This window comes from Vibrio neptunius (genome assembly GCF_000967495.1).
Lineage (GTDB): Bacteria > Pseudomonadota > Gammaproteobacteria > Enterobacterales > Vibrionaceae > Vibrio > Vibrio neptunius.
Genome location: NZ_JXXU01000011.1, coordinates 115,343 through 173,013 on the forward strand (window position 1 = coordinate 115,343; position 57,671 = coordinate 173,013).

Annotated in this window: 50 protein-coding genes (2 of these 50 running past the window's edge); 26 read left to right on the forward strand and 24 right to left on the reverse strand. The window is 44.6% G+C overall.

The window, feature by feature from the left end:
* A protein-coding gene (locus tag TW84_RS04680; protein ID WP_045974511.1) for a hypothetical protein crosses the window boundary here: on the reverse strand, positions 1-378 show its start. It extends 822 nt beyond the left edge of the window; the window shows 378 of its 1,200 coding nt (coding positions 1-378); the start codon lies at positions 376-378; the stop codon falls past the left edge of the window.
* Between the two features lie 137 nt (positions 379-515).
* On the opposite strand from TW84_RS04680, the gene TW84_RS04685 reads away from it, so the two are divergent.
* The 3 genes from TW84_RS04685 to TW84_RS04700 all read left to right on the forward strand — a co-directional run bounded on the left by TW84_RS04685 (position 516) and on the right by TW84_RS04700 (position 2,730).
* On the forward strand, positions 516-872 hold the full coding sequence (locus TW84_RS04685) for a hypothetical protein (protein ID WP_045974512.1): 357 nt from the start codon (positions 516-518) through the stop codon (positions 870-872).
* Between the two features lie 67 nt (positions 873-939).
* Positions 940-1,539, forward strand: a complete 600-nt coding sequence (locus tag TW84_RS04690; RefSeq protein WP_045974513.1) for a thiol:disulfide interchange protein DsbA/DsbL — start codon at positions 940-942, stop codon at positions 1,537-1,539.
* Between the two features lie 504 nt (positions 1,540-2,043).
* On the forward strand, positions 2,044-2,730 hold the full coding sequence (locus TW84_RS04700; protein ID WP_045974515.1) for a DNA-3-methyladenine glycosylase I: 687 nt from the start codon (positions 2,044-2,046) through the stop codon (positions 2,728-2,730).
* Position 2,731: 1 nt separating this feature from the next.
* Here the strand turns inward: TW84_RS04700 and ohrR are convergent, their stop codons facing one another.
* Positions 2,732-3,190, reverse strand: a complete 459-nt coding sequence (ohrR, locus tag TW84_RS04705; protein ID WP_045974516.1) for a transcriptional regulator OhrR — start codon at positions 3,188-3,190, stop codon at positions 2,732-2,734.
* A 119-nt stretch (positions 3,191-3,309) separates the two neighbouring features.
* On the opposite strand from ohrR, the gene ohr reads away from it, so the two are divergent.
* Positions 3,310-3,732, forward strand: coding sequence for an organic hydroperoxide reductase Ohr (gene ohr, locus TW84_RS04710; RefSeq protein WP_045974517.1), 423 nt, complete (start codon positions 3,310-3,312; stop codon positions 3,730-3,732).
* 64 nt (positions 3,733-3,796) lie between these two features.
* Here ohr and metE read toward each other — a convergent pair whose 3' ends face one another.
* Positions 3,797-6,076 (reverse strand): 5-methyltetrahydropteroyltriglutamate--homocysteine S-methyltransferase, encoded by a 2,280-nt coding sequence (gene metE / locus TW84_RS04715; RefSeq protein WP_045974518.1) that lies wholly within the window; start codon positions 6,074-6,076, stop codon positions 3,797-3,799.
* 276 nt (positions 6,077-6,352) lie between these two features.
* On the opposite strand from metE, the gene metR reads away from it, so the two are divergent.
* Positions 6,353-7,264 (forward strand): HTH-type transcriptional regulator MetR, encoded by a 912-nt coding sequence (metR, locus tag TW84_RS04720; RefSeq protein WP_045974519.1) that lies wholly within the window; start codon positions 6,353-6,355, stop codon positions 7,262-7,264.
* Between the two features lie 31 nt (positions 7,265-7,295).
* On the opposite strand, the gene TW84_RS04725 is transcribed toward metR, so the two are convergent.
* The 5 genes from TW84_RS04725 to TW84_RS04740 all read right to left on the reverse strand — a co-directional run bounded on the left by TW84_RS04725 (position 7,296) and on the right by TW84_RS04740 (position 11,362).
* A complete protein-coding gene (locus tag TW84_RS04725; RefSeq protein WP_019275688.1) occupies positions 7,296-7,496 on the reverse strand; it encodes a DUF4250 domain-containing protein in 201 nt (66 codons plus the stop codon).
* A gap of 70 nt (positions 7,497-7,566) precedes the next feature.
* Entirely contained in the window at positions 7,567-8,247 is a 681-nt protein-coding gene (locus tag TW84_RS04730; protein WP_045974520.1) for a hypothetical protein, read from the reverse strand.
* An 80-nt stretch (positions 8,248-8,327) separates the two neighbouring features.
* Positions 8,328-8,453 carry a hypothetical protein gene (locus TW84_RS25170; protein ID WP_275041655.1) on the reverse strand — a complete coding sequence of 42 codons (126 nt, stop codon included), beginning with the start codon at positions 8,451-8,453 and terminating at the stop codon, positions 8,328-8,330.
* 48 nt (positions 8,454-8,501) lie between these two features.
* A complete protein-coding gene (locus TW84_RS24955) occupies positions 8,502-8,711 on the reverse strand; it encodes a hypothetical protein (protein ID WP_045974521.1) in 210 nt (69 codons plus the stop codon).
* A 176-nt stretch (positions 8,712-8,887) separates the two neighbouring features.
* The gene (locus TW84_RS04740) at positions 8,888-11,362 is read right to left on the reverse strand and encodes an EAL domain-containing protein (protein WP_045974522.1); all 2,475 of its coding nucleotides are present in this window, start codon (positions 11,360-11,362) and stop codon (positions 8,888-8,890) included.
* Positions 11,363-11,574: 212 nt separating this feature from the next.
* On the opposite strand from TW84_RS04740, the gene TW84_RS04745 reads away from it, so the two are divergent.
* A complete protein-coding gene (locus TW84_RS04745) occupies positions 11,575-13,854 on the forward strand; it encodes a YgiQ family radical SAM protein (RefSeq protein ID WP_045974523.1) in 2,280 nt (759 codons plus the stop codon).
* Positions 13,855-14,021: 167 nt separating this feature from the next.
* A complete protein-coding gene (locus TW84_RS04750) occupies positions 14,022-16,034 on the forward strand; it encodes a methyl-accepting chemotaxis protein (RefSeq protein ID WP_045974524.1) in 2,013 nt (670 codons plus the stop codon).
* 52 nt (positions 16,035-16,086) lie between these two features.
* Here the strand turns inward: TW84_RS04750 and serC are convergent, their stop codons facing one another.
* Together serC and TW84_RS04760 are read right to left on the reverse strand one after the other, a co-directional pair.
* The gene (gene serC / locus TW84_RS04755; RefSeq protein ID WP_045974525.1) at positions 16,087-17,169 is read right to left on the reverse strand and encodes a 3-phosphoserine/phosphohydroxythreonine transaminase; all 1,083 of its coding nucleotides are present in this window, start codon (positions 17,167-17,169) and stop codon (positions 16,087-16,089) included.
* Positions 17,170-17,293: 124 nt separating this feature from the next.
* A complete protein-coding gene (locus TW84_RS04760) occupies positions 17,294-18,562 on the reverse strand; it encodes a DUF945 family protein (protein WP_045974526.1) in 1,269 nt (422 codons plus the stop codon).
* A gap of 179 nt (positions 18,563-18,741) precedes the next feature.
* Between TW84_RS04760 and TW84_RS04765 the strand changes: the two genes are divergently transcribed.
* The 3 genes from TW84_RS04765 (at position 18,742) to TW84_RS04775 (ending at position 21,913) form a co-directional block, all read left to right on the forward strand.
* Positions 18,742-20,679 (forward strand): ATP-binding protein, encoded by a 1,938-nt coding sequence (locus TW84_RS04765; RefSeq protein WP_045974527.1) that lies wholly within the window; start codon positions 18,742-18,744, stop codon positions 20,677-20,679.
* Positions 20,680-20,688: 9 nt separating this feature from the next.
* A complete protein-coding gene (locus tag TW84_RS04770; protein ID WP_045974528.1) occupies positions 20,689-21,186 on the forward strand; it encodes a response regulator in 498 nt (165 codons plus the stop codon).
* Positions 21,187-21,358: 172 nt separating this feature from the next.
* Positions 21,359-21,913: a hypothetical protein gene (locus tag TW84_RS04775; protein WP_045974529.1), complete on the forward strand. Its 555-nt coding sequence runs from the start codon at positions 21,359-21,361 to the stop codon at positions 21,911-21,913.
* Positions 21,914-21,982: 69 nt separating this feature from the next.
* Here TW84_RS04775 and TW84_RS04780 read toward each other — a convergent pair whose 3' ends face one another.
* Complete coding sequence (locus tag TW84_RS04780) at positions 21,983-22,570, reverse strand: TfoX/Sxy family DNA transformation protein (RefSeq protein WP_045974530.1); 588 nt, start codon at positions 22,568-22,570, stop codon at positions 21,983-21,985.
* A gap of 348 nt (positions 22,571-22,918) precedes the next feature.
* Here TW84_RS04780 and TW84_RS04785 point away from each other — a divergent pair, with 348 nt between their 5' ends.
* From TW84_RS04785 to TW84_RS04805, 5 genes are all read left to right on the forward strand, one after another.
* Positions 22,919-23,839 (forward strand): HDOD domain-containing protein, encoded by a 921-nt coding sequence (locus TW84_RS04785; protein ID WP_045974531.1) that lies wholly within the window; start codon positions 22,919-22,921, stop codon positions 23,837-23,839.
* A gap of 30 nt (positions 23,840-23,869) precedes the next feature.
* Positions 23,870-24,775 (forward strand): LysO family transporter, encoded by a 906-nt coding sequence (locus TW84_RS04790; protein ID WP_045974532.1) that lies wholly within the window; start codon positions 23,870-23,872, stop codon positions 24,773-24,775.
* 111 nt (positions 24,776-24,886) lie between these two features.
* On the forward strand, positions 24,887-25,402 hold the full coding sequence (locus tag TW84_RS04795; RefSeq protein ID WP_045974533.1) for a hypothetical protein: 516 nt from the start codon (positions 24,887-24,889) through the stop codon (positions 25,400-25,402).
* A gap of 141 nt (positions 25,403-25,543) precedes the next feature.
* Positions 25,544-27,190, forward strand: coding sequence for a pyridoxal-dependent aspartate 1-decarboxylase PanP (gene panP, locus TW84_RS04800; protein WP_045974534.1), 1,647 nt, complete (start codon positions 25,544-25,546; stop codon positions 27,188-27,190).
* Between the two features lie 278 nt (positions 27,191-27,468).
* The gene (locus tag TW84_RS04805) at positions 27,469-28,323 is read left to right on the forward strand and encodes a MurR/RpiR family transcriptional regulator (protein ID WP_019276064.1); all 855 of its coding nucleotides are present in this window, start codon (positions 27,469-27,471) and stop codon (positions 28,321-28,323) included.
* Positions 28,324-28,358: 35 nt separating this feature from the next.
* Here the strand turns inward: TW84_RS04805 and TW84_RS04810 are convergent, their stop codons facing one another.
* Both TW84_RS04810 and TW84_RS04815 read right to left on the reverse strand, forming a co-directional pair.
* Positions 28,359-29,609: an iron-containing alcohol dehydrogenase gene (locus TW84_RS04810; protein ID WP_045974535.1), complete on the reverse strand. Its 1,251-nt coding sequence runs from the start codon at positions 29,607-29,609 to the stop codon at positions 28,359-28,361.
* Between the two features lie 496 nt (positions 29,610-30,105).
* Positions 30,106-30,480, reverse strand: a complete 375-nt coding sequence (locus TW84_RS04815; RefSeq protein WP_157634004.1) for a hypothetical protein — start codon at positions 30,478-30,480, stop codon at positions 30,106-30,108.
* A 700-nt stretch (positions 30,481-31,180) separates the two neighbouring features.
* Between TW84_RS04815 and TW84_RS04820 the strand changes: the two genes are divergently transcribed.
* Both TW84_RS04820 and TW84_RS04825 read left to right on the forward strand, forming a co-directional pair.
* Positions 31,181-31,447 carry a GrxA family glutaredoxin gene (locus TW84_RS04820; protein WP_045974537.1) on the forward strand — a complete coding sequence of 89 codons (267 nt, stop codon included), beginning with the start codon at positions 31,181-31,183 and terminating at the stop codon, positions 31,445-31,447.
* 189 nt (positions 31,448-31,636) lie between these two features.
* The gene (locus TW84_RS04825; RefSeq protein ID WP_045974538.1) at positions 31,637-33,319 is read left to right on the forward strand and encodes an aspartate:alanine antiporter; all 1,683 of its coding nucleotides are present in this window, start codon (positions 31,637-31,639) and stop codon (positions 33,317-33,319) included.
* 59 nt (positions 33,320-33,378) lie between these two features.
* On the opposite strand, the gene TW84_RS04830 is transcribed toward TW84_RS04825, so the two are convergent.
* The 4 genes from TW84_RS04830 to TW84_RS04845 all read right to left on the reverse strand — a co-directional run bounded on the left by TW84_RS04830 (position 33,379) and on the right by TW84_RS04845 (position 36,536).
* Positions 33,379-34,056, reverse strand: coding sequence for an ABC transporter permease (locus tag TW84_RS04830; RefSeq protein ID WP_045974539.1), 678 nt, complete (start codon positions 34,054-34,056; stop codon positions 33,379-33,381).
* A gap of 3 nt (positions 34,057-34,059) precedes the next feature.
* On the reverse strand, positions 34,060-34,800 hold the full coding sequence (locus TW84_RS04835; RefSeq protein WP_045974540.1) for an ABC transporter permease: 741 nt from the start codon (positions 34,798-34,800) through the stop codon (positions 34,060-34,062).
* Positions 34,801-34,924: 124 nt separating this feature from the next.
* Positions 34,925-35,695, reverse strand: coding sequence for an ABC transporter substrate-binding protein (locus TW84_RS04840; RefSeq protein ID WP_045974541.1), 771 nt, complete (start codon positions 35,693-35,695; stop codon positions 34,925-34,927).
* 70 nt (positions 35,696-35,765) lie between these two features.
* Positions 35,766-36,536 carry an ABC transporter ATP-binding protein gene (locus TW84_RS04845; RefSeq protein WP_045974542.1) on the reverse strand — a complete coding sequence of 257 codons (771 nt, stop codon included), beginning with the start codon at positions 36,534-36,536 and terminating at the stop codon, positions 35,766-35,768.
* Between the two features lie 675 nt (positions 36,537-37,211).
* Between TW84_RS04845 and TW84_RS04850 the strand changes: the two genes are divergently transcribed.
* From TW84_RS04850 to TW84_RS04860, 3 genes are all read left to right on the forward strand, one after another.
* Positions 37,212-38,759, forward strand: a complete 1,548-nt coding sequence (locus tag TW84_RS04850; RefSeq protein WP_045974543.1) for a DUF3360 family protein — start codon at positions 37,212-37,214, stop codon at positions 38,757-38,759.
* Between the two features lie 299 nt (positions 38,760-39,058).
* Complete coding sequence (pflB, locus tag TW84_RS04855) at positions 39,059-41,335, forward strand: formate C-acetyltransferase (RefSeq protein WP_045974544.1); 2,277 nt, start codon at positions 39,059-39,061, stop codon at positions 41,333-41,335.
* A 170-nt stretch (positions 41,336-41,505) separates the two neighbouring features.
* Positions 41,506-42,507: a lipid A deacylase LpxR family protein gene (locus TW84_RS04860; protein ID WP_045974545.1), complete on the forward strand. Its 1,002-nt coding sequence runs from the start codon at positions 41,506-41,508 to the stop codon at positions 42,505-42,507.
* Here the strand turns inward: TW84_RS04860 and TW84_RS04865 are convergent.
* Entirely contained in the window at positions 42,504-44,384 is a 1,881-nt protein-coding gene (locus TW84_RS04865; RefSeq protein WP_045974546.1) for a methyl-accepting chemotaxis protein, read from the reverse strand. The genes TW84_RS04860 and TW84_RS04865 overlap by 4 nt on opposite strands.
* 226 nt (positions 44,385-44,610) lie before the next feature.
* On the opposite strand from TW84_RS04865, the gene pflA reads away from it, so the two are divergent.
* The 3 genes from pflA to TW84_RS04880 all read left to right on the forward strand — a co-directional run bounded on the left by pflA (position 44,611) and on the right by TW84_RS04880 (position 46,712).
* Complete coding sequence (gene pflA / locus TW84_RS04870) at positions 44,611-45,351, forward strand: pyruvate formate lyase 1-activating protein (RefSeq protein ID WP_045974547.1); 741 nt, start codon at positions 44,611-44,613, stop codon at positions 45,349-45,351.
* A gap of 69 nt (positions 45,352-45,420) precedes the next feature.
* Positions 45,421-46,086: an energy-coupling factor ABC transporter permease gene (locus TW84_RS04875; RefSeq protein ID WP_045974548.1), complete on the forward strand. Its 666-nt coding sequence runs from the start codon at positions 45,421-45,423 to the stop codon at positions 46,084-46,086.
* A gap of 125 nt (positions 46,087-46,211) precedes the next feature.
* Complete coding sequence (locus TW84_RS04880; protein WP_045974549.1) at positions 46,212-46,712, forward strand: YfbU family protein; 501 nt, start codon at positions 46,212-46,214, stop codon at positions 46,710-46,712.
* 65 nt (positions 46,713-46,777) lie between these two features.
* On the opposite strand, the gene TW84_RS04885 is transcribed toward TW84_RS04880, so the two are convergent.
* Complete coding sequence (locus TW84_RS04885; RefSeq protein WP_045974550.1) at positions 46,778-47,545, reverse strand: MipA/OmpV family protein; 768 nt, start codon at positions 47,543-47,545, stop codon at positions 46,778-46,780.
* Between the two features lie 338 nt (positions 47,546-47,883).
* On the opposite strand from TW84_RS04885, the gene TW84_RS04890 reads away from it, so the two are divergent.
* From TW84_RS04890 to TW84_RS04900, 3 genes are all read left to right on the forward strand, one after another.
* Positions 47,884-49,818, forward strand: coding sequence for a PrkA family serine protein kinase (locus TW84_RS04890; protein ID WP_045974551.1), 1,935 nt, complete (start codon positions 47,884-47,886; stop codon positions 49,816-49,818).
* A 135-nt stretch (positions 49,819-49,953) separates the two neighbouring features.
* Positions 49,954-51,225 carry a YeaH/YhbH family protein gene (locus tag TW84_RS04895; RefSeq protein WP_045974552.1) on the forward strand — a complete coding sequence of 424 codons (1,272 nt, stop codon included), beginning with the start codon at positions 49,954-49,956 and terminating at the stop codon, positions 51,223-51,225.
* 10 nt (positions 51,226-51,235) lie between these two features.
* Positions 51,236-52,774, forward strand: a complete 1,539-nt coding sequence (locus tag TW84_RS04900; protein WP_045974553.1) for a SpoVR family protein — start codon at positions 51,236-51,238, stop codon at positions 52,772-52,774.
* A gap of 26 nt (positions 52,775-52,800) precedes the next feature.
* Here the strand turns inward: TW84_RS04900 and kdsB are convergent, their stop codons facing one another.
* The 5 genes in view from kdsB to TW84_RS04925 are tightly spaced (at most 32 nt apart) and all read right to left on the reverse strand, a layout consistent with a single transcriptional unit that may run on beyond the window.
* Positions 52,801-53,553: a 3-deoxy-manno-octulosonate cytidylyltransferase gene (gene kdsB / locus TW84_RS04905; RefSeq protein WP_045974554.1), complete on the reverse strand. Its 753-nt coding sequence runs from the start codon at positions 53,551-53,553 to the stop codon at positions 52,801-52,803.
* A complete protein-coding gene (locus TW84_RS04910; protein WP_038229582.1) occupies positions 53,553-53,732 on the reverse strand; it encodes a Trm112 family protein in 180 nt (59 codons plus the stop codon). The genes kdsB and TW84_RS04910 overlap by 1 nt, the downstream gene beginning before the upstream one ends.
* Complete coding sequence (gene lpxK, locus TW84_RS04915) at positions 53,713-54,720, reverse strand: tetraacyldisaccharide 4'-kinase (RefSeq protein WP_045974555.1); 1,008 nt, start codon at positions 54,718-54,720, stop codon at positions 53,713-53,715. The genes TW84_RS04910 and lpxK overlap by 20 nt, the downstream gene beginning before the upstream one ends.
* A gap of 3 nt (positions 54,721-54,723) precedes the next feature.
* On the reverse strand, positions 54,724-56,472 hold the full coding sequence (gene msbA / locus TW84_RS04920) for a lipid A ABC transporter ATP-binding protein/permease MsbA (protein ID WP_045974556.1): 1,749 nt from the start codon (positions 56,470-56,472) through the stop codon (positions 54,724-54,726).
* A 32-nt stretch (positions 56,473-56,504) separates the two neighbouring features.
* A protein-coding gene (locus tag TW84_RS04925) for a DNA internalization-related competence protein ComEC/Rec2 (protein WP_052707885.1) crosses the window boundary here: on the reverse strand, positions 56,505-57,671 show its 3' portion. It continues 1,071 nt past the right edge of the window; only the last 1,167 of its 2,238 coding nucleotides appear in the window; the start codon falls outside the window, past its right edge; the stop codon is at positions 56,505-56,507.

Sequence of the window (57,671 nt, forward strand, 5' to 3'; positions counted from 1 at the left end):
ATCCCACTCACTAATAAAATACCAACCCTTATCAACGCTTCGACTATCAATTTGTTGTGAGATATCCATACCGTGATCAGGTGTGTGTTTCATTTTCAAAAACCATTCAATCTGCTGGCATTTCTGAGAATGCAAACCATCTAGAGCCGTGATAATGCCCGAAGCGGTTTGGCAGGATATTACTGGCTGGTCACTATGGGTTAAGGTGCGTGCAGGTGATACTTTGACTTGCTCTAAGCCACTTGTGTCTACATTGACGATGACTTTGTCTGCATCGTCGGGGTCAATCGACAATTGATAGGTGAGAGAGGAATTAGCAAATACGCCGCTAGAGACAAACAAGGTACCAAATAGCAAAATATCTTTAAAACTAGACATAAATTTATAGAATTAGCAAACTTGTTTGGTAGGACATCCGCCACACAAATAAAGTTCGACCAACAAAAAGAAAAACTGAATATTTATCATTACTGGCAAATCAGTTAAGCTAATTTCAATTTCATTTTGGGTTGATTGTGTTGTTACAAAATCGTTCATTAGCTATTGTTTTTCTTCTCACTCTTGCACTAATTTTTATGGGTGTAGCGGTGGGCGTAGCAGCTGGAGAAAAAGCAACGATAGCATCGACTCACAGTACACTAAATCTCGACAGCCTCTCTCAGGTTCATCCAATAGAATGCCCAAAGTCCAACCACAGTGAGGGGCAGTCATCGCATCACTGCTGTGCCTCAGTTTGCCTGCTGAAAGTACCTTATATCTCCGAACTGATCTTTGCAGATGCAATCCCTACTTCACTGGCACTTATCAATCAAGATAAGGCCGAAAAAGCAGTGGCTCGTATTCAGGCTCTGTTCCGCCCTCCTATTGCGTAATTCTTAATGTTCACGTTCACTCCGGTTATTTACCGGCAACTAACTGTATCTATTAGGAATTAATACAATGAAAAAACTATTCGCCCTATTTGCCACCTTGATATTTTCACTCGCCGCTAACGCCGCTAAGTTCGAAGAAGGGACACATTACAAAGTGATCGAAACGGATAAGTCAAAAACGCCGAAAGTCACTGAGTTTTTCTCTTTCTACTGCCCACACTGTTATAACTTTGAACCTGTGATCGATCGCCTTAAGGCTTCACTTCCAAAAGACGCAAAGTTCGAGAAAGTTCATGTAGCCTTTATGGGCAGTGATATGGCGATACCAATGGCTAAATCCTATGCGACCATGGTAGCACTGGATGTCGAAAAGAGCTTGGTACCGGCTATGTTTAAGCAAATTCACGAGCGTCGCAGCGCACCCAAAGATGAAAACGCACTTCGCCAAATTTTTATCGATAATGGCGTTGATGCCAAAAAGTTTGACTCAACGTACAACAGCTTTGTGGTGAACTCGATGCAAAAGCGTTTCGACAAGCAATTTAAGCAAAGTACGCTGACTGGTGTACCAGGCGTGTTAGTAAATGACAAATACATCGTTAACGCCGATAAAATTGGCTCTGTTGAAGAGTATAATGAGCTGGTCAATTACCTATTGACACTGTAACAACAAAGGCCAGGGTTGTTGCTCTGGCCTTTTACTATTCTGAGATTACCTGTTTAAAAGCCATCCCCCTTGTTCCGCTGCCTCGACTTGTCGCTGTGACATTTTATACACTGCCACACTGAACGGGTTGCTTTAGGTCTCCAGTCAAAGGATAAATCGAACGTCTGCGCCCCTTCAGTACCCAAAATCATGACCCCATGATCTTCGGCTGTAAGTACACCACTGAAAAGAGTTAACGCAGAAGATTCACAAAAATTGCTATCCAGATAAAGGCGAGCTAAAACCTGCATCCAGTCTTTGTCGACCATCTCACTAATGGTCAGCTAATAGATTCTCGAACAAAACGTGCTTGATCCCAAATCTATCATTTGCTGTACAAGAGCAAACGACTCTCTTTGAAAAATCGGACCTTTGCCGATTGCATCCTTAATAATTGCCGACAAGGTCAATTGAGATAAGGCATAACAGGCTGATATGATAACGAAAAATAAAAGGACACAGCACATGACAGTTGAAAAATTTGAACATATCTATCAACGAGCAGCAGAACGCAAAGGTGGCGAAGACCAGCTGGAAGCCTTGCTTTCTAACCCTCTCAGCAAAGCAGAAATCGCAGCCATTCCCAGCGATCGCTGGTTATCTGCATTCAGTATGAAGGTATTTCAAAGTGGCATTTCATGGGCTGTGGTTCGAAACAAATGGCCTAACTTTGAAGAGGTCTTCTTCGGTTTTAAGATCGAATCACTATTGATGTTGTCTGATGAGCAATGGGATACCAAAGCCGCGGATAAACGCATTATTCGCCATCACGCTAAAGTGAAGTCCATACACTCTAACGCACAAATGATTCATGAAGCATCTCTGGAACATGGCTCTTTCGGCAAAATGATCGCCGAATGGCCAAGCGAAACTATTACAGAATTATGGAGTTTCCTGAAGAAGAAAGGGAGTCGACTGGGAGGCAACACCGGCCCATATAGCCTTCGTCAAATGGGTGTCGACACCTTTATTATGTCTGGAGACGTCGAAGCCTACCTAAGAAACTGCAAAATTATTGAAGGTGGCAGAGACACCAAACGCTCTCTGGATGCTGCCAATAAAGCATTCGCCGAATGGCAACAACAAAGTGGGCGCAGCCTGACCCAAATCAGCCAGACGATTGCCTTTAGTTCAGGGGATAATCGCGTATAGCCTAGACTAGATTGTTCAGAACCTTCTCGCATAGTTGCTTAAGCGTAACCAGTTCATCGACCTCAAGATCAATTTTGCATCGCATCGCGTTAGGCACTGATTTCGCCGAATCCTTGAGCGCCTGACCAGCATTGGTCAGGTTAAGTACTCTTACACGCTCATCCTCTTGGCTTCTGCCTCTGGCAACAAACCCTTTCACTTCCAGCCTTTTCAGCAATGGGGTCAATGTGCCTGAATCAAGATGGAGCCTTGTTCCCAAATCTTTTACGCTGGCGCCATCTTTTTCCCAAAGCAACATCATCACCAAATATTGAGAGTAGGTAAGACCCAGCTGTTCAAGCATAGGTCGGTAAGCACGAATTACCGCATTAGCCGCACTGTAAAGTGGGAAACAAAGCTGATTATCCAGCAATAGCTTCTCTTCATCCGTCATGTTTTCTACATTTTGGCACTTACTCATTCGACACCTATCAAACAAAAACAATTAAGTTGCGCACAATATAGTTGCATTCCAGATAATTTTCGATCTAATATTGCAAGCAATTAAATTGCACACAACCTAAATAAAAGGAAGATGACATGACAACTCTATACAAAACTTCAGCTAAAGCGCTCGCAGGTCGTAACGGCCAAGTGAAAACTGACGATGGTTTACTTGATCTAGAACTTGCTTACCCTAAAGAAATGGGCGGCAGTGGCGCAGCGACTAACCCAGAGCAACTATTTGCGGCTGGTTACTCTGCCTGCTTTTCTAATGCTATTTTGCACGTTGCTCGCGAAGCGAAAGTGGCGATCAGTCAAGCACCAGTCACTGCAGAAGTCGGGATTGGCCCAAATGATAATGGCGGATTTGCGCTGACTATTAGCCTCGCTGCAGATATTGATTTACCTCAGGAACAGGCTCTGGAATTGACTCGCGTTGCTCATCAGGTATGTCCATATTCTAATGCCGTTCGCGGTAATATTGATGTTCAAGTAACCGTGAATGGCGAATCTATCTAACTATATCCAAACACAAAAATGCCGATCTATCGATCGGCATTTTTAAATCCGCAGCGTCCCTTTGTTAAGCAAACTCTTTACGCAGTTTTTTTGCCGCCGACACCATATTGGCTAGTGACTCTTCTGTTTCAGCCCAATTTCGTGTTTTCAAACCACAATCTGGATTCACCCATAACCTTTTCGCTGGAATTTTCTCTGCTGCTTTGTTGATCAATCCTTCAATCCACTCCTCACTTGGGATGTTAGGCGAGTGAATATCGTAGACACCTGGACCAATCTCATTCGGGTAATTAAACTCTTCAAACGCTTTAAGGAGCTCCATATTGGAGCGCGATGTTTCAATCGTAATCACATCTGCATCCAATGCTGCGACTGAGTCGATGATCTCGTTAAACTCTGAGTAACACATGTGCGTATGTATCTGGGTTTCTGGTTTTGCACTGGCTGCGGAAATTTTGAAAGCATCCACCGCCCATTCTAAATACTCTGCATGGTCACGCTTCTTGAGTGGCAAACCTTCGCGAATCGCAGGCTCATCAATCTGGATAATATTGATGCCTGCTTCCTGCAGATCAGACACTTCATCACGCAATGCAAGCGCTAGTTGATTGGTGATCTCCTTGCGACAGATGTCTTCACGAGGAAACGTCCAGCAAAGGATGGTGACAGGCCCAGTTAACATCCCTTTCATTTGTTTGCACGTCAGCGATTGTGCATAGGTCGACCACTTAACGGTAATAGGCTTCTCGCGTTCAATGTCTGCAACGACAATCGCAGGCTTCACACAGCGAGACCCGTAACTCTGAACCCAGCCAAACTTTGTGGTTTGAAAACCGGCCAAGTTCTCTGCAAAGTACTCAACCATATCATTTCGTTCAGCTTCACCATGAACCAGCACGTCGAGATCCAATGCTTCCTGTCGCTTCACGGCGTCTTCGATATGCCCTTTTAGGGCTGCTACATATTCAGAGTCAGACAATTGACCAGTACGGTAAGCACTTCTCTGAACTCGTATTTCGTGAGTTTGAGGAAATGAGCCAATAGTCGTTGTTGGGAAAAGCGGTAAACCTAGCACAGCACTTTGATACTCTGCGCGTTCCTCATAGGGTGCGCTGCGCTCTGCCAGCGATTTGGTGATTTGATTTAATCGCTCCTGCACCTGAGGTTTGTTAACGTGTGTTGCGGTTTTTCGTGTCTCAATCGGAGCACTATAGACAACACATTCTTGAATGGCTTGCTGGTTGCCGTCCAGTGCTTTGCCTAACAAAGCAACTTCATGCACCTTCTGTTTGGCAAAGGCGAACCAACTGCGAACTTCTTCCGACAACGCAGGTTCAAGCTCTAAATCAACTGGGCTATGCAGTAATGAACATGAACTCGCGACCCATAACCTATCACCTAATTGCTGCTTAACAGGCTGCAAAAGCTCAAGCTGTGTGCTGAGATCAGTGCGCCAAACGTTGCGTCCATTAACCACGCCTGCAGACAGTATCCACTCTTTGGGCAAACGAGATACTACGGTGCTCAGTTGCTGAGGTGCGGCCGCTAGGTCAATATGCAAACCATCAACATCGAGTTCAACAATCTTATCTAATGTGTCATCAACGGAATCAAAATACGTTGTCAGCAGCACTTTTATGTCGCTGCGAATCACCTGATACGCGAGTTTGAATGAAGTTAACCAAGGTTTTTCGAGTTCTAGCGACAATACGGGTTCATCTATCTGCACCCATTCGACCCCTTGCTTAGACAGCTTTGACAAGATGTTCTGATAGGCAGTGAGAAGACGTGGTAGCAAGGTTAGGCGATCGAACCCTTCATCCACCTCTTTGCCAAGGTAAAGGTAGCTGATAGGCCCCAGTAGAACGGGTTTCACCTTATGACCTGCTTTCGTTGCTTCATTCACCTCTTCAAACAGTTGCGGCCAGATGACGTCAAAACTATCGTCTTCACTGAACTCTGGCACAATATAATGGTAATTGGTGTTAAACCATTTGGTCATGTCTGATGCCGCAGAGCCATTACAATCGCAACTCACCTGCGACTGCCCACGCCCCACTTTGAACAAGGTATCCAGATCCGGGAAGCCATCGCGATGGCGTTTAGGCACATGGCCCAACAATAAAGTCGTGGTAAGTACATGGTCATACCATGCAAAATCACCGGCAGTAACGAAACTCAGATCTGCATCAGATTGCGTCTGCCAGTTCTTGTTACGTAGCTCGGCGCCAACGGCCTTTAGCTCAGCCTGTTCAATTTCACCACGCCAGTATTTCTCCAACGCAAACTTAAGTTCACGCTTTTCACCAATTCTTGGGTATCCCAAAATATGAGTTGTTGTCATAGCCCTAATCCTTCTGGTTTGTAATCGTAGATGCATGTTCTGTTCAGACGGCATAGAAGGCGTCTGGATGGCTAAACTATCTCGCCAACCTCATGACGGAACAAGTTCCAATTATTCAACCTGTTTATTAGATTATTTCATGTTACTTATGCTCTACATGTAAAAGCTCTATATTAAAAATCATTTAAATTTTTAGACGTCTAGATGTTTACACCCCTAAAAAATGCAGGTAAGTTAGTTATATTCATCATCAGTGACTACGGTTGAAGGGATTTCATGATTGAGCTTAAGCATCTGAAAACATTAGCAACGTTGCGAGATACGGGGTCGTTAACCGCTACCGCAACGACGTTACATCTGACTCAGTCAGCCTTGTCTCATCAAATAAAAGATCTCGAAGCCAGAATTGGCGGTCAGTTATTTCTGCGCAAAACACGCCCGGTAAGGTTTACATCTGAAGGCGAGATTCTTCTGAATTTGGCGGATCAAGTGCTGCCACGATTAGCCCGAGCAGAGAATGAACTTGCCAGCCTGAAAGAAGACGTCAATGGACGCCTGCACATGGCAATTGAATGCCACTCTTGCTTCCAATGGTTAATGCCAGCTTTGAGGGAGTACCAAGTTGCTTGGCCAAGCGTAACTCTGGACTTCTCATCGGGATTTGGTTTCGAGCCTCTGCCTGCGTTGATGAGTGGCGAGTTGGATTTAGTCATTACCTCGGATATCCAGCCTAGGTCAGAAGTCCATTACGAACCGTTGTTTGATTTTGAAATGCGCCTTGTCACCGCGACCAATCACCCATTAGCGGCAAACACATCTGTCGAACCAAGTGATTTGGAAAACGAAACTATGTTGTCTTATCCGGTACAAAAAAGCCGACTGGATGTGGTGAAACATTTTCTCCACCCAGCAGGTATTGAACCAGCAAAATGGAAACAGGCTGACAACACTCTGATGTTAGTACAAATGGTCTCAGCAGGCTTGGGAGTCGCCGCGTTACCAAATTGGGCCATCAGCGAATTCTCTCGTCAGGGGTTAATAACCAGTATTTCGCTTGGTGATGGATTATGGCGACGCCTTTTCGCCGCGACTCGCAACTCAGACAAAGATAAACGTTACCTTCAGGCGTTTTTTAATACCGCACGACAGCAATCGAAGAGCCATCTAGAAGGGATAAAAACAGTATGAAAAAGGAGGCATTCAGCCTCCTTTTTACATGTTATCTGTCGTAAGATTTAAACTGATTGGTGAGAGGATCATACTGATAACCGAGGACATCGAGCTTGCCAATCACAATTTCGATATCCATTTCATACATGGTCACAAGCTCCTCAAAACTGTTACATTCCAGTCTCAGCTTTTCGTTAACAATACCAAGCAAGATGACGCTATCTAATCTTCCAGCATTACTTAGATCCATAGCTACACTCCTGTGCTGATCACCTAACACAAGCGTAGCTTCAAATCCTCAAATTTAAAGTGAGCCGCTTCTAAAGAACGAACAAGCCTTGATTAAACGTTGTGGCCGAAACTAACGTCAGTAATGCTACTGCTAACTGAATTTTGTTGACGGTTTTCGACACAATGATGTGCCAACACCAGATGAGGACTGAAGTAATTAGAAGTGCAAAACCTATCAATAAAGGTTGAGTCGCCTGAGTTAAGGTGACTTCTTCTAGGCCAAAAGCTTTTAAGAGAATTGCTAGGCTCATCAACATTGCTGAGATAACACCCGTTACTGGCAAAATACGATGAAAAGCCTGAAGTCTAGTGCGAGCGACCGTAAGGAGTAAATGAGCAAACAGAGCGCCTAGAAGAATGATCTGAACAAATACGTTTATACTTGCCGCTAAATCAGGCTGCTCACCAATGCCAATGGCGACATAAGCCAAGGCCAGACCATTAGCAAGGTACATCACCCACAATGGGCCTTGTACCCGAGTTTTTTTGGTCTGAACTTGCGAGTAAAAGTAAGCAATCGCAAACACCACCATCATGGCTTCGATTTTCAACGACGCGACGGCTAGCCACATAATAGCGAGTACAGGGAGTACTTTATGAATACGGCCTCGCTGGCCAGGACAAATATCCCCTTTGACTAAGATAAGCGTCAAAATCAACTGAGCGCCTAAAAGCATAGGAGGAAACACTGCTAACAATTGCTGAACCATGGTGTGAGCTATCACTATTGTTTTTAATGGAAGCGGATAATAGCAGACTTGCTTAGATAAGTGCCACCAGCGATTCTTAGCTACTCGTTGGCAAAATGGCTGAGAAGATCCTGACTTGTGACCACGCCCAAATACTGCCCGGTTTCGTTGACAACCAACCAAGGGGGCTTGATGCCACTTTTTATCAATTCAGGTACTTCAGACATTTTTATCTGATATGAAGCACGATGGTTGTTGCCAATATAACCGACCGGTTAAACATTGCGATTTCTCGCTAGATGTTCTGACAATAACGACTTGTGCTCAAAATCATCCTCACTATTAAATTTAAGCACAAAAGCGACGACCATACTTATATGCTCCTCGGCTTCGTCCATCCATCGGCTCGCCACTGATTGAGTAAACTGCTGCTCAGTAGAGAGCTGAGTCAAATGCTCAACCCCACCATGCTCGACATCCGACACCAGATAGAGGTTTTAGACAAATCTAAATACCAACCCACATAAAATATATTTTCGCCTAGAGAGAACTTTTGAACGGTTAAGTCTTGTGGGATCGTGTTGCCTGATTTGGTTTTAATAAGAATGACACCAGACCAAAAACCCGTTCGCGCGACCTCTTTCCAGAGCTTTTGATAGTATTATTTTTTATTTGTAACCCCGAGCAAATATTGAATAATCCGTTGGTGTTCAACAATGCCTTTAAATCGTGATTCATCATCAACCAATATCCAAGGCAATGGCGCTCTCATCAACAAGTCTTCCACGTCGGTTAAGGATGTGTGCCAAGACAGCAATGACTGAGGGGGAAGCATCATACGATGAGCTGACTTATACCACATACTGCGCTCTTTACTGGTTTCATGATCGGTGCCCATACTTGGTGTCATATGAAGATTCAGCACAGCTCTATCAATAACACCAACACAATGTTGTGACTCAATCACTGGGACAATATTGATGTTCTCATTACTAAAATAAATATGTATCAAGGAAAGGGGCTCGCCTGGGTCAATGTGGGGGACTTGTTCCGTCATCAGTTCTGCAATAGTCCCTGCGTTGCCTTTTACCACCTCACTGCTTTTTGGTAGCAGGCAATAGTCCTTGGCAACTCTCAACGCTTCAATTGGCAATGGCTTGGAAAAATAATATCCCTGAATGCAATCCACACCCAAACTTCGCAACGTTGCGTATTCATCCCTTGTTTCAACGCCCTCTGCCACTACCTTGAGTTTTAGTTTCTGAGCTAGTTGAATAATGGTGGTCACAACATGATATTGCCGACTAGCAAGGCGAATACCTTGGACAAAGCTTCGATCAATCTTCAACACATCAAAGTAGCTTTTGTTGAGATAGTCAAAAGACGCAAATCCTGTACCAAAATCGTCGACTGCGATAGAAACTCCGGCTTGTCGAATAGCGGCGAGCAACTTTTCCTGATAACTGTCCCCATCAAAATAAGCACTCTCGGTAAACTCAATCGTCAATTTATCGGGAGCGATGCCACTTTGATCAATCAACTGAGCACTATGTCGAAGTATCTCGGCAATATCTCGTTTTGAATTGAAAGAGCGATTGACAGACAGACCGACATGCTCCCCAAACAGTTGTTGAAGCTCAGGTAACACAGACATGGCTTTTCGGTTAACAACATCATCCAAGCTGACAATCAGATCAAGGTCTTCAACAACATTGATAAGCTCTTGTGTTGAAGCGTTCGCCGCTTCATTGGCAGGAAAACGACACAATGCCTCAAATTTATCGATTCGACTCTTTTTAATATCGATAATTGGTTGGAAATAGACCTCTATTGTCTCTGCGGATATACTTTGTTCAACCCAATTCTCTAGCCTTTTTTTACGCTCCACTTGCTCGTGGATCTCACGATCATAGAACGCAATTCTCTTGCTTTCTCCTGAATGTAGCTCCAACAATGACTGCAAAGCATGAGACAAAAGTTGTTTAGGCGATTTAGCATCTGAGTGCAGTACTGATACCCCTGTGAGACCGAATTTTAGCGCTTGAGCAACCGTTCCCTGAGCATGTTTGAAACTGTGAAAAAAAGCCTTTATCGTCTTCCTGATGGAACGAACATTCTCATTACCCTGCGAGTTTTCGACGTTCAATGTCACCGCAAAGCGTCCATCACCGATATAGCTGGCATAAGGAACCAAGACATTTTCTGCAATATAGCTTGCGAACTGACGTTTAATCTCTTTCTCATTCGCCAACGGAAACTGCGGTTGCAACGCCAACATTATCAGCAAACCTTCACCTTGGTTATCCCCATACTCCTGCTCTAACTGCTCTAAAAAGCGCTCAGGGGATGGTAATTGAGTCAGTAAATCAACGCCGCCCGTTTCTCGGTCGTCAATTCGGTGCAGCTGATCAGATAGGTCTGCGCAAAGCCCCAAAAAGTATGATTCTCCATTTCCCGGTTCAATCTTATGAATAGTGAGTTCTTGAGGGAAAACTGAGTTGTCTGCTTTTTTGGTAAGCATAGGACCACTCCAGTGACCATGCCGTTCAATGCTGTGCCAAAGGTCACGGTAATAATCTGCGCTAAGTTTTTCTGCGTTCAGAATATTGGTTTTTAACCCTTGAATATCCTCCAGCTGGTGGCCTGTAATTCGCTCAAAATGACGATTGCATGCAAGGATTCGGGTTTCTGAATCTGTCACTAACACGCCATGATGTTTGTTCTCAAAAACAGAGTAAAAAATATCCGCTGCCTCCATTCTCGATGGAATAACCAAACAAGGTGTTACCGCTCCTTTTAGCAAAAACTCACTTTCTGCTTCGATGGTGAATTCTACGTAAGTGAACAAGCTATTGGGAGTCAGCAAACAGCAGTGAAATGAATGCGTTTTGTCGGAAGCCAAGGCTGACTTAAACATAGTGCGAACCATCCGACGCTGAGTCGTCGGTAGCAGCTTGAGCAACTCCTTGGCTGAAATGGTGAGCTTTTGACAGCCAAAAAGCTGTTTCATCGCTTCAGGCTCACAGCTAAACTCTTGAGTAATAAGGTCTAACTGCCAAGTGTAGGTCCGGTATTTTCGCTGACGACTGGCAGAAACACACTCTGTTACAGCTAGGTCCGCATCTGTGCCATGCATAAGCACCCACCTCAAGTTTAATATTCATCACCACCCTATAATATTAGCTCCATATGACAGCGTAATCCGTTATATAGCTAACACAACTAAAAACAACCAGATGCATAACTAATAGGACTTCCATTAGGCATAAAAAACCTAGGGATATGTAGAGGTAGATAGTCCGCTCTCAAGCCGCTATAATTCGCGCTCCGTGGAACAGAGAACAAAATATGTACAGCAATATCACCCCTATTCATGAGCACAAAAAATACTGGGCAGAATGCTTTGGTAATGCGCCTTTTCTCCCAACAAGTCGTGAGGAAATGGATGCCCTAGGATGGGACAGCTGTGACATTATTATCGTCACTGGCGATGCGTACGTCGATCACCCAAGTTTTGGTATGGCAATCATCGGTCGCCTGCTTGAAGCTCAAGGGTTTCGTGTGGGGATCATTGCGCAGCCTGAATGGCACAATAAAGAGGCTTTCACTCAGTTAGGTCGACCCAATCTGTTCTTCGGCATCACCGCTGGCAACATGGACTCAATGATCAACCGCTATACCGCTGATCGTAAGCTGCGTCATGATGATGCGTACACACCTAACAATGAAGGCGGTAAACGTCCTGATCGGGCCACATTGGTCTATTCACAGCGCTGTCGTGAAGCCTATAAAGGTGTTCCGCTTGTGCTAGGTGGTATCGAAGCTAGCTTACGTCGCTTAGCTCACTACGATTACTGGTCAGATAAAGTTCGTCGCTCTATTTTGTTTGATGCAAAAGCAGATATCCTACTATTTGGTAACGCAGAGCGCGCACTGGTTGAAGTTGCTCACCGACTGGCTGATGGCGAAGAAATTGGTACAATGACTAACATTCGCGGTACCGTTGTCAGCCTGCCAGCAGAGCCAGAAGGCTACAAAATTATTGACTCTTCACGTATTGAAAAACCGCGTAAAGAAGCTTTTATCCCACCAAACCCATATGCAGTAGAAGAGCAGTGTGACACCAAGGCGAAAACTGAAGAGCCTGAAGCGAAACCTATCGCTATTCGCCCTTCTCGTCATGATGCTGCAACAACTGCGGTTCGTATCCCGCATTTTGAAAAGCTGAATAATGACCGAATTCTCTATGCTCATGCCAGCCGTATTATGCACCTTGAGACTAACCCCTATTCTGGTCGCGCATTAATTCAACGTCACGGTGATCGTGAACTTTGGGTTAACCAAGCTCCGATTCCTCTCTCAACGGAAGAGATGGATTACGTTTTCGGCCTGCCCTACGCACGCGTACCACACCCGAAATATGGTAAAGCCAAGATTCCTGCTTACGACATGATCAAAACCTCCGTGAACATTATGCGTGGCTGTTTTGGTGGCTGTTCTTTCTGTTCTATTACTGAGCACGAAGGTCGTATCATCCAAAACCGTTCTCAAGAGTCGATCATTAACGAGCTTGAAGAGATCCGAGACAAAGTACCTGGCTTCACTGGTACCATTTCCGATCTTGGTGGTCCAACTGCAAACATGTACCGACTCGGTTGTAGCGATCCGAAAGCTGAAGCAAACTGTCGTCGTCCATCATGTGTTTTTCCGGGGATCTGTAACAAGCTGAACACCGACCACAAGCACACTATCGATTTGTATCGCGCAGCACGTAAAGTGGAAGGTGTGAAAAAAGTGATGATAGCTTCTGGCGTTCGTTACGATTTGGCCATCGAATCACCTGAGTACGTTAAAGAGCTAGTGACTCACCATGTTGGCGGTTATCTGAAGATTGCACCAGAGCATACAGAAAAAGGTCCACTAAACCTAATGATGAAGCCTGGCATGGGCACTTACGATCGTTTCAAAGAAATGTTTGAAAAGTACAGTGCAGAAGCAGGTAAGAAACAGTATCTGATCCCTTACTTCATCTCCGCGCACCCGGGCACCGAAGATGAAGACATGCTGAACTTAGCGCTATGGCTCAAGAACAACGACTTCGAGTGTGATCAGGTACAAAACTTCTACCCATCACCAATGTGTAACGCCACATCGATGTACTATTCGGAAACCAATCCGCTCAAGCGTGTTAAGTACAAACAACGTGAAGAAGTGCCAGTAGCGAAAGGAGAGCGCCAGCGCCGCTTGCATAAAGCTCTACTGCGTTACCATGATCCAGCTAACTGGCCTTTGATTCGCGAGGCGCTCATCAGCATGGGCAAAAAACACTTAATTGGTGACAAACAGAGCTGTCTGGTACCAGCAGAAGATAGTGAAGCCCAGACTCCCGCTCAGCGTAGAAAGTCTGGTCGTCATGGCTCAAACCGTTTCGCGACTAAACACACAAAAAGTCAGCCAGGATTTGAAAAGATGAACGGCTCTGGCCAGAAAAAGCCAAGCAATAGCCGCAACTCAGGCAATAGTGGCAAGCCAACCGGTGGGAGAATTGGTAAGTCGGGTGGTCAAGGAAACAATAAGCCCCCAGCAGGTGGAAAACCTGCATCAGGACGTAAACCGAAACGCAGATAACCGATAGGTTCTCAAGTTTTTTGAAATCGCAGCTCAAGCTGCGATTTTTGTTTCTCTGTAGAACCTTTAACTCACCCACTAAAGATAAATCTATTAATTATTTGCGCCTTGGTTCATAGGCTCCATACTTAGTTCATTGGAATCCAACTCCCGATGGAGAGATCGAGATGAACGTTCGGCTGTCCCATGCCCTCTATATGGGCTTCTCAATAATCATCATCACCACTCTGATTTTAGCTTTCATCGTTTGGTCTCTTGTTAACAAATCTGCCACCGTTTCACAGGAAATAGAGTCTGATGACGTACCCGGCGTGTTGGCCTATTTCAACGTACTAGATGCAATTGGGAACCTACAAACTAACGCTCTGGAATATCTTAATGGCGATGCAGGACAACGCAATGCTTTTGAAGCGAATGCTAATGAATTCCAGAAACACTATTCGCAATTGCGCTCTCTAGAATCAGCCAAAGCGTCTGATATAAATAAAATGGATCGCATCATAGGCTTAGCGAATCAATACATAGACCAAGTCAATCAAAACGTTTTCACTAAATACAACCCTGCCGATGAACAACAAGCGATCCAGAAAATAAACCGACTGACTAAAGACGTCGGTGCTCCATTAGAAGAGCTACTCGATAAGTTGGCAGATAAACGTTTTACCGAAGCTTACAAAAGCACCAACCTGAGCCGTTCTCTCAATCAGGATTTGCCCAGTATCCGCTATTACCTTGAGCTTGTTGACGAAGCTGGCGATATGATCGCTACGCTCAATGCCTACATTATGGGTGATCCTGCCGCACGTGAAACATTTAACAACGATGCCGGTGCCTTTGCCGATTATTTAGATAAGCTTCGTCCTTTAGAGCCAGACCCTCAAGCATCCAGTCAAATCGATGAGGTGGAGCAGTATTACTACGATATTATCCGCATCGCACAAGAAGTGTTTGATGGGTATGATCCTTCAGGAAAACAATCAGCAAACGCATTGGTGGGTGAACTAAAACAATCCATTATCTTGCCGCTTGAAACCTTGCTCAATACATCCGCCACCGAAGAAACCAGCGACTCGATTAAAGCGCTAGCAGAATTGAATGACAACATGTCGACTATTATCCTATGGCTAACCGTAAACGTCATAGCAGTGTTAGTAGTAAGCGTTGTCGTAGCTTGGGGCCTATCGAACATGATCCGTCAAAGACTGGACGTGATTGCTGCAAAAGCAAAATCCATCGCCGATGGTGATCTATCAGAGCCGCCAATCAACGAAACCAATAAAGACGAATTGGGCGAACTTGCACGAGCCATTGACGCTATGCAGCAATCGCTTAGAAGTGTGTTATCTAACATCACGAGTGTTGCCTCAGAAGTTGCCAGTAACACACAAATGGTCGAGGACACGAGTAAACTTGTTGCTTCTGGTATTGAAGAACAAGCAGACAAAGCCACACTGATCGCTAGCGCCGTTGAAGAAATGACTGTCACTGTCAATCGGGTCGCTGATCAAAGTACTGACGCGGCTGAAAGTTCGCGTCAAGCTGGCGAAGAAGCGACCAACGGTGGTAGGTTGATGCAAGAGACCGTAACTGGCATGAATAGGATAGCCGAAGTTGTTAACGAAACGGCGGAAACGGTCGACAGTTTAGGTAAACGCGGAGAAGAGATCGGTAACGTAATCAAAGTCATCAATGACATCGCCGAACAAACCAACTTGCTCGCGCTCAATGCAGCCATTGAAGCGGCACGAGCTGGTGAACTTGGTCGAGGATTTGCCGTCGTTGCTGATGAGGTTCGAAGTTTAGCGGAGAGAACCTCAAAAGCGACAGAAGAAGTTGGCGGTTTGATCAGCTCAATTCAAAATGAAACTCGTCAAGCTGTTGAGCGCATGAGTGAAGGAACTCACTTGGTCGCAGAAGGCGTGACCCAGTCTAATTCTGCCGGTGATGCCCTGACGCAAATTGTGTCACGTGCTCAAGACGTCAACAAGATGATCGATATGATCGCGACAGCAGGTAACGAACAAGCCACTGCTGCACAGGAAATGTCACGTGATATCAATACGATAAGCCAAATTGCCGACAACTCAGTACGCACCACTCAAGATGGCGCTCAGGCAGTTAGCCAACTTTATCGAAAAGTAGAAGAGTTGGAACAAGTTGTCGCACGGTTCAGGCTTTAGACAATAAAAAAGCTTAGCCTCACTGGCTAAGCTTTTACTTTCTATCTCCGGATTACGCGTTTGACGCTTCAAATTCCTTCATAAATTCAACCAGAGCTTTTACACCTTCTACAGGCATTGCATTGTAAATGGAAGCACGCATACCACCAACAGCGCGATGACCTTTCAACGACACCAGCCCTTGTTGCTCTGCCTGCTCGATGAACAACGCATCTAACTCTGGCTTAGCCAACTGAAAAGGTACGTTCATACGTGAACGGTTCTGTTGATGTACATTGTTCTCATAAAAATCAGAGCTATCGATGTAGTCGTAAAGCATCGCTGCTTTCTCGCGATTAACCTGCTCGATAGAGGCAACCCCGCCTTGATCTTTCAACCACTTGAACACCAAGCCAGACAAGTACCATGCGAAAGTCGGGGGCGTGTTGAACATAGAGTCTTTTTCTGCCAAAGTTTTGTAATTTATAAAACTTGGTAGAAGCTCATGTGCAAGATCGAGCAAGTCATCACGGACGATGGCGATACAAATCCCAGCTGGACCAATGTTCTTTTGCGCACCGGCGTAAATAACGCCATATTGAGAAACATCTATCTCTCGTGAAAGGATGTTGGAAGACATATCTGCGACGATGGGTTTGTCAGTCTTTGGCAAGTCGGAGATTTCAACACCATCGATGGTTTCGTTTGGGCAAAAATGTACATAAGCCGCTTGAGGGTCAATCTTCCAATCTGACGTGTCTGCGACCGCTAATTGGCCATCTTTTGTAATTTTGGCACTGAAAACATCTACTTCGCAATATTTTCGGGCTTCTTTGATTGCGCTCTCAGCCCAATAGCCAGCGTCGATATATGTTGCTTTTGTCGCTTGGCCTAACAGGTTCAGAGGAACAGCCGCAAATTGAGCACGTGCCCCACCCTGACAAAACAAAACCTTATAGTTATCTGGAATATTGAGCAACTCACGAAGATCTTGTTCAGCCTCTTCCGCTACCTTGATGAATTCTTTGCTTCTATGGCTAATTTCCATCACGGATGTTCCCAGCCCATTCCACTCAATGAATTCAGCCTGTGCTTTTTCCATTACAGCTCTAGGCAGACCTGCTGGCCCTGCACTAAAGTTATAAACATTGTCCATTTCGAGTTTCCTTGCTCACACTTCAATAGAGATTGACAGGATTAATAACACGTTTTCGTACGTATAAAAAGCAACAAAAGAGGTCTTAAGACCTCCTTTTCATGCCAATGTTAGAAAAACTAACTTATGGTTGCATCATTGCAGGAAGCAAGATTGCCATCAAAGGAATCTTCTGACCATTTTCAAAGACCAGATTACCATCTTTTAATTCAGCACGAATTTGATAGCCTTTGTCATCTTGGCTGATAAACTCCATCGCCATCGCTTCATCGATACCTTGTTTGATAAACGGGTACTGCTCAACTAAGCCGTTAGAAAAAAAGGTGTCAAGGTTACCCGTCAATGCAGGTAGAATCATAGCCGGATTCTGTGTGACGTTGCTGGTTCCTTCTGGCACGGTAATTTTCCATGTACTCTCAAATTGACCATTCTCATCCAAAGTGACCGCCATCTTGTTCATTGAAAGATAGAAACCTTTCGAAAACAATGTCTCAACATCAGGAATCGCAGCTTGGACGTCAGCCGCTGTCAGAACTGGGTTGTTCTGATACATATTCACCAACTGTTCAAAAGAGTGACTGTCTAAATCACCAAATTCTAGATCCACAATGAGATTATCTGCTTCACCTTCCGGCATAAGTAGTTTAGCCGCACTCACAACATGCTGACTATTCACACGTTTTGAAGCATCATCAAGAGAAGAAGAAAATTTGTACTGTCCGCTTTTCATTGTAAAAAGTGGGGTTTGACCTGAATCGAATACTGACATATCTGCAATATTGATTTCCTGCTCCCCCAGCCAGAAGCTATTTTGCTTCCTTCCCTGACCTGAGCCAGTCATATTGGAAAGCAGCATCTTCTCGCCAGTATTAAAATCAATCTCAACTGAGGGAATATTAAGGTCATAGCTTACTTCACCAAGCACAGTAACGTGGCCTTTCAATGTAGAAGGCGTAACAGACACCATTGCGCCGCCATCACCTTCCATCGATTGATGCCAATTATCCATCGCTAGTGTGTAGTCAGTATTTCCGTTTAACTGAGTGATCGTTGTTAATGTTAGAGGGAAAGTTTCGACATTGTCTAAGGTCGACGTCGCTTTCAGACTAATCAATCCATGACTGACATGGCTGTTGACCAAAAATTCAGCAGGCAGACCGTCAATTTCAAGTTGGCTAGCAAGTTCAGGGTCCGCAACGGTGTATCGAGTTTGCACCTCAGATGAAAGGTAACCACGTTCGTAGGAAACGATTTCAGCTTTCAAAGAGCCACTATTAAGATGGGCAATACCATCACTAATAACGTGATGCCCAATTTGGCCAACAGCCAACGGCCAACAAAAAGCCAGAGAGATGGCGCCACCAATAGCGCCGTATTTTTTCAACTGATGCATGTATTTATCTTCACTTAGGTATTTATTGCAGTTTACACCAAAAAACATTGAGTTAAATCAGACTATTGGCTTTATTAATAAATCGTAGGGGAATCTAAAACCTGTGTCTCAGTCAATCTGACAATTCCTTGATAGAGTGAAATCAGATCAGTGGGTTAATAAAGAGACAAACGGAAATCGTGAATCATTACGCCTTACTTTGTTTAGACAACAATCCTATCAGCATAGAGCAACTACGACGAGAGCTCGGTCAATTTGCTGCTAAGTTCGATGTTCATACCGCTGACACACTTCAAGATGCTCATGCGGTGCTTGATTATTGCCAAGAGAGCCAACAACCCGTGGCACTCGTTCTCGCCAGCCATCATGAAAACTTTAACGGCGCCGATTTCTTGGTTGAGCTCGATAAAAACCCTCACACAAAAAGCGCTCGTAAAATCTTACTCAGTTGCGGACAAGACATCCAAGCGATCTTGTCCGCTGTCAATGAAGGGCGGCTCGATCATTGTTTGACCAAGCCACTGCAAGATAACTTGGTGTATACCACTGTTAAAAAAGAACTGACGACATTCGTTCTAGAAAATGACAAAGACAATCTGCTCGCCTACAGTGAAACCCTCGACCAGCAGCGCTTACTTCGATCGCATATTGAACTACAGATGCGCAGCTATCGAGAAGGTTTCATCACAGACCAACACACCTTGTCAGACCATGAGCTGGCAGAACAAGTTATCTCTGCTCTTTATGAGTTTTTTTTAGATACTGATGAGACTGGTGCATGTAGGACATACTCCTCACAACACTTGCTCACCGAAGAAGGAGAAGAAAATCGATTCCTTTGGTTCATCACTCAAGGCGAAGTCGCTCTGTATAAGAAAGATGACCAAGGTGTGCAACGGGAAGTCGTTCGTCATACAAAAGGTAATCTAGTAGGCGGGATGTCATTTGTGACAGGCGAGCCCTCTTTTTCTACTGCCATAACGTTGAAAAAGACCGAAGTTATTAAACTCGATAGAGATGTATTCGCAAAAGTCATGCATTCAAATACAGCATTGCTGCCACTCTTTACCAACCTTCTTTTGCGACATTTTAATCGCCGCTTGCAACGTAGTATCAATACAAAGCTTGAACTGCAGAAAACCCTTGAGTCACTGAAATCCGCGCATCAGCAATTGCTCGAAAGGGAAAAGATGGCCATGCTAGGCCAACTAGTGGCGGGGGTTGCCCATGAGCTCAATAACCCGATAGCGGCTATTTTGCGCGGTACGGAGACCATGACGACTACCATTAAAACGCTAGTAGACGACAATAAGTACCAACCGTTGACTGAGTTAGGAGCCAAGATTTTCTCAGATTCGCTCACATCGAAGCCAAGGTCGACTTCAGAAGAACGTCAACTGGCTAGAAGCATTGAATCTCAGGTTGGAGACCGGCGTATTGCTAAAAAACTCGTGAAGCTTGGGTTAGAAGAGGACCAAAGATGGCTAACCCATCTTAGCCACACCCCGACAAAAGCGCTTGAAGAGCTGGCGGCTCTCGAAAAATATTACTTAGCAGGCGCTACGTTACGATCTATCAATGTTTGTGCCCTGCGTATTGCTGATATGGTCAAGAGTCTAAAAGGTTACGCACGCCCGGACGATGAAACCTTCCGTTTATCCGATATCCATGAAGGTATCGAAGATACTCTCGTGATCTTCGAGAACAAATTAAAGATGCACAGGGTAGAAAAAGAGTATTGTGAAATGCCACCAATACTCTGTATGCCTGCAGCCCTCCAGCAAGTCTGGACTAACCTGATTTCGAACGCTATTGATGCACTACCAGACAAGGGGAAGCTACAAATCCGCTCGGAAACTCGATGCTTGCACGGAAAAAAATGGTTGGTGGTATCATTTCAAGACAATGGGATAGGCATACCCAAACACCTACAGCGTCAAATTTTTACCCTCAATTTTACCACCAAAAAGGAAGGGAACTTCGGATTAGGTATCGGTTTATCGATTAGCGAGCAAATAGTGCACCACCACGGAGGCCGAATTGACGTTCAGTCTCAAGCAGGAAAGTATACGCGGATGTCCGTTTGGTTACCCTTTAAAACGCAGCAATCATCATGAGGAAAAAACATGACTAAATATCTGATCTTATGTGTCGATGATGAGCGAGAAGTACTAGATAGCGTTATTCAAGACCTTCACTGCTTTGAAGAGCACTTCATACTCGAAGCCGCAGAATCGGTTAGCGAAGCAAAATCAATTATCGAAGAAATAGAGCAAGAAGGCGGACAGCTCGCACTCATTCTTTGTGACCACGTCATGCCAGAACAAACCGGTATCAGCTTTTTGATCGAGCTGAACGATAGCGCTTCAACTCAACCAGCTCGAAAGGTGTTATTAACTGGCCAAGCTGGATTGGAAGATACGGTAGAAGCTGTGAATCACTCTAGCCTCCACTTTTACATGGCCAAACCTTGGCGAGGAGAAAGCTTACGTGATGTCATCAAAAAGCAGCTTACCCTGTACATGATAGAGAACAACGCTGATTTAATGCCTTGGGCCGCCATTCTCGATACAGAAAAAATCTTAGATGCTGTAGCAAAAAACCGAGTCAATTTTGGTGAATAGATCACTAAATCATGTGTATTTTGGCATATTGATTGCTTAAATATGTAAATAGCGACAAAACAATGGCATTTTTGGTAGTGTAGGACGACGGCAATGCATTATGATATCCCAATATGGCAGCGCTCCGTCGCCCCTAACCAAGGAAATTAACAAAAATAGGTTTTTCTTTCGTATGCGTAAAACAATCTTAGCTGCAGCACTAGTGCTAGCATCTGGTCAAACTCTTGCAGAGACCGACCCAAACAGCCCAACCGTAATGAGTAACTTCAGCTACGATTACTTAGAAGCTCGTATTGGTGCAAGTCCTGTTACCTTTGGCGCAGCTGTAAGCAAATCTATCCACCCTAACGCTCACGTTATTGGTCGAGTTGACTCAGAGTTCGAAGGTGACTACGACACAGCAGCTGGTTTTGGCTTCCATGCGCCAATTAACAACTGGGCTGACTTCACAGGTGAAATGTTGTTCCGCCTAGTTGATTTTGGTGGTAAAGATGGCAAAGGGACCGATACAGGTATGGAACTCAACCTTGGTGTACGTCAATGGTTAGGTCCACAGCTCGAAGTAGGTGGTAAAGCCGGTTATGTCTCTATTGAAGACAATGACGATTGGATTGGTTCAGCATATGTTCGTTTCCATTCAACTGAGCTCTTCTCTATTGGTGGTGAAGCACGCATCAATGACTTCTATGGCGATCAGTTAATGTTCACTACTCGCTTTAAGTTCTAACAAAGCACCAGATACTAAAAAGCCGAGGGTCAACCTCGGCTTTTTTAATTCAATCTATAATCTTTAGCCTTACATACAGCTCGCCAATAATTGGCGCTTACGCGGCTCTTGAATTAACTTCCAATGCACACCATCAATAGCACCCGCAAATTTCCACAGCAGCTTGATGTCAACGTCATTGCCATAAATGGCTTTAACTCTTGAAAAAACTTTCGGAGCACCCAGCTTCAGAAAGGTATCAACGTCATCGACACCCGCTTTCTTTACCATACGCTCTAAAGTCAATTGCATGTTGGGTAAATCACGTAAACGACGACTTGATGATGATTTCTTGTGGTATCGTTGAGAAACCGAAAACTTAATAGAATGCTCTACAATCTCATCCAATAACTCACCTTGTTGACCAACTAGCCGAGTAATATCGTAGTAATTGACTGTTGCTGTTGTCTGTTTCTTCACATGACGGTACTTAATACAACCCAGTGTCGCCAATTTGTCGTCTAAATGCTCTCCACCTCGAATAAACACTTTATCAGCACTCATGAGCGCGAACATAGCTTCTTGCTTGAAGAGACCTGTCCCGCCAAACATTGAACGTCTTTGGAAACTGCCAAACTTGTTGACATAATTAATAAATTGTTGCTCTGTCATATCCATTGATCCTTCTAATCTAGAAAACCCCGATTATTTTCGATCACCAGATAGCAGCAGCTATAAGCGAAAAAATGTCAATCAGCCGGAAAAACTACGGTTTATATTTTTATCAGCATACCGACTGCAATGACTAATAAATGATAGTTAACGCAAAAAAATAAGTCTATGCACAGCTCACACCAACAAAACTAAATTCATAGATATTCGGGACTAACATCACACATGCAAAAATTCCATACTTAACTAGCCAAAATACACCGAGTAAGAACTCGCATTTAACTTATCAATAATTTGCATAGCAATAGTAAGGGAAGTTAAACTGTCAGCAGTAGAATCTATAGCAGATCATGCATGAACCATCTATCCTTTTATTGGCTTCCAGAAAACAACGAACTTTTAGTTAAAGGCATCGAGTCTGAGTTCTCAACGTTAGTTGAATACGCCATTAACTCGGGCAAAATTACTCTGCCACCGATCTCCGATGTCGTTTTGAAAATCCAAAAATTATGTACTCAAGACTCAACCACAGTGTTAGATGTTGCGGATAGTCTTCTTGAAGATCCAGGCCTTGCTGCTATCGTCATTCGTGTGGCGAACTCTGTGATATTCAATCGTCGTAACATCACCTGTACTGACCTAGTTACTGCCGTTTCTCGCCTAGGCATTCTCCGAGTCAGAGATATAGTGACCGCCCAGGCAATTGAGCAACTTAAGCACTCTGTCAACTTAAGCCGTAGCTGCAATGAAGTGCTGATAAACAGTGCTCACAATTCGCGAGAACTGGCTGCCACTATGGTTATGGTCGTGAAAGGCTTCAAAGATGCCAACGACCCAAGATACAGTAATCTCGAAACCGACAAAGCCCTATTGACAGGCCTACTGGCCGACATCGGCCTGTTTTGTATCGTGAACGAATACTACATGTATCTTGAGCAAGGAAATTATCTCGATGAGGATATTGCTTTCCAAATTTTCAACAACCAATGCTCCAATGCGAGCCGACTCGTCCTTGAACATTGGGGGTTTGATAGCGACTTTCTTGAAGTAGCAACCAATCAAGCCACTCAAAGACAGAGTGTTGATGTCAGCTATCTCGACATCGCTCGAATCGCCAATCATATTCTGATGTTCCGTAGACAAGATGACAAAATCGACGAGCACACCGTTGAATTTGACCTAACTGGTGCCGATATACTGTACAAACTCAGTAATTTAAGTGATATTGAGTTCAATACACAAATCAGTGACTTAATTAGCGCAAGCGGACTGTAGCGCTATACGTACCAGAACACAGGAAGCCACATGTTTTCAGGGATGATATTCATCTTTGCCCCACTCGTTGTCGGGTATATGATATCGATTTCCAAGCCATCGGTTCTAGACAAAATTAACGCCACGACTTCTAACCTTATCTATGTCATTCTGGCATTAATGGGGCTGAGCCTCGCGGCACTCGATAACCTGGGCCAAAACCTACAGCTTATCCTTCAATATGTCGCCATTTTCTTTGTTTGTATCAGTTTGAGTAACTTAGCAGCGCTGCCATTTGTCGACAAACTTCTGCCTATTGAAACAGACGCAAAGCAAACCAAGCTGCCTTTATCTAGTATGGCCTTGGAATCCGCCAAGCTGATCATGGTTGTTGGCGGCGGGTTAATAGCGGGTTTGATGCTTCCTATTGATTTAGGTTGGGTAGACACAGCCAGTGAGTGGATTCTGTTTGCGTTGCTATTTTTCATTGGAATTCAGCTACGCAACAGTGGTCTCACGCTTCGCCAAATACTGCTGAACAAGCATGGCATGATCATCGCCCTATTGATTCTTGCAACATCGATGCTCGGTGGCGCAATTGCAGCCATGATTTTAGACATCGATCTTTACCGTGGCTTGGCAATGGCATCGGGATTTGGCTGGTATTCTTTAGCGGGAATTCTGATGGGTGATGCTTTCGGCCCTGTCTATGGTGGAGCCTCATTTATGATTGAACTACTTCGTGAACTGGTTGCCTTAGTATTGATCCCACTCGCTATCCGCACTAAGCCCTGTACTGCGATTGGCTATGCTGGTGCAACGGCGATGGACTTTACGTTACCCGTGATACAAACCACTGGTGGGGTACGTTGCGTACCAATTGCAATAGTGAGTGGATTTATATTAAGCCTTTTAGTGCCCGTATTGATGCTTTTCTTTGTCTCTCTTGTAGGCTAGATCGCATGATTTTATCTTCAGATTCACTATATTAGGGCTCAACCACACATTATAATTTAGCTCTTGCTAATTTAGTGCGGTTATAATAACTATTCTTCAAAAGGAAACATTATGACACGTCTACTGATTGCATTGCTGCTGGGAGCAACCTCGACAATGGTTGCTGCTGCTGATAATGCATGTTTGTCCAAGAAATACGACGCCTATGTTGATGCTTCTCTACACTGGTACGAAGATCTCGCAAAGCTTACTTCTGAGCAATACCCTGATCTTAAAGAAGTTAGCGAGTGGTTTCTGGAAGGTCGAAAAAACCATTTTGAGTTGAATCGCGCTGCGGTCCACTATTACCTTGAAAACGACCCATCTAAGATCGCAACCAGTCAACCTGTAGAGGCTTGGCTACAGCTAGAGCAAAGAGATATCAAAACCTTGTCTTCACGCAGCGATGAATTGGGCAGATTAGCCCAAGTTACTTTCAGTGATCGTCAATCTAAACCTCATGACAAGAACTACGACCTTCGCTCCGCATTTGCCGATCTATTGAGTCATCCAACTAAAATAGATGGCGCACTCAAGCGCTACAATGCAGCGATTAAAGATCTAGAAACCATTTCATGTGATACATAGTGCACAATACCGCTGGACCTTTGGCTCAGCGGTAATGCCCCAATCACAGTATCTAAGTTCAAACAATTAAGACGGGACTTTGCGCCCGTTTTCGTTTAGATTGTCCCGCTGCAACAAAAAAGATAAGAGCAACGTAGCTGTATGGTATCGGAACACAAAACGGCTGACGTGAGTTTCGAGAGTTTACTCCGAATCTTCACAGTCCCAGAAGGGCCAGACTCAACACTAACCAAAATTGAAGAGAAGCTATCGCGAAACCTGAATCAGTTTTTGCGAGAACACATTGTCGCGGAAGAAAAACCACTTAGGGAAATCGAGAAAGATTTCTCTAACGCAACGCTTCCTGAGCAGCCAGAGTTCGTATCCGAACATACCCAACACTTGCTTGACACTCTAGTTTCCCAATCGGTGCATACCTCAGCACCAAGTTTTATTGGGCATATGACTTCAGCATTGCCCTACTTCTTGATGCCGCTGTCAAAGATCATGATCGCGCTCAACCAAAACTTGGTGAAAATCGAGACATCTAAAGCCTTCACTCCTCTTGAACGCCAAGTTCTCGGCATGCTTCATCGTTTAGTTTATGGTCGAAAGGATGAGTTTTACTCTCAATGGATGCACAGCGCAAATCATTCACTGGGGGCTTTTTGCTCCGGGGGAACCATCGCTAACATCACCGCTCTATGGGTGGCAAGAAACAATGCCCTGAGAGCTCAAGGCAACTTTAAAGGTGTTGAGAAAGAAGGCCTGTTCAAAGCGATGAAACATTACCGCTACGAAGGTTTAGCGGTTTTGGTATCGGAGCGCGGTCATTATTCCTTAAAAAAGGCGGCTGACGTACTTGGCATTGGTCAGGAAGGTCTAGTCGCCATCAAAACAGATGCCAACAACCGCATTTGCCCTGACGCGCTGCAGGAGAAAATATCTCAGCTAAAACAACAAAACATCAAGCCTTTTGCAGTGGTTGGTGTTGCAGGTACGACGGAAACGGGCTCGATCGACCCAATCGCAGATATTGCTGCTATTTGCCAGCGTGAAAGCTGTCATTTCCACATTGATGCTGCTTGGGGCGGTGCGACGCTTATGTCTAACAATTATCGCCACCTATTGGATGGCGTAGAGCTTGCCGATTCCATCACCATTGATGCTCACAAGCAGCTCTACATTCCTATGGGTGCTGGTATGGTGCTGTTCAAGGATCCAGAGGCAATGAAATCCATAGAACACCATGCGCAATATATTTTGCGTAAGGGATCTAAGGATCTTGGCAGCCATACACTTGAAGGTTCTCGATCTGGGATGGCGATGTTGGTTTATGCCGCGATGCACATTATCAGCCGACCGGGTTACGAATTGCTGATTGATCAAAGTATCGAGAAAGCGAGATACTTTGCCAATCTCATTAAGCAACAGGATGATTTCGAATTGGTTTCTGAGCCAGAGCTATGTCTGCTCACCTATCGTTATATTCCTGCAGATATTCGCAATGCTCTAGAAAAAGCAAATCTTGAGCAAAAGTCTGAACTTAATGACTTGCTGAATGAGTTGACTCAGTTCATCCAGAAACGACAGCGGGAAACAGGTAAATCCTTTGTTTCTCGAACTCGATTAAACCCTGACCACTGGGGCAGATTAAATACGATAGTTTTCCGAGTTGTGTTGGCTAATCCTCTGACAGGGGTGGACATTTTGAGTATGGTTCTGGATGAACAAAGAGAAATTGCTCAACAAGCCCCGAACCTGATGGCCAAAATCAAATCAAAAGCTCAACAAATCAAAGAAATCTGAAAATTTCTTTCGTAAAAGCTGTAATTTGGCGAACATTGATAGCCTAAACTCTCGGGAACCTTTGCATATTTTCATCATTTATGTAGTTTTGGTAAAGGTTAGTTTGAGGCTTGTCATATTCTCACCAATTGAACTGTATAAAAATTACTGGAAACCTTTTTCTTAGGTTTATACTGGAGCCATGGCGCTGGATAGTGATTGCCTTTAGGTGACGACTTGTAACCTTTCAACCAACAGGTATATCCAGTGAGTTGTTCTCTATACCCCACGTGAACACTATGAATACATTAGAAAAAATTCAAAAAAACCTAGAAAATTTCAGCAAATCTGAACGTAAAGTTGCCGAAGTTATTATGGCATCACCTCAGACTGCTATTCACTCTAGTATTGCCACTCTAGCCAAAATGGCGGATGTCAGTGAGCCAACAGTTAACCGTTTTTGTCGGCGTCTGGATACCAAAGGTTTCCCCGACTTTAAACTTCACTTGGCACAGAGCCTCGCAAACGGTACACCTTATGTAAACCGTAACGTTGAAGAAGACGACGGGCCTGACGCTTATACGCACAAGATTTTTGAGTCAACTATGGCCTGTCTCGATGTGGCAAAAAATAGCCTAGATTCAATGCAGATAAACCGTGCTGTCGATTTGCTTACCCAAGCGAAACGTATTTCGTTTTTTGGTCTTGGTGCTTCATCTGCTGTTGCTCGCGACGCACAAAACAAATTTATTCGCTTCAATATTCCCATCACCTGTTTTGAAGATATAGTTATGCAGCGTATGAGTTGTATCAACTGTACAGACAACGATGTCATTGTATTGATCTCTCATACTGGCCGAACTAAGAGTCAGGTAGAAATTGCAAACTTAGCACGTGAAAATGGTGCAACGGTTATTGCTATTACCGCTAAAGACTCTCCACTGGATAAGGCTAGTTCCCTTTCAATCTCCTTGGATGTCCCCGAAGATACGGATGTATACATGCCGATGGCAAGCCGTGTTGTACAGATGACCGTGATTGATGTACTAGCGACAGGTTTTACACTTCGTCGTGGCTCAGGCTTCAGAGAGAATTTGAAACGCGTAAAAGACGCACTAAAAGATTCTCGATACGACAAGCTATCCCAATTTTAAAAAAGGAGCCGCAGGCTCCTTTTTTACTCACCAAATTAAGAACTTTGCAATTTCGTTTCTGGGCGCTCATCGCTGCTACCTATAACACGAGCAATCGCCTCTACTTGAGCAATATTCTCCTGGGCACAATCGTTCTGACAACGACAAACTTGCTTAAGAATATAAATCAATCGATCTTGAGTCAGAGGCAAAGGATTACCTTTAATCGCTACCGACTTAAGTGCATTTAATGCAACTTCTTCAAATGAAGTACTGCAGACACCAAATTCGTTTAGCATGGGTAAGCGCAGTTTCTCCAGCATCATATTAACCCAAAGAACCGCATCTTCGCGTCTTGCATTGGTTCGCCTTGTCAGAATTCTGGCTATGTTCCTGTAGCGTTCAAGGACATCATGCCTACCCATTCTTTTTGCAGCTTTGATATTTTCTGACATCACATGTGGTGCCAGACGAGCACTAATCACACTGTACGGCGCTCTCAGCTTTCCACCAAGCGCCGAAGCTAGGCCATGGGCAGCTCCCAACTTGGCATTCGAACTCGCCATTCCACCTAACAAGGCAGCGAAAGACAAATCAGCGCGGGCCTGCGGGTTGTCGTCAAGACAGCCAGAAAGAATCGAGGAGCTTAATCTACGAAGCCCCTCCTCACATATCATATCGGTGAGTGGGTTTGGTTCACCACAGACATAAGCTTCCATTAATAGTGTAAAGGCATCCATCGCCCCTCTACCTGACTTATAAATATCAGTGCCATAGGTTAGCGTCGGATCGACGATTGCAACATCCGCAAGTATTTCAGGACTTCGCAAACTAACTTTGACTTGATCTTGACCTGAACGCAAAACCGCGTTTCGAGTCACTTCTGACCCTGTACTAGCCGTGGTAGGAATCGCGATAAATGGAATCGGTTTGGCCTTGAGAGGCACACTGCGTCCTACCACTTCAACATAGTCATATACGTCGCCTTGATTAGGAATAATAGCCGCTAATGCTTTACCCATGTCCAAAACACTTCCGCCACCTATTGCCACCACCATATCGGGTTTGAATTTGCGTCCGACTAACGCTGTCTCTTCGATCATTGTGATGTTTGGCTCACCGGATATCGCAACATGTTGGTAGCGCATCGATTGAGATTTGAGGTAATCAACTAAAACTTGTGCTCTCACTAAGCTTTGGCCAGAGACAAGTAAAACGCTGTAACCATATTGATTGAGAATTGAAAGCGAGGACTTTAGGGAACCTTCACCAAAAATAATTCGAGTGGAGGTCATAAACTGGAACATATCTAAGACTCCTTTCTTAAAATTAGTTTTCAATTTTCAGAAACTTAGAAAGAAAACCAAAGTGCAAAATTAAAAATAGCGACTAAAAGGCGACAGATTTCTAACTACGTTCATCACACGTCACAGCACACCATGATTTTAGTTTAGTTTTATTGTCTTATGTCATCAGGTTAGCCTTCTTGGAAAGTGACTTATCAAAAGTACGACTTGCAGCGCATACTTTGAGTATTGACTTGTTACTTAGTGGTTTACGGCATTTTTATCTTTGATGCCATCGAGCTAGCAGGCCGGATTGTCGAAGAAAGGGTTGATCTTATTCGATCATCACCTTATCTCAACCAAATAAATGACTGGTTGGGCAGGTTAAACATTACAACGTTGACACGCCTGCCGATGATTGATGGACTTAACGAATTGAATCAGTGGCGTAAATGCTGGGAGCATGACTGTCTTATGAATATCAGATGATGACTCCCAACCAGCTTTAAGGTAACGGTTAAAGTACCAAGGCACCTTCATACTTTGGATTTTTGGTGAATACTCTGGTGTTTCGATTGTAATGACCAAATACCATTTCTGCATTTATCCAGTTAGCAACGTTTATTTCACACTGAACGGGTTCAACATGATACCGGTCTACTGGATTTGGCGCTGCGAGACCACTCTTATTCACATCATAGGCAAAAGGATGGCGGCTAAGGTCAATAACGTAGACGTCTGTCGGGCACCAATTCGCCGCATAGTCGTAGTCAGTCGTGGTCGATATGCCAACTTTCCCTGTGTGTCCTCCAGCAAACTTTCCTGAAAACTTCTCCCAATCAACGTTTTGCTCATTTTGTTGGGTAAATCCGTTATCGAAAAAGTACTGCATTCTGTTATTCGCCCATCCTGGGTCGCCCCTGTAAACAATACCACGGTATAAAGCAGTTCCTCTTAACGCTCCTTTTTGAAAAGAGCGGCATGACCAATGCTTATCAATCAAACTACGAATTACATATTCATCAACAATATTATTCGTTCTTCTTGAGGACTTTCTCCAGCGAGAGAATAAACCCATAGAAACCTCCATACAAAACGGGACAAATTGCGATCCAGTAATCAATAATAAATATCATCCACGCTAAATAATCAAACTTTATTATGCGTTAGTTGTTTTATTGAGAAGTTATACCGTGAGAGTGGCAAAAACCTTGTAGCGTATAGAGAACAAACTAGTGTATCTGTGGTCCCTTTAATAATTAGGTGAACAGCAGCACGGTTGTTGCTACTGAATTACAGACACTTACGACACTCAAAACAAGTGGATAGTAGTTCGAGCATAGACCAGTCTGCAGTGCGTACTCGTATCATGATTGCCAGATAGTAAAACACTCCAATTGAACATTGAGTGGATACCATCGCATTTACGCAATTGTCTTGGTTGCTATACCTACTGTTTGGCAAACTTGCACAGATTCCGAGCAAAAACACCTCAATAGATTTTACCTATCAAAGCAACAGGCAATTGCGACTTTATTTCCGACTTTGATTCGGGCATAGTTGCATGTAACAAAATGAAGGAGAAAAACAATATGTTCGTAGTTATCTTTGGTCGCCCAGCTTGCCCATATTGTGTGCGCGCAAAAGAGCACGCCGAAACACTAAAAGCAAAACGTGACGACTTCAACTACCGCTACGTTGATATCCACGCGGAAGGTATCTCAAAAGCTGACCTCGAAAAAACAGTAGGTAAGCCAGTTGAAACTGTGCCTCAAATCTTCGTAGATCAAGACCACATCGGTGGCTGTGATGACTTCGAAGCGTACGCCAAAGAACACCTGGGTCTTTTCGACGAGTAATCGTTCCGAATTGAAAAAAAGCCGCTGTTATAAGCGGCTTTTTTTTGCTTTAAATTAAATCAATATTGTAATTTCTTAGCCTAAGTCAGCGAATAGCAAATTATCATATTTTTCACTTATCATTTTTCTATATTCAGATACAATTCGCACACTTAACTTATCCTCTGGCACTGACATAAGAGCTGCCCCGTGAACATCGACGTTGTAAATTTGCTTGAGCAAAACCCCATCCTCCTCATTTTTGTAGTTCTCGCTATTGGCTTAGCTATTGGAAAAATTCGTTTTGGAAATCTCCAGCTTGGCAACTCAATAGGCGTTTTACTTACCTCTCTAATCATGGGACACCTTGGCTTTACATTTAATGCCGATGCTTTAACCATTGGGTTTATGCTCTTCATTTACTGTGTTGGTATCGAGGCAGGGCCAAACTTCTTCGGTATTTTCTTCAGAGATGGTAAACACTACTTCATCCTAAGCATGGTGGTGCTTACAACCGCTGTATGTATCACTTATTTCGCTAGCCACAGCATGGGATTAGATTTTGGCTTGTCGGCAGGGATGATGGCAGGAGCCCTCACAGCAACCCCTGTATTAGTAGGCGCGCAAGATGCTCTCAACTCCGGCTTAGCCACCACTCCACGTGGTATGGATTTTTCACAGGTTATTGAAAACTTGTCCGTTGGCTACGCTATGGCGTATCTGATTGGCTTGATTAGTATGATCACATTCGCCAAGCTGCTACCAAAACTTCAAAAGCAAAACCTATCCGATTCCGCTCAGCAAATTGCTCAGGAGCGTGGGTTAGGTAGTACCGGGCAGCGAAAGGTCTATTTGCCAATCATTCGAGCTTATCGCGTCGGTCAAGAATTGATCGATTGGATTGATGGCAAGAACCTACGGGAGCTTGGCATCTATCGACAGACTGGCTGCTATATCGAGCGTATTCGTCGAAACGGCATACTTGCCCACCCAGATGGAGATGCTATTCTGCAACAAGGTGATGAAATTGCACTGGTTGGTTTCCCCGATAGCCATGCGCGACTAGACCCTAGTTTTAGGAACGGTAAAGAAGTTTTCGATCGCAATCTTTTAGATTTACGGATTATCGAAGAAGAGATCGTCGTAAAAAGTGACTCTATTGCAGGCAAACGCCTGTCAGATCTTAACTTATCCGAATATGGCTGTTTTCTTAACCGGGTAGTACGCGCGCAGATAGAAATGCCGATGGATCTAGACATCGTTCTAGCTAAAGGCGATGTACTGCAGGTCAGTGGAGAAAAGAGTCGCGTTCACGGCTTAGCAGAAAAAATCGGTTTCATCTCCATTCACAGTCAGATGGCAGACCTACTGGCTTTCTGCAGCTTCTTCATCCTTGGCATTATGTTTGGCCTTATCACCATGACCTTTGGACAAGTTTCGTTTGGCTTAGGTAACGCGGTTGGCCTTCTACTATCTGGTATCACGCTAGGCTTCTTACGAGCTAATCACCCTACGTTCGGCTATGTTCCTCAGGGCGCACTAAATATGGTTAAAGATCTCGGATTGATGTTCTTTATGGTCGGGATTGGCTTAAGTGCAGGCGGTAAGATGTTTGAACACTTAGCACAGGTCGGCCCACAGGTTATTGGTCTGTCATTCCTTGTGAGCGTGGTTCCTGTCGCCCTTGCTTACCTTGTAGGTGCCTATATTTTGAAGATGAACCGAGCACTACTATTCGGTGCCATTATCGGTGCTAGAACTTGCGCCCCAGCGATGGATATCGTTAACGACTATGCCAAGTCGACCATTCCGGCACTCGGCTATGCGGGCACTTACGCTATCGCGAATATTCTGATGACACTTGCGGGAACCGTGTTGATTATCCTCAGTTAAAGTATACCTAGACAAAAAAAGGCTTCCAATTGGAAGCCTTTTTAGATTTTGAAGCTCGATCAGCTAAGCGGTCTTAAGTACGCGAGGAATCGCTTCTCGGCTAACTTGAAGCACCAGAGAATGATAAACGTCAGTGCCATGTAGAAAAGACCTGCAGTGAGGAAAGATTCGAACGGAGCGTAATAGCGAGAGTTTACCAAGCGAGCAGCCCCCGTAAGGTCAACAATCGTGACGATACCTGCAACGGCACTACCGTGAAGCATAAAAATGACTTCATTACTGTACGCTGGTAATGCACGACGTAGTGCACTCGGCAAAATGATACGGCGATAGGTCATAAACGTTCCCATACCATAGGCTTTAGCGGCTTCGACCTCGCCTTTTGGTAAACCATTTATCGCACCTCGGATAATTTCTGCTGTATACGCTGAGGTGTTAAGCACAAACGCCACAAGCGCACAGAACCATGCGTTCTCCCACAAAGTATCCTTCACTGGGAAAAACTGATCCATACCATAGTAAATTAGGTAAAGCTGAACCAGTAATGGTGTGCCTCGGAAAAAGTAGATAAATGCCCAACTCGGCCCATTTATAAAGTAATTAGTACTATTGCGCGCTACACCTAGAGGGATTGCGACACACAAGCCAATGATCAGAGCTAAGCCCACCAGCCATACCGTCCTCCAGAGCCCATCAAGATAAATCGGTAAACTTTCGATAATCAGTGAAAAGTCCATTTCTTACCTCGCATGAATACTAAATTTGCGTTCGACTAGCTTGAGTAGACCTGTTGAAACGCTGGTGAAGAAAAGGAAAATGATCGCTACAGCCATGTAGAAAGTGAATGGCATTTTTGTTGAGCCTGCAGCGAGAGAGCTCATACGCACCATATCTTCCAAACCAATAATGGAAACTAATGCAGTCGTCTTAAGCAGCACCAACCAGTTGTTACCAAAACCAGGCAGTGCATGGCGAATCATCTGCGGCAATAATATACGTCGGAATGCCAACACTGGGCTCATACCGTATGCTTTGGCCGCCTCCAGTTCACCTTTATCTACCGCCATAATTGCGCCACGGAACGTTTCCGCCATATAGGCACCGAAAATAAAGCCAATGGTCAAAACACCTGCAATGAATGGGCTCACATCAATGTAATCTGGTAGATAAGACGTCCACTCATGATTTGGGTCACTTGAAGCAAACCACTCATTCAATGATTCATTGATGGCGTACAAGCTGTTGTTAAGAAGAATTTGTCCGCCGAAGAAAATCAGCATCATTAAAACTAAATCGGGAATACCACGGATCACTGTGGTGTAAAGGGTTGCAATTGCGCGTGCCCAGCGGTATGGCGCCATTTTTGCCAATGCGCCCAGCATGCCTAAAACCATCGCAAGCAGCAGTGAAAGTAGCGCTACTTCTATGGTCACTATGGCCCCTTTAAATATAGAGGCTTCGTATCCTTGTAAATCTAGCATAGGTGAGTTCCTGATCCCTAAACTCAAAGCTTGCTTACTGACTCAATAGCAATCAACAAGCCATAGATATAATTCGACCGCTGGCGACTTCTAGGAACTAGAACCAGCGGTCGCTTTCTGATACTTACTGACCGTAAACGTCGTAGTTGAAGTACTGAGCAGCAATCTCTTGGTAAACACCTTTCTCACGTAGAGATAGGATGGCAGCGTCTAGCTTCTTCGTCAGATCTTTGTCTTGCTTACGTACTGCGATACCAAAACCTTCACCGAACCATTTTGGATCCGTTAGTGACGGGCCGACAAATTCGTAAGCTTCACCACCTGCTTTATTGAGTACGCCTTCTTCCAGTGCAGATGCATCACCAAGAACAGCGGCAACACGACCGCTTGCTAGATCAAGATACGCCTCGTCGAAAGAACCGTAACGTACGATCTCAACTTTGTCACCGTAGTTGTCAGTTAAGTACTTATCGTGAGTGGTTGCACGTTGAACCGCGATTTTTTTACCATCTAGGTTGTCAAAATCTAGACCTGCGCCTTTTTTCGCGATGAATTTGTTAGGGATCAGAGCGTATTTGCCCGTGAAATCCACTTTCTTCTTGCGCTCTTCAGTAATAGACATTGCTGCAATAATGGCATCATACTTACGCGCCAGTAGAGAAGGGATAATGCCATCCCAGTCTTGTGCAACAATCTTACACTTAACCTGCATTTCCTTACATAGAGCATTTGCCATGTCTACGTCGAAGCCTTTAAGAGAACCATCCGCTTCAGTCCAGCTAAATGGAGGATATGCACCTTCAATACCAAAGCGAACTGTCTTCCAATCTTTCGCTTGAGCTACACCTGTTGCTGCTGTAGCAGCTAAAGCTGCAACTAGTAACCACTTTTTCATTTCCATACTCCTGTGATTGTGATTTTTATCTTATAAATTGTGTCTGTCTTTAACTCGTTTAAGTGCAAGCTTAATAAATAGATGAGATGAACTGCTGCAGACGTTCTGAGTCCGGATTAGTGAAGAGCTTAGCAGGGTCTCCCTGCTCTTCCACTAGACCTTGGTGCAAGAACATGACGTGGTTAGAAACATCGCGTGCAAACGCCATTTCATGCGTTACAACTAGCATAGTTCGACCTTCTTCAGCGAGATCTCGCATTACACCTAACACTTCACCGACCAACTCAGGATCAAGTGCAGAGGTAGGCTCATCGAATAGCATAACTTCGGGGTCGACAGCCAATGCACGCGCAATCGCTGCACGTTGTTGCTGTCCACCAGATAAGTGTCCTGGGTAGTAATCTTTACGCTCATAAAGTCCTACTTTCTTGAGCAACAATTCAGCGTTTTCCAAAGCCTGAGCTTTTGGTACGCCTAACACATGCACAGGGGCCTCTATAACATTTTCAAGCACCGTCATATGAGACCAGAGGTTGAAACCTTGGAATACCATTGCAAGTCTGGAACGGATACGCTGTACTTGTCTTTCGTTGGCAGGAACGGCCTCACCGAGGCGATTGTTTTTCATTTGGATCAACTCACCATTAACCCAAATTTCACCTTCAGTCGGTGTTTCAAGAAGGTTGATACATCTTAGGAAGGTACTTTTACCTGAACCTGATGAACCAATAATGGAGATAACATCACCTTTGTGTGCCTCAAGCGAGATACCTTTAAGGACTTCATTTTGTCCGAATGTTTTGTGCAGTTCCTTAATGTCCAGCGCCGGTACATCATTCATGCGCTAATACTCCCTGTTTTTATTATAATTGCCGACTTAACAAACGGCTTTATCGCCGGCGAATTGCTGGGTTCCACCCACATTTTGCTACAAACTAGCACTCCCCAGACTAACATGCAACAAATTATTAACCTTCAATTTAGGGATATATAGCCACTTTATATGACTAAACATTCATTTTATAGAGTAATTCGCTCCATAATACGCATAAATCATTTTAACAAACATATTATCTATCGATGTGGCAATTTAACATTTTTATAAAAACCAGATCTATCTCAACAATTCTCTCAATAGTGTCCATTCGATCTCGCTTGTCCCTCCAAACAGAAGTTATAAAACTCACAATGTGAAAATAATTTTCACTTTATATTTCAACGACTCGCTTATACGGCCTTAGCTGTGTAGTTTTCTTTCACATTCTTTCATAAAGTGATCTAAATCAATCACTCCTTTAGGGGGGCGAGTTACACTCGCGTCAAAGATAAAAGCCTCAATAAGCAAATTTTTGTCTTTTCTATCGTCTATGCTTAAGCACGTGAAAGACGCTCTACAGACGATAGCTCAAGGACCAAAATGCAGGACGCTGAGTCAGGTTTTTATAAGATCGCCAAACCACAATAACTAACGGCGACTCTTCGAAGAATCATTAACTTTTAGAATTATGAGGAATCTATGTCAGACGCAGTCAATAAGTCGCACTCTGATTCGGATATCGAAAACAAGAGCTATCGTGAGCTGCACCGTCCAGCTTCCGAATTTGAGAGCCGTTCAGATTATCTAGATCATGAACTTCAGATCATGAAGCCTCGTCGCTTCGGTTTAAACTTACCCGGTCGTGACTTCCGTTTCGAGCTCGAAGACTTAGTACCCGCACTAGCTGGGACTATCGGCATTATCGCAATGTACTCAGCGGTAATGATGTCTTGGGCTGAGGGCCTGACCGCAGCTTGGGATCACATCAACCTAGGCAAAGACTTCGCCATTGAGGTGGCACGAGTAGAAATGCTCATCCCAGCCCTTCTATTCTGTGTATTGGCATCTGGTTTTATCAACCCGAAAGCAAACCTCGCAGGTAACCACGGGCCAATGATCCCTCTTATCGGCACCATCGCATTAGCTGGCGCACACCCTCTTGCCTTGGCTATCCTGATCGGTATTTTCGGTCTACTGCTCAGCTTCCTGAAAGGTGGGTCCAAGTTAGTTAACCTCACATCACAAGGTACTGCAGGTGGATTGCTGATATTCTTAGGCCTCACCGGTACGATGAGTCAGATAAACTCCATCCAAGCTTGGGCTGTAGGTCTTCAATCAGACACAATTGCTGCGGGTAGCATGGGTTATGTAGGCCTGATTGTCTTGGCCGTCACCATTGCGCTTTATGCGTTCTTGGCAAAAGTGAATAAACGTTGGCTTGCTATTCCCGTCTGTGCATTTACAGGCTTAGCGATTGCACTCGTGCTCGGGGCTGGCTTCGACATTAAGTTCGTTACAGAAACAGGCTTACCGAACCTGAACCCAGTTTACTGGTGGGGCAGTACTGAAGAAGGCTGGATGCTTGGGCTACCAAACATGGAGCACTTTATTGCATCACTACCTTTCGCCATTCTCGCTGTCGCCATGTGGTCACCTGATTTCTTAGGTCATCGTATCTTCCAAGAACTAAACTATCCTAAGAAGACGGAAAAAGTACTGATGGACGTGGATGACACCATGACCATGTGTTCTGTTCGTCAGATGGTGGGTACTGCCGTGGGTGGCGGTAATATTACCTCATCATGGGGCACTTACATGATCCCGGCAGCAATTGCGAAGCGCCCTATCCCAGGCGGTGCAATCCTTCTTGGTCTATTAGTGATGATCATCGCTATCCTTGGTTTCCCTATGGACATCGCAGTGTGGCCACCTGTCATGCGTGTCGCATTATTAGTTGGTGTATCGTTACCTCTACTTGAAGCCGGCATGCAGATGGTGAAAGACTCGAAAGATTCCCAAGCAGCTGGCATTTGTATCTTTGGTTCCGCTGTCGTTAACCCCGTACTTGCTTGGGCCTTAACTATGCTGCTGGATAATAATGGCTTGATTGGTGATAAAGAACGCGCAGCTCGCTTGTCTTTCGTCGATAAAATCATCATTCCAGTTGGCGTACTGGTTATTTGTCTGATTGCCATGTTGGCGGTCGGTATGCTTGAAGGTCAATACGGCATTAAAGCCTGGCTGTAGAAATTAAAATAATTTGTGGGTGGCAAGCTATGTCACCCTCTTTTTATCAACTTTATTGAGGATTTATTGATTTAGTTTAAGGTTTGCAACTTTTTTTTAGTTTAACCTTGAAACCAAGTTAATAAGAAATCATCAAAAACTTAGTGGCAATATTTATAGTTTAAAACACGCTCATAAATCGATTTTAGAGACTATACATATTGTTATTCATTAAGAGTGTACCGCTCCTGAAAAGGAAAACTAACGAGCTCAATAGTTAGAAAGGTACGTGTTTTTTCTACTAAAAAGGTAGGTATGTCATGGCAGAGCAATTTGCTAAAGCTTGGGAAGGTTTTGCTGAGGGTGACTGGCAAAACGAAGTAAACGTTCGTGATTTCATTCAAAAGAACTATGCACCTTATGAAGGCGACGAATCTTTCCTTGTTTCTGAAGGTACTGAAGCAACGAATAAGCTTTGGGAAAAGGTAATGGAAGGTATCAAACAGGAAAACGCGACTCACGCACCTGTTGATTTTGATACTTCAGTTATCTCTACCATCACTGCTCACGATGCAGGCTACATCAACAAAGATCTAGAAACGATCGTTGGTCTTCAAACTGACGCCCCGCTAAAACGCGCTATCATCCCTAACGGTGGTATTCGTATGGTGGAAGGTTCTTGCAAGGTTTACGGTCGTGAACTTGATCCTAAGATCAAAGAAATCTACACAGATTACCGTAAAACACACAACGCGGGTGTTTTCGATATCTACACTCCAGACATCCTAAAATGTCGTAAATCTGGTGTTCTGACTGGTCTTCCAGATGCGTACGGTCGTGGTCGTATCATTGGTGACTACCGTCGTGTAGCTCTATACGGTATCGACTTCCTAATTAAAGACAAGCTAGCTCAATTCGCTTCTCTACAAGAGAAATTTGAGAATGGCGAAGATCTTCAAATGACTATGCAGCTTCGTGAAGAAATCGCTGAGCAGCACCGTGCACTTGGCCAAATGAAAGTGATGGCTGAGAAATACGGTTGTGACATCTCTCGTCCTGCTGAAACTGCTCAAGAAGCTATCCAGTGGACTTACTTCGGTTACCTAGCTGCTGTTAAGTCTCAAAACGGCGCGGCTATGTCTCTAGGTCGTACTTCTACGTTCCTAGATATCTTCATCGAGCGTGATATCGCTGCAGGTAAGATCACTGAAGAACAAGCTCAGGAAATGATCGACCACTTCGTAATGAAACTGCGTATGGTTCGTTTCCTACGTACTCCTGAGTACGATGACCTATTCTCTGGCGACCCAATTTGGGCAACAGAATCTATGGGTGGTATGGGTCTTGACGGTCGTACGCTAGTGACTCGTACTAACTTCCGTTTCCTAAACTCTCTATACACTATGGGTCCTTCTCCAGAGCCGAACATCACTGTTCTATGGTCTGAGCAGCTGCCAGAAGGCTTCAAGAAGTTCTGTGCGAAAGTCTCTATCGATACTTCTTCAATCCAGTACGAAAATGACGATCTAATGCGCCCAGACATGGAGTCAGACGACTACGCAATCGCTTGTTGTGTATCTCCAATGGTTGTTGGTAAGCAAATGCAGTTCTTCGGTGCTCGTGCTAACCTTGCGAAAACTATGCTTTATGCAATCAACGGTGGTGTTGATGAGAAGCTGAAGATGCAAGTTGGTCCAGAAATGCCTAAGATCACTTCAGAAGTACTAGACTTCGACGAAGTGTGGAACAACCTAGACCACTTCATGGATTGGCTAGCGAAGCAGTATGTTGCTGCCCTAAACAGCATCCACTTCATGCACGACAAGTACTCTTACGAGTCTGCGCTTATGGCTCTACATGATCGTGACGTTTACCGCACCATGGCTTGTGGTATTGCAGGTCTATCTATCGCGGCTGACTCACTATCTGCAATTAAACATGCGAAAGTGAAACCGATCCGTGATGAAGATGGTGTTGCAATCGACTTCGAAATCGAGGGCGATTACCCTAAATTTGGTAACAACGATGCTCGTGTAGATGACATTGCTTGTGAGCTAGTAGAAGTGTTCATGAACAAGATCCGTAAGCTTAACACTTACCGCGATGCTGTTCCTACTCAGTCTATCCTTACGATTACATCTAACGTTGTATACGGTAAGAAAACAGGTAATACACCAGACGGTCGTCGCGCAGGTGCTCCGTTTGCTCCAGGTGCAAACCCAATGCACGGCCGTGATGAGAAAGGTGCTGTAGCATCTCTAACATCTGTAGGTAAACTACCATTTGCTCACGCGAAAGACGGTATTTCTTATACCTTCTCTATCGTGCCAAACGCACTGGGTAAGGAAGAGACTTCACAGCGTGCTAACCTTGCTGGTCTGATGGATGGTTACTTCCACCACGAAGCAGGTATCGAAGGTGGTCAGCATCTAAACGTCAACGTACTTAACCGCGATACTCTAGAAGACGCTGTTAAGCACCCAGAGAAATACCCGCAGCTCACTATTCGTGTTTCTGGTTACGCTGTACGTTTTAACTCTCTAACGGCAGAGCAGCAGCAAGACGTTATCGCACGTACTTTCACCGAATCACTATAAGATCGCTTGATTGACTTGAAAGCCCCGCTTCATTGAGCGGGGCTTTTTTATTGCCAAGCAAAACAAAAGTTAGACTCAAGCCACATTTATATTTCAATTTTGTTTCTTTGCTCTCTGATGAATAAGATATGGAGTAATATCTAGACTCCATTCAGAAATGATGTATTTAAATGAACCTATTACGCACTCTTCCCTTGATATTGTTGGCCTCAACTGCTGTTGCTTCCGAGCGCTCGACTGTCTCGTTCTCAATTGACAATGATGGCGTATTTGGTGTCGATCAGGATTATACCAACGGACTGTTTCTCACCTATACCTCTGGCGCTATTACTCCCAACTGGTTAACCAACCCAATGAGCTTATCATTCTGGGGGGGCGCTTCTCTAGACAAATACGAATTCACACTTGGCCATAAAATGTATACACCGTCCGATATTGAGGCCACCACACCAATAATCAATGATAGGCCTTATGCAGGATACCTGCACGCTGAGTTTAACTACATCAGTCTTCATCCTCAGCAGGCACAGCGTTTCAATCTGACATTGGGTACAACAGGTGAGAGTTCACTTGCCGACCAAGCACAAGATATCGTCCACGGTATTACCGGTTCCGACGAACCTCGCGGCTGGGCCTATCAGGTAGACGATGAGTTTGTCGGCAGCCTTGGCTACCTTAGTCACTTCAATCTTTGGCGCGATCGAGCCATTGCTAATACCGATTTGGAAATCTCAAACGTTTCTGAAGTGAATGCCGGCAACTTCCGCAGTGATGTTTCAACGGGCTTTATGCTCCGTTGGGGCAAGGACTTGGCAGGAAGTATGGGAGCCGCAAACATTGATAATGAAAACCCATTCCGCGCAGGTATGCTGGGGGCGTCACAAGCTGGTTGGTTTATCTTTGGGGGTATTGAAGCTCGCTATCGATTTAACGATATTACCATTGAAGGGGACCGGCCGGGTGTCGTTGATTATGCTCAACGCAACGGTGAAAACCCGAGCATCTATGATGTGACGCTAGAAGAAAAGCAAGCCAGCGCAGTGGCCGGCTTTGCTTGGTATAACCAACATTTTGGCGCGACCATTACAGCGACAGCAAAAACTCCTGACTACAAAGAAGCAAAAGATTCAATGTACGGAACGGGTGGCCTCGCATTGTATGCATTCTTCTAAATAGTAAACCTCTGGCAGTCACTGTTCAGGCTGCCAGCCCTTTGTTCTACTACCTGACTGATGGAACGCAGTTGTTCATTGTTTTCTTCTAGTTCTTTCATGGCACTCGAAATCTGAGTCATGCTGTCAGCCATTGATTGGCTGGTCGTTGCCAACTCTTTGATGGAAGCAAAGATGACATCAGTCTGATGAGAAGCTTCATCGGCCTTTTCTGTAATAGTACGTAGTGCCTGCATCGCCTCATGACCTTTTTCCTGCCCGGTTCGCATCGATGTTTCAGATTGACCAATGTACTGGATAACTTCAGAACTTTCTTTCTTCATCGTGTCTATGGTTTCAGAAATCTCAGCTACTGCATCCACGGTTCTCACCGCCAAACTACGGACTTCATCTGCCACGACAGCGAATCCACGCCCCTGCTCACCTGCTCGTGCCGCTTCAATCGCCGCATTCAAAGCCAAAAGGTTGGTTTGCTCGGCGATACCATTAATAATATCCATCACCGAGTCAACTTTCGAAGATGCTTCTTCCAACTGCTGAATATGCCCCGCCGCAGATGTGAGTATAGTACTCACCTCTTCAAGCGAACCAATCGCTGCTCCAATAATTTGCGCCCCTTTCTCTGCCGATTCCGTAGAGGAGCGGCTTATTTCTGATACAAATTCCAGTGAATTGGACACCTCTTGTGTCGTCACACTCACTTCTTCTGTCGCTGAAGCTAATACCTGAGTCTGCCCCAACACTTCAGACTGATGATGAGCCAACCTGTCGAGACCTTGATTAAGTTCGACAGCATTTCCAGACAAAGCCTGACCGCTGGATTGTACACCTGAGACCAGTTCACCCAAATTTTCACAACTATCATTAATGCTGAGCGCCAATTGGTTGAATTCGTCATTGCGGTTTGCCGTCAATGTCATACGTTTCGACAAGTCACCAGCCGATACATTGTGCAAAATCTCACGAGTCTTGTTCAGAGAGCGCGACAGGGAGGTACTCTGCATAATGAAAATGGCAATGGTCAACACAGCCAGAACAATACAGGCGACTAAGATGGACCATAATGTTTGCTCTGAGGACTTCTCAGCAGAAAGCTGATACTGCGAACTGATTCCACTCAGCTCGCTTGTTACTGCCGCAATCAGTTGGGTCAACTGCATTTTGGTTGAAATTAGCTGCTGTTCAACACTACCCAATTCCTTAGAAAGCTCACTCACTCGAACGAATGTCGCTTTGTATTGCTCTATCTCTTTTTCATATAAATCCAACATGGCATAAACGTTGGACATACTTTCAAAAGCCCCCATGGCACGATTGAACAGTTTCAGATTTTCTTCGTTCGGTTGGAGTAAATAATTCTGCTGTGATTTAACCATGGCCTGAAAATCAGAGTTGAGCGTCACCATCCCAGTTTCAGCAATTTTCTGTTCGATAATATTAGCGAGCTTTTTTAACTCCCCCAACTTACCCTCGTCGATGTTAAAACCGAGTTCTTGCTTGAGCTCTAACCAAGGATTAACTGCCGCTTGAAAGTCTCCGATACTTTGCTTCAATCCTGTGGAATAACTCTTTAGATTTAAAACATTGAGAAAAGCAACATCATTGGTAACCGCTTCTACAATATCGCTGATATCTTGTTTTGCCTTCGCAACCTGAGCGCCCTCTAGGTTGTCCAACTCGCTACTCAAGGTCAGAATTTTACTTTGGGTCTGATAAATTGAAATGGAACCAGAAGAGACATCACCGCTGGAATGATACTGTTCACTCATTTGAGTGAGTCTAGAAGAGGTAAACACTGCGAGCATGACAAATCCCATTGTCAGTACAATTAAAAACAGTGTGACTTTCTGTTTTTGTGATAGCGCAAGCATATCCATAAGAAATCCTTAAACATCAGTCGGATGCAACTAAAACTTGCCTAGCCAGTTTGTTTATTAATTATTATAAAAACCTTATTTGGCAACATTTTTATAACATACATTTTAGTCTATGTGCGCTTTTTTTATTAGTCAGTAAAATCTTGAGTATAAAAACCTGAAATGCTATTTAAACCCTACTTTTTGTAATAAAATAACGAACAAATCACTAATTAGAGATGTGCACATGTCAGCAACCGGTCGTATCCATTCTTTCGAGTCCTGTGGAACAGTTGATGGCCCAGGAATTCGGTTTATTGTCTTTATGCAGGGATGTTTAATGCGATGCATGTATTGTCACAATCGCGATACGTGGGACACTCATGGTGGTAAGGAAGTGACCGTTGAAGAAATCATTAACGAAGCCAAAAGCTATCGTCACTTTATGAATGCTTCTGGCGGTGGAGTCACTTGTTCAGGTGGTGAAGCGATGCTACAGCCCGAGTTTGTGCGCGATTTCTTTCGCTCTGCCAAAGCAGAAGGTATCCACACTTGCCTCGACACGAATGGCTACATTCGCAAACACACTGAGGTCATCGATGAAGTGCTTGAGGCGACAGACCTGGTGATGCTTGATCTAAAACACATGAAAGATGAGGTTCACCATGACTTTATCGGTGTATCTAATCGACGCACCATAGACTTTGCCCGCTACTTGCACCGTATCGGACAAAAGACTTGGATTCGCTACGTCGTAGTACCCGGATATACTGATGATGATGAATCTGCGCATATGCTTGGCGAGTTCATCAAAGATATGGACAATATTGAAAAGCTTGAACTGTTACCATATCACAAGTTGGGAGCCCACAAATGGGAAGCGCTCGGTCTGGATTATCCTCTGGAAGGCGTCAATCCACCGTCGAAAGAAACCATGGACAATATCGTCTCGATCCTTGAGCAGTATCACTCAAATGTAAAATATTGATACCATCTGGCGAACATTTCAGAAAAAATACCAACCGGACCGAGGTTGGTATTTTTTTGAGAGGCTATTGTGCTGCTTTCCGAACTCTTCGCATTACTCGTTATACTGCTCTCAATGAGTTTTATATGGAAAGACGTATTGCGAGTATTACTTCCAAAACTCATGGCAGAACGAGGCTTTCAACACCTTACATTTGCAGCTATCTTTGCTCTGTTCGCTTTGTGGTCAGCACAAGCAGGTGTTAAAGAAGGTTTATCCATCCACTTTTTAGCCTTGACGTCCGTAACGTTAATGTATGGCTGGCGAAGTGCTTACGCGCTTTCAATCGTCGTTTCGTTATTGCTTGCCTCTTTCGGCCAGTTAACCTTCAGCCAATTGCCAGAATACATTCTTTTCTCCTGCTTGATTCCTATATTAATCAGCTACGCTGTTTTTCTGCTGAGTTATCAATACTTACCGAGGAACATCTTTGTATTCATCTTCATTGCCGGATTCTTCAACGGGGCTTTTACAGGCAGTGTTCACCTCACCATTAACTCTATATACCATATTGTTCAGGGTACCCACGATTGGCTCACCATATTCGACAATTATATGGTGTTTATTCCTCTGCTGGCTTTCCCAGAAGGCTTGCTCAACGGGATGACGATGGCAATGTTTGCGGTGTTCAAACCGGAGTGGTTGCGAGTTTTCTCCGACCGTGATTACATCTATAACCACTACCACAAGAAGTGATTATTCAAACTGAAATTTCTTTACATTTTTAACGATAAACATGTGTTGAGATCATGTTTCAGTGCGTAATGAAAAGATAACCTAAGCACATTAAAGATGTATTAGATTGTTTTAGTGAGGCCACTATGGAAATGACCAACGCTCAGCGCTTGATCCTATCTAACCAGTACTATTTGATGTCTCAAATGGACCCAGAAAATGCGGCAAAATACCGTCGTTTACAAACGATCGTTGAACGCGGCTACGGGCTTCAGATTCGAGAGCTAGATAAAGAATTTGGCTGTTTACAAGAAACAGAGTGTCGAGAAATTATTGATATAATGGAAATGTTCCACGCAATGCAAGAGTCGTGCAAAATGCTATCTCAAACGGAACAAGCCGACGTCGATCAACGCCGCCTGATGTTCTTGGGATTCGACATTGCCACAGAAGCCCAGCATGTTAATTACGTACGATTCCTTGTCGACTCTGAAGGTTTATACCCACAGTTTGACAAAGCTGACCATCATTTTAACGCCCAGATGCCCATGCTAGAGAAGTACCGACGTATGCTAAACACTTGGCGTGCCTGCCCTCGTCAGTACCATCTGTGCAACACCGAACTGAAACAAATTTTCAATGCGTAGCCATTACGCAAAACACTAAAAAGGGTTACGCAAAAGTAACCCTTTTTTACTCCTACTCTCTTTCATCAAAATACGTAAGCGATACCAATGTTAGCGGACGTTGACACACCACTTTCAATAAGTGGGGAGCTTTCAATCGCTCCTTCTAGGTTGGTATAGCGAACTCCACCCGTAAATCGAACACTCGGCGTAATATGCACATAAGCAGAAACACCAATGAAATACTGGCCATCCCAATCTGCTTCAAATGCCCTAAAAGTCTCGTCATATATCTGTGCTCGTGCCGCTTCTGCCTCACTGACACCGTATAAGTGGTCATTGATTTTGTCACTGTTGTACGCATATCCAATGGAAGGAGTTACTCCCCACCCTTTTTGACGAAAAGGTAACCGCCAAGCAGCTTCAGCGTATAGACCATTATGCCTGCCGGCTAGATCTGTACCAGCGGTAGCCTCAAGTACACCCGCTAACGTAATTAACTGGTAGCTGACTCCACCTAGAACCGTGGCTTTGCGTTGGTCCATTTGCTGGATAGCACGGTTATCAGAATCACTCGGTTTTAACGTTCTTGGGTCATAAGCTATGCGGAAGATGATGTTTTGTGGCGAACCAGCGGGGAACCAACGATAGCCAGCACTAAAGCCACGCAAAAACAAGTGTTCACCTTCATAACCCACTAAAGGGATCACCGTTTCATTAGACGGCGTATCTTTGTACACAGCAGGAGAATAAGAAGCTGCGACACCCAAAGACCATTGAGAAATCTTTGCATTAACAACCGGAGAGGTGAGCAAAGCCGTGGTCATTACGAGTTTAAGCCAAGAGGTTTTCAATTTTCGCACCTAAGTTATGGTAGGGATTGACATCTGAACACATTATATGGAATAGCACACCTTAAAACAATGTCTCTCTAACCGATTAATCACCTGTTTTTATGAGCATTAACTATACCAGTAAGAAAACACATTCATACTGAAGATATCAACTTATTTGCACTTTGAACCGCTCAAATTCAGCCAATAGACGACAATCGGTCAAACATCACAATTTGCAAATAAACACATATTTTTTAAGCAGAATTCTAAAAACCAACTAGTCTTAACTAGGAAAGGATTTGTTTTTTCTATGCGGGTTGATTGTCTACAAAGACAGGTTCAGAGGGGAATTCATTATGAGTATTTTCGACCATTACCAAGCGCGCTACGAAGCTGCCAAGGATGAAGAATTATCTTTACAGGAATTCTTGACGCTATGTAAAGATGATAAAAGTGCTTACGCTAATGCTGCAGAGCGTTTGCTGATGGCTATCGGCGAACCAGAGCTAATCGATACTGCGCAAGATCCATGCTTAAGCCGAATTTTTTCAAATCGGGTCATTTCCCGATACGAAACCTTTAAAGATTTTTACGGTATGGAAGAAGCGATTGAACAAATCGTTTCCTACCTAAAACACGCAGCACAAGGTTTAGAAGAACGTAAACAGATCCTTTATTTACTAGGACCTGTGGGCGGCGGTAAATCTTCGCTGGCTGAAAAGCTCAAGGCGCTTATGCAACAGGTGCCTATTTACGTGCTCTCTGCAAACGGTGAACGAAGCCCAGTAAACGACCACCCATTCTGCTTGTTCGACGTCGGTGAAGATGGCGAACTGCTCAAACGAGAATACGACATCGAGAAGCGCTATTTACGTTCGATTATGTCGCCATGGGCAGCTAAGCGTCTCCATGAGTTCGGTGGCGACATTACTAAGTTTAAAGTCGTGAAAGTTCGTCCTTCTATTTTGGATCAGGTCGCCATTGCGAAAACAGAACCGGGAGATGAGAACAACCAAGACATTTCCTCATTGGTGGGTAAAGTCGATATTCGTCAGCTTGAGCATTATTCTCAGGACGACCCAGATGCATACAGCTACTCAGGTGCCCTGTGCCGTGCAAACCAAGGTTTGATGGAATTCGTTGAGATGTTTAAGGCACCAATAAAAGTGCTCCATCCTTTATTAACCGCAACTCAAGAAGGTAATTACAACGGTACCGAAGGCCTTTCAGCCTTGCCTTTCGATGGTATGATACTGGCTCACTCAAACGAGTCAGAATGGCAAACTTTCCGCAATAACAAGAACAATGAAGCCTTCCTCGACCGCGTTTACATCGTCAAAGTGCCTTACTGTTTGCGAGTTGCAGAAGAAGTGAAGATCTACCAAAAACTATTGGATCACTCTGAACTGGCAAAAGCACCGTGCTCTCCCAGCACGCTGGAGCTGTTGTCCCAATTCAGTATTCTGTCGCGCCTTAAAGAACCTGAAAACTCATCTATTTTCTCCAAGATGCGCGTTTACGACGGTGAAACTCTGAAAGATACCGACCCTAAAGCGAAAAGTTACCAAGAATATCGAGATTTCGCTGGCGTTGATGAAGGTATGTCGGGTCTATCCACCCGTTTCGCGTTTAAGATCTTGTCTCGAGTGTTCAACTTCGATCAAACCGAAGTCGCAGCAAACCCAGTTCACTTGTTCTACGTTATTGAGCAACAAATCGAACGTGAGCAGTTCCCTCAGGAAACCGCCGAGAAGTATTTGGAATTTTTGAAGGGCTATTTGGTTCCGCGCTACGTCGAGTTCATCGGAAAAGAAATTCAAACCGCTTACCTTGAGTCTTACTCTGAATACGGTCAAAACATCTTTGACCGCTACGTCACGTACGCTGATTTCTGGATTCAAGATCAGGAATATCGTGACCCAGAGACAGGCCAGCTATTTGACCGTTCAGCGTTAAACAACGAGCTTGAGAAAATAGAAAAAACAGCAGGCATCAGTAACCCTAAAGATTTTCGTAATGAGATAGTCAACTTTGTTCTTCGTGCGCGTGCTAATAACAATGGGCAAAACCCAGTTTGGACTAGTTATGAAAAGCTCCGTACTGTGATTGAGAAAAAAATGTTCTCAAATACGGAAGAACTATTACCCGTTATCTCCTTCAATGCGAAAACCTCTTCTGAGGATCAGAAGAAACACGACGACTTTGTCGCTCGTATGATGGAGAAAGGCTATACCGAGAAGCAAGTCCGCTTGCTATCGGAATGGTATTTACGCGTACGTAAATCATCTTAATAGCTAAAACAACCTTCCTCTGAACGAGAGAGGAAAGCCAATGAATTACCTGCCAGAGTGAATCTTTGGCAGGAGATTGGATGCGAACAAGATGCATGCGCTTAATAAGTGCATGTACCACAAGAGGGGTGACTCATGGCGCAATTTATTGACCGACGACTGAACGGGAAGAATAAGAGCGCGGTAAACCGTCAGCGTTTCTTACGTCGTCATAAAGAACAAATCAAAGAATCTGTCGCAGACGCAGTCAATCGCCGTTCAATCACGAATACAGAAACTGGCGAGGATGTCGCTATTCCTCATAAAGACATCAAAGAGCCTATTTTTCACCAAGGGAAAGGGGGGATGAAAGAGCGAGTCCACCCTGGTAACGATCAGTTTATTACTGGTGATAAAATCGAACGTCCAAAAGGCGGAGGCCAAGGTGGCGGATCCGGTGAAGGCGACGCTAGCCCAGATGGCGAAGGCCAAGATGAATTTGTTTTTCAGATTTCAAAAGATGAGTATCTGGATATCCTGTTCGAAGACTTAGAGCTGCCGAATTTAGAAAAAAGTCAAATCAACAAAATTACAGAGTGGAAAACTCACCGCGCTGGTTATCAAACCGCAGGTGTGCCCGCTAACATCGCCATTGTAAAGTCTCTACAGCAATCTCTCGCACGTCGAACAGCGATGACCGCGGGTAAAAAACGTATGTTGAGAGAATTGGAAGAAGAGCTCGATCAAGTAAAAATGAGTGAGCCAGCTCAGCTACTAGAAGAAAAAAGACTCAAAAAGGAGATTAAGGACCTTAGAAGAAAGATCGACACAGTTCCCTTCATCGATACCTTCGACTTAAGATTTAAAAACTACGAACGCCGCCCTATTCCATCCAGTCAAGCTGTCATGTTTTGTTTGATGGATGTATCAGGGTCGATGGATCAAGCAACAAAAGATATCGCCAAGCGTTTCTACGTACTCCTCTACTTATTCTTAACCCGCACTTACGAGAACGTTGATGTTGTATTCATTCGCCATCACACTCAAGCAAAAGAAGTAGACGAACATGAGTTCTTCTACTCACAAGAAACGGGCGGTACTATCGTTTCAAGCGCTCTAAAACTAATGAAGGAAATCGTTGAAGATCGCTATCCTGTCGGTGAATGGAATATTTATGCGGCGCAAGCGTCCGACGGCGATAACTGGGCCGATGATTCTCCACGTTGTCGTGAGTTACTCACCAAAAACCTATTACCCAATTGTCAGTACTACTCCTACATCGAAATCACTCGCCGCTCTCATCAGACCCTATGGCATGAGTACGAGAAGCTGGAAGATGCCTTTGACAACTTCGCAATGAAAAACATTCGTAGTGTTGAAGACATATTCCCAGTATTCCGAGAGCTATTCAAAAAAGAAACCGCTTAGGGAGGCTGCTATGGCAACGAAAACGAAAAAGGCAACCAAGAAGAAGACGCTGCCAGATGGCCCAGATTGGACATTTGATCTTCTCGAACGTTATCACATTGAAATCAAGCGAGTGGCTGAGCTCTATCGTTTAGATACTTATCCAAACCAGATCGAAGTCATTACTTCCGAACAAATGATGGATGCCTACTCAAGCATTGGTATGCCAATCAATTACAATCACTGGTCATTTGGCAAAAAGTTTATTCAGACCGAACAAGGCTACAAACACGGTCAAATGGGTTTAGCCTATGAGATCGTTATCAATTCCGATCCTTGTATCGCATACCTGATGGAAGAGAATACGGTCACCATGCAGGCATTGGTAATGGCACACGCCTGTTATGGCCACAACTCATTTTTTAAGGGCAATTATCTGTTCCAAACCTGGACCGACGCCAGCTCTATCATTGATTATCTATTGTTTGCCAAAAAATACATTGCAGATTGCGAGCAGAAATATGGCGTCAAAGAGGTGGAGGAGCTCCTGGATTCCTGCCACGCTTTGATGAACTTTGGCGTAGACCGATATAAACGCCCAGAGAAGATCTCCATCGCAGAAGAGAAAATGCGTCAGGAGGAACGAGAAGCTTATCTCCAATCCCAAGTGAACGATCTATGGAGAACCGTCCCTAAAGGTAAAGTTGAACAAGAAGAAGCAAAGGTTCGTTTCCCTTCTGAGCCTCAGGAAAATATTTTATATTTCATTGAAAAGCATGCGCCGCTACTTGAGTCATGGCAACGAGAAATAGTACGTATCGTGCGTAAAATCAGTCAGTACTTCTACCCTCAAAAACAAACTCAGGTAATGAACGAAGGTTGGGCGACATTTTGGCACTACACCATCCTCAACCATATGTACGATGAAGGATTGGTGACCGAACGTTTCATTCTTGAGTTTCTACACAGCCATACCAGCGTTGTTGCGCAGCCTGCTTACAACAGTCCTTACTTCAGCGGAATCAACCCTTATGCACTTGGGTTTGCAATGTTCCGGGATATTCGTAGGATTTGTGAAGAGCCGACGGATGAAGACAAAGAGTGGTTCCCAGAGCTAGCGGGCACCGATTGGTTGGAAGCCGTTCATTTTGCGATGAAAAATTTTAAGGATGAAAGCTTCATCAGCCAATACCTCTCTCCTAAGCTAATGCGTGACTTTAAACTCTTTGCCATTACTGACGACGACAGGAAAAACTATATCGAAGTCACGGCGATCCACAATGATATCGGTTACCGGAGCATCCGAGAGAAGCTTGCTGGTCAATACAATCTCAGTAGTTTAGAGCCTAATATTCAAGTGTTTAATGTTGATGTGCGAGGTGACCGCTCACTGACTCTTCAATATGTCCCACATGATCGTATTCCGCTCGATAATAGCTATGACGAAGTGCTGAAGCATCTGTACCGGCTATGGGGATTCGACGTCATTTTAGAAGAAGTTAAAGAGTCAGGACGACGCGAGATTCTCGGTACATGTCCAAAACGCAATGACTACGATGGCAAGATATAGAAAAAAAAGGCCCTAACGGGCCTTTTTTATTGATTGGCAACGAGCTTTCTCACTGCTTCTAAGTCTTCTAGTGTATCAACGCCAGCAGGTGGAACCTGCTCCGCCACCTCAACATGAATTTTTTCACCGTACCACAGCACTCGAAGTTGCTCTAATCTTTCGATTTTCTCTAAGGCCGTTGGCGCCCAGTTTATATAAGTATTCACAAATCCAGCGCGATAAGCATAGATACCGATGTGGCGCATCAATGGTTGGGCAATCACTTTACCGCCATTGGCAAAATGGTCTCGATCCCAAGGGATAGTCGCTCGACTAAAGTACATCGCATAACCGTCTTTATCTGTCAGCACTTTAACCGCGTTCGGGTTGAACACCTCGTCTTCATGGGATATTTCAACCGCTAGCGTTGCCATAGGAGCTTGGCTATTCGCTAGATTATTTGCGACCTGCGTAATAATCGCAGGCGGGATCAGCGGCTCATCGCCCTGCACATTAACGATCACATGATCTTCAGGAATGCCCATGAGTTCGACAACTTCCGCTAAGCGTTCTGTGCCAGAATCATGGTCAGCAGAGGTCATACAAACCTCGCCACCGAACTTCTTGACGGCATTCACAACACGCTCATCATCGGTTGCGACAATCACTTTCTCTGCGCCTGCCTGCAATGATTGTTCGTAGACCCATTGAATCATTGGTTTACCACTGATGTCGGCGAGTGGCTTACCCGGCAAACGTGTCGACTGATAGCGTGCAGGTATAACGACGGTAAAGGCCATTATCGTCCCTCTTCCATACTCATGTGGCGCGCTTCAGGCTCGAGGAGAACCGGAATGCCCTCTTTAATCGGGTAGGCGAGACGATCCAACTTACAGATCAGCTCTTGTTTATCTTTATCGAAGGTAAGCTTACCTTTACATACTGGGCAAGCGACGATCTCAAGCAGTCGGTGGTCCATATTTTTCTTTAACCTCTTTAATCTTACTTAAAATGCGCGTCTCATCTTCGGGACTAAAGCTAGCAGTTACTGGTAAGTACCACCAATTTTCTTCTGCATAACTCGCACATTTTACTGCATCTTTTTCTGTCATAATCAGATGTTGTCCACGGCTAGCCAAGGTTTGCAACTCTGACGGTTCAAAGTCTTTATGATCGGGAAAACCTTGAGTGACGACTGTTCTCGCGCCAAGTTTTTCCAATGTCTTAAAAAACCTTGGTGGATGACCAATACCCGCCATCGCCACCAGCTGTTCAAGCTCACTAACTGGAGTTTTGTCTCTGGTTTTTAGATTCACTGCCAAGCTAGGTGTCAAAGTCATAGCCGCTTCATTCTCGTGAGCTCGTCCACCGTTAGTTATGATGAAATCGACCTCGTTCAACCGACTGGGCGCCTCACGTAAGGGCCCAAGTGGTATCAATTTTTCACTACCAAAGCGACGGTTACCGTCCACCACGACGATTTCAATGTCTCTTCGGAGTGCATAGTGCTGTAGGCCGTCATCGGTAATAACAATGTCAACGCCAAGAGGTAACAAGGCTTTGACAGCATCACTGCGTACCGGAGACACCGAAACGGGTGCTTGTGTACGTTTGAAAATCAACTTGGGCTCATCACCACAATGCTTGGTCGGTGTGTGTTCTTCAACAATGAGTGGATAGCTCGGCGCTTTGGCACCATATCCACGAGACACCACACCTGGCTTGTACCCCAGGGATTGTAGTTGCTCCACCAGCCAAATGACGACAGGAGTCTTTCCATTACCGCCTGCGGTAATATTTCCGACCACAATAACGGGGACAGGTGCTTGGTAACTGGCTTTGCTACCAGACATGAATGCTCGCCGTCTTGAACGACTGATCATTCCAAACGCCAAACTAAGCGGCCACAGTAATGGCCACAGAGCATAGCGTAGAGGATGATTTTCAAACCAGATTTTTTCAATCACAGCTTAAGCACCAAACTGTATTCGGTGCAACTGTGCATAGGCACCATTTTTCTCAATCAAAGTGCTGTGGTCCCCACGCTCAACGATTTCACCTTCATCAACCACCAAAATTTCATCGGCGCTTTCAATCGTCGATAGCCTGTGCGCAATAACGAGTACCGTTTTATTTTTCTGTAACTCATCCAACGCAGATTGAATCGCTTTTTCAGATTCGGTATCGAGTGCAGACGTTGCCTCATCCAGAATCAAAACTGGCGCATCTCGCAGTAAAGCGCGTGCGATAGCGATTCGTTGGCGCTGACCTCCAGATAAGCTGGTGCCATTTTCGCCAATAACAGTATCTAGGCCTTGTTCCATGTTGTCGATAAAGTCCATCGCATAAGCCAACCGAGCAGCTTTTTCAATCTGCTCTCGGCTGTATTCATCCGTAGCGGCATAGGCGATATTATTGGCAATGGTATCGTTAAATAGGTGGACATTTTGCGACACTAAAGCGAAATGACTGCGAAGATTGGTCAGTTTGTAGTCACGCACATCGTGTCCATCAAGCTCGATGCTACCTGAATCAACGTCGTAGAATCGAGTAAATAAATTGGCTATCGTACTTTTACCGGAACCCGAACGACCGACAAGCGCAACTGTCTTCCCTCTTGGTATATCAAAGCTGACATTACGCAGCGCTGGTGATTCTTTATCTTGATAGGTAAATGTGACGTCTTTAACGACAACGTCACCCCGAACAGCCTTCGCTTCGTACTTACCGTTATCTTGCTCGGTTTCTAGGTCCATTAGTGCAAACAAAGTCTGACTCGCCGCCATACCACGCTGAAACTCAGACGTAACGTTAGTCAGAGCTTTCAATGGACGCAATAGGCCAAACATCGCAGAGAACACAACAGTAAAGGTACCGGGCGTTAAATGTTCTTTGATTGAGTCCACACTCGCCAAGAACAGCACCACAACTAAAGCGATAGAAGCGATGATCTGAATCACTGGGTTAGCAATAGCTTGTGCAGCGACTAACTTCATCGACTGCTGACGCATCTGGTTGCTCACGTGATCAAAACGCTGACGTTCAACGTTCTGACCGCCATAGCTTAGTACGACTTTGTGCCCTTTTAGCATTTGCTCAGCAGAGGCAGTCACATGCCCCATAGTATCCTGCATACTCTTAGAGATCTTGCGGAAACGCTTCGACACAACCCCAATTGCCCAAGCCACTAAAGGTGCTACGATGAAAAGGACTAATGAAAGCTGCCAACTGTGCCAGAACATCAGAACGAGTAGACCAATAATACTTGCGCCTTCGCGTACAATACTCACCAATGCACGACTGGTCGCACCCGCTACCTGTTCCGAATCGTAAGTAATCCTAGACAGCAACCCACCTGTGGATTCTTTATCAAAATAGGACACTGGCATGTGCATGAATTGGCTAAAAATACGTCGACGCATCAGCATCACAACGTTACCTGACACCCAACTCAAACAATAGGAAGAAACAAATCCACTCAACCCTCTAACAACCATCATGCCAAACACAATGAAAGGCAAAACGCGAAGAAAATTAGATTCGCTATCCCCAAAGCCTTCATCAAGCAAAGGTTTGAGTAGCGACACCATATATGTATCGGCAACCGCATTAATAATGAGAGCAACGACGGCAACAGCGAGACCAGCTTTGTAAAGACGAACATAGGTCCAGAGACGCTTGAAAGTCTGCAAGGTTGTTTCATCTTGATTAAGAGACATAGAACTGCTTATTTTTTCTTACAATAATCGTACTATTCTACTCCCTTCCGTAGCATCTGCCTATACCAAGCCAGCCCTTTCCACTCTCTCATGGCATCAATTTTCCAATGGTTTGCATAGAAACTAATACTAACTTGACCGTCTTCTCCCGTATCAAACCATTGCACGCCTCGACCAGTATAACGTGCCACCACATTAGGATCGGGCAATCGCCACTTCCCATTTAATGCCGATGAGGCGATGGCAACCTTCGGGCTCACCACTTCAATAAACCTAGGCGTGGATGACGTTTTACTACCGTGATGTGGAACAATCAAAATGTCACTGCGAAGAGCTTTGGGTTCCCTTACAAGAAGCCATTCAACAATCGCCTCAATATCTCCAGGCAACAAAATCGATTGCTTGTATTCCGGATGTGACACTCTCACTACACACGAATGAGGGTTGTAAGCCCGGCGTACCGATTCAACTGGCCACAAAAACTCTAATGTTAACTGGCCCCACGTGAGGATATTTCCTTTTGAACACATTTGAGCTCGAGTCAGTTTTTGGCTAGCCATTAGACGTTCTGGTTGCCAGTCACGCAACAACATCTCTAGGCCACCTGCGTGATCACTATCGGTATGAGATATCACTAGCATGTCTAGCTTACTCACACCGTGATACCGAAGAAAAGGCGTAATCACCTGGGCAGCAATACTCCCCCCCTGCCAGGCTATTCCAGTATCATAGATGAAAGCTTGCGAACCTTGCTTTACGATAATGGCCAGGCCATGGCCTACATCTAAAACAAAGACCTGCCATAAGGGCTTATCTTTCCAATCAACGAAGTACACTAGCGTACACAATACAAATAGGGCTTTCCCGTGGCGACTAAGCACAGTAGAGGACAACAGCAACAACAGCCCCGCGACGGAAAGGATGACTAGGGAGTGGCTTAATGGAAACCAACTAGTGCCAGAGAAAGGCAGTACATAAATAACGGGGGCGATAGTGATATCAACCCAATGCCAAAGTACTGATACATTCAACATAGTATCTGCCACCAACGCCAATAAACTTAACGGCACAACGACAAAGCTAAACCAAGGTACAAAAATAAGGTTGTATACAAAACTGGCGACACTCAGGCCCTGAAATACTATGGCGACTATCGGTGTCATCCCTATAACCAGAGCCAGTTGCAGTTTAAGGACATT

Bases quoted from the DNA above. Each gene is read 5' to 3' on its own strand.
- TW84_RS04830 (WP_045974539.1), bottom strand. From the start codon at position 34,056: ATGGACTTTTCACTGATTATCGAAAGTTTACCGATTTATCTTGATGGG.
- TW84_RS04880 (WP_045974549.1), top strand. From the start codon at position 46,212: ATGGAAATGACCAACGCTCAGCGCTTGATCCTATCTAACCAGTACTAT.
- TW84_RS04835 (WP_045974540.1), bottom strand. From the start codon at position 34,800: ATGCTAGATTTACAAGGATACGAAGCCTCTATATTTAAAGGGGCCATA.
- TW84_RS04780 (WP_045974530.1), bottom strand. From the start codon at position 22,570: ATGGATATGACAGAGCAACAATTTATTAATTATGTCAACAAGTTTGGC.
- TW84_RS04700 (WP_045974515.1), top strand. From the start codon at position 2,044: ATGACAGTTGAAAAATTTGAACATATCTATCAACGAGCAGCAGAACGC.
- pflB (WP_045974544.1), top strand. From the start codon at position 39,059: ATGGCAGAGCAATTTGCTAAAGCTTGGGAAGGTTTTGCTGAGGGTGAC.
- TW84_RS04790 (WP_045974532.1), top strand. From the start codon at position 23,870: ATGTTTTCAGGGATGATATTCATCTTTGCCCCACTCGTTGTCGGGTAT.
- TW84_RS04850 (WP_045974543.1), top strand. From the start codon at position 37,212: ATGTCAGACGCAGTCAATAAGTCGCACTCTGATTCGGATATCGAAAAC.
- metR (WP_045974519.1), top strand. From the start codon at position 6,353: ATGATTGAGCTTAAGCATCTGAAAACATTAGCAACGTTGCGAGATACG.
- TW84_RS04785 (WP_045974531.1), top strand. From the start codon at position 22,919: ATGAACCATCTATCCTTTTATTGGCTTCCAGAAAACAACGAACTTTTA.
- TW84_RS04815 (WP_157634004.1), bottom strand. From the start codon at position 30,480: ATGCAGTACTTTTTCGATAACGGATTTACCCAACAAAATGAGCAAAAC.
- TW84_RS04810 (WP_045974535.1), bottom strand. From the start codon at position 29,609: ATGTTCCAGTTTATGACCTCCACTCGAATTATTTTTGGTGAAGGTTCC.
- TW84_RS04725 (WP_019275688.1), bottom strand. From the start codon at position 7,496: ATGGATCTAAGTAATGCTGGAAGATTAGATAGCGTCATCTTGCTTGGT.
- TW84_RS04690 (WP_045974513.1), top strand. From the start codon at position 940: ATGAAAAAACTATTCGCCCTATTTGCCACCTTGATATTTTCACTCGCC.
- pflA (WP_045974547.1), top strand. From the start codon at position 44,611: ATGTCAGCAACCGGTCGTATCCATTCTTTCGAGTCCTGTGGAACAGTT.
- TW84_RS04895 (WP_045974552.1), top strand. From the start codon at position 49,954: ATGGCGCAATTTATTGACCGACGACTGAACGGGAAGAATAAGAGCGCG.
- TW84_RS25170 (WP_275041655.1), bottom strand. From the start codon at position 8,453: ATGTCTGAAGTACCTGAATTGATAAAAAGTGGCATCAAGCCCCCTTGG.
- TW84_RS04860 (WP_045974545.1), top strand. From the start codon at position 41,506: ATGAACCTATTACGCACTCTTCCCTTGATATTGTTGGCCTCAACTGCT.
- TW84_RS04805 (WP_019276064.1), top strand. From the start codon at position 27,469: ATGAATACATTAGAAAAAATTCAAAAAAACCTAGAAAATTTCAGCAAA.
- ohr (WP_045974517.1), top strand. From the start codon at position 3,310: ATGACAACTCTATACAAAACTTCAGCTAAAGCGCTCGCAGGTCGTAAC.
- serC (WP_045974525.1), bottom strand. From the start codon at position 17,169: ATGGACAATGTTTATAACTTTAGTGCAGGGCCAGCAGGTCTGCCTAGA.
- kdsB (WP_045974554.1), bottom strand. From the start codon at position 53,553: ATGGCCTTTACCGTCGTTATACCTGCACGCTATCAGTCGACACGTTTG.
- TW84_RS04795 (WP_045974533.1), top strand. From the start codon at position 24,887: ATGACACGTCTACTGATTGCATTGCTGCTGGGAGCAACCTCGACAATG.
- TW84_RS04890 (WP_045974551.1), top strand. From the start codon at position 47,884: ATGAGTATTTTCGACCATTACCAAGCGCGCTACGAAGCTGCCAAGGAT.
- TW84_RS04775 (WP_045974529.1), top strand. From the start codon at position 21,359: ATGCGTAAAACAATCTTAGCTGCAGCACTAGTGCTAGCATCTGGTCAA.
- TW84_RS04900 (WP_045974553.1), top strand. From the start codon at position 51,236: ATGGCAACGAAAACGAAAAAGGCAACCAAGAAGAAGACGCTGCCAGAT.
- TW84_RS04740 (WP_045974522.1), bottom strand. From the start codon at position 11,362: ATGCATGGCACAGATGCGGACCTAGCTGTAACAGAGTGTGTTTCTGCC.
- TW84_RS04745 (WP_045974523.1), top strand. From the start codon at position 11,575: ATGTACAGCAATATCACCCCTATTCATGAGCACAAAAAATACTGGGCA.
- TW84_RS04820 (WP_045974537.1), top strand. From the start codon at position 31,181: ATGTTCGTAGTTATCTTTGGTCGCCCAGCTTGCCCATATTGTGTGCGC.
- ohrR (WP_045974516.1), bottom strand. From the start codon at position 3,190: ATGAGTAAGTGCCAAAATGTAGAAAACATGACGGATGAAGAGAAGCTA.
- TW84_RS04910 (WP_038229582.1), bottom strand. From the start codon at position 53,732: ATGGACCACCGACTGCTTGAGATCGTCGCTTGCCCAGTATGTAAAGGT.
- TW84_RS04845 (WP_045974542.1), bottom strand. From the start codon at position 36,536: ATGAATGATGTACCGGCGCTGGACATTAAGGAACTGCACAAAACATTC.
- panP (WP_045974534.1), top strand. From the start codon at position 25,544: ATGGTATCGGAACACAAAACGGCTGACGTGAGTTTCGAGAGTTTACTC.
- TW84_RS04730 (WP_045974520.1), bottom strand. From the start codon at position 8,247: ATGGTTCAGCAATTGTTAGCAGTGTTTCCTCCTATGCTTTTAGGCGCT.
- metE (WP_045974518.1), bottom strand. From the start codon at position 6,076: ATGACAACAACTCATATTTTGGGATACCCAAGAATTGGTGAAAAGCGT.
- TW84_RS04865 (WP_045974546.1), bottom strand. From the start codon at position 44,384: ATGGATATGCTTGCGCTATCACAAAAACAGAAAGTCACACTGTTTTTA.
- TW84_RS04750 (WP_045974524.1), top strand. From the start codon at position 14,022: ATGAACGTTCGGCTGTCCCATGCCCTCTATATGGGCTTCTCAATAATC.
- msbA (WP_045974556.1), bottom strand. From the start codon at position 56,472: ATGTCTCTTAATCAAGATGAAACAACCTTGCAGACTTTCAAGCGTCTC.
- TW84_RS04840 (WP_045974541.1), bottom strand. From the start codon at position 35,695: ATGAAAAAGTGGTTACTAGTTGCAGCTTTAGCTGCTACAGCAGCAACA.
- TW84_RS04760 (WP_045974526.1), bottom strand. From the start codon at position 18,562: ATGCATCAGTTGAAAAAATACGGCGCTATTGGTGGCGCCATCTCTCTG.
- TW84_RS04770 (WP_045974528.1), top strand. From the start codon at position 20,689: ATGACTAAATATCTGATCTTATGTGTCGATGATGAGCGAGAAGTACTA.